This window comes from Sinomonas terricola (assembly GCF_034931225.1).
In the GTDB taxonomy this organism is placed as follows: domain Bacteria; phylum Actinomycetota; class Actinomycetes; order Actinomycetales; family Micrococcaceae; genus Sinomonas; species Sinomonas terricola.
This window is the reverse complement of record NZ_JAYGGQ010000001.1, coordinates 57672-114222: the sequence shown is the minus strand read 5'-3', so window position 1 is coordinate 114222 and position 56551 is coordinate 57672. Positions and strand designations below refer to the sequence as shown.

At 70.3% G+C, this 56551-nt stretch carries 50 protein-coding genes, 1 tRNA gene and 1 riboswitch (2 of these 52 only partly in view); of the genes, 30 read left to right on the top strand and 21 right to left on the bottom strand.

Annotated features, from left to right (window positions below; all coding sequences use genetic code 11):
- From SPF06_RS00460 to thiE, 4 genes are all read right to left on the bottom strand, one after another.
- Positions 1-1709, bottom strand: the 5' portion of a protein-coding gene (locus tag SPF06_RS00460; RefSeq protein ID WP_323276951.1) for a DEAD/DEAH box helicase. The gene continues 70 nt to the left of window position 1, outside the view; 1709 of the gene's 1779 nt are visible here — the first part of the coding sequence; the start codon lies at positions 1707-1709; the stop codon falls past the left edge of the window.
- A gap of 463 nt (positions 1710-2172) precedes the next feature.
- Positions 2173-3735 carry an RNB domain-containing ribonuclease gene (locus SPF06_RS00455; RefSeq protein ID WP_428985668.1) on the bottom strand — a complete coding sequence of 521 codons (1563 nt, stop codon included), beginning with the start codon at positions 3733-3735 and terminating at the stop codon, positions 2173-2175.
- Between the two features lie 87 nt (positions 3736-3822).
- Complete coding sequence (locus tag SPF06_RS00450) at positions 3823-4671, bottom strand: prephenate dehydratase (protein ID WP_323276950.1); 849 nt, start codon at positions 4669-4671, stop codon at positions 3823-3825.
- Positions 4668-5369 carry a thiamine phosphate synthase gene (gene thiE / locus SPF06_RS00445; protein ID WP_323276949.1) on the bottom strand — a complete coding sequence of 234 codons (702 nt, stop codon included), beginning with the start codon at positions 5367-5369 and terminating at the stop codon, positions 4668-4670. The genes SPF06_RS00450 and thiE overlap by 4 nt, the downstream gene beginning before the upstream one ends.
- A gap of 15 nt (positions 5370-5384) precedes the next feature.
- Positions 5385-5533, top strand: a riboswitch (TPP riboswitch).
- Here thiE and thiO point away from each other — a divergent pair.
- From thiO to SPF06_RS00430, 3 genes are all read left to right on the top strand, one after another.
- Positions 5531-6763, top strand: coding sequence for a glycine oxidase ThiO (gene thiO, locus SPF06_RS00440; RefSeq protein ID WP_323276948.1), 1233 nt, complete (start codon positions 5531-5533; stop codon positions 6761-6763). Its footprint overlaps the riboswitch before it by 3 nt.
- Positions 6760-7017, top strand: a complete 258-nt coding sequence (gene thiS / locus SPF06_RS00435) for a sulfur carrier protein ThiS (protein ID WP_323276947.1) — start codon at positions 6760-6762, stop codon at positions 7015-7017. The genes thiO and thiS overlap by 4 nt, the downstream gene beginning before the upstream one ends.
- A gap of 7 nt (positions 7018-7024) precedes the next feature.
- Entirely contained in the window at positions 7025-7846 is an 822-nt protein-coding gene (locus SPF06_RS00430; protein ID WP_428985699.1) for a thiazole synthase, read from the top strand.
- A 123-nt stretch (positions 7847-7969) separates the two neighbouring features.
- Here the strand turns inward: SPF06_RS00430 and SPF06_RS00425 are convergent, their stop codons facing one another.
- Positions 7970-8140, bottom strand: coding sequence for a hypothetical protein (locus SPF06_RS00425; RefSeq protein ID WP_323276946.1), 171 nt, complete (start codon positions 8138-8140; stop codon positions 7970-7972).
- Between the two features lie 631 nt (positions 8141-8771).
- On the opposite strand from SPF06_RS00425, the gene SPF06_RS00420 reads away from it, so the two are divergent.
- Positions 8772-9134 carry a PadR family transcriptional regulator gene (locus SPF06_RS00420; RefSeq protein WP_323276945.1) on the top strand — a complete coding sequence of 121 codons (363 nt, stop codon included), beginning with the start codon at positions 8772-8774 and terminating at the stop codon, positions 9132-9134.
- A gap of 32 nt (positions 9135-9166) precedes the next feature.
- Positions 9167-9511 (top strand): 4a-hydroxytetrahydrobiopterin dehydratase, encoded by a 345-nt coding sequence (locus SPF06_RS00415; RefSeq protein ID WP_323276944.1) that lies wholly within the window; start codon positions 9167-9169, stop codon positions 9509-9511.
- Here SPF06_RS00415 and SPF06_RS00410 read toward each other — a convergent pair.
- The 3 genes from SPF06_RS00410 to SPF06_RS00400 form a co-directional block, all read right to left on the bottom strand.
- Positions 9501-9812, bottom strand: a complete 312-nt coding sequence (locus tag SPF06_RS00410) for a hypothetical protein (RefSeq protein WP_323276943.1) — start codon at positions 9810-9812, stop codon at positions 9501-9503. The two genes, SPF06_RS00415 and SPF06_RS00410, sit on opposite strands and share 11 nt — an antisense overlap.
- 12 nt (positions 9813-9824) lie before the next feature.
- Positions 9825-10049, bottom strand: a complete 225-nt coding sequence (locus tag SPF06_RS00405) for a DUF3107 domain-containing protein (RefSeq protein WP_323276942.1) — start codon at positions 10047-10049, stop codon at positions 9825-9827.
- Between the two features lie 77 nt (positions 10050-10126).
- Positions 10127-10750, bottom strand: coding sequence for a TetR/AcrR family transcriptional regulator (locus tag SPF06_RS00400; RefSeq protein ID WP_323276941.1), 624 nt, complete (start codon positions 10748-10750; stop codon positions 10127-10129).
- A gap of 113 nt (positions 10751-10863) precedes the next feature.
- On the opposite strand from SPF06_RS00400, the gene moeB reads away from it, so the two are divergent.
- Positions 10864-12051: a molybdopterin-synthase adenylyltransferase MoeB gene (gene moeB / locus SPF06_RS00395; protein ID WP_323276940.1), complete on the top strand. Its 1188-nt coding sequence runs from the start codon at positions 10864-10866 to the stop codon at positions 12049-12051.
- Here moeB and SPF06_RS00390 read toward each other — a convergent pair.
- Together SPF06_RS00390 and SPF06_RS00385 are read right to left on the bottom strand one after the other, a co-directional pair.
- Entirely contained in the window at positions 12045-12560 is a 516-nt protein-coding gene (locus SPF06_RS00390; protein WP_323276939.1) for a hypothetical protein, read from the bottom strand. The genes moeB and SPF06_RS00390 overlap by 7 nt on opposite strands.
- A gap of 266 nt (positions 12561-12826) precedes the next feature.
- On the bottom strand, positions 12827-14170 hold the full coding sequence (locus tag SPF06_RS00385) for a glutamyl-tRNA reductase (protein WP_323276938.1): 1344 nt from the start codon (positions 14168-14170) through the stop codon (positions 12827-12829).
- A gap of 119 nt (positions 14171-14289) precedes the next feature.
- On the opposite strand from SPF06_RS00385, the gene hemE reads away from it, so the two are divergent.
- From hemE to hemL, 9 genes are all read left to right on the top strand, one after another.
- Positions 14290-15345 carry a uroporphyrinogen decarboxylase gene (hemE, locus tag SPF06_RS00380; protein WP_323276937.1) on the top strand — a complete coding sequence of 352 codons (1056 nt, stop codon included), beginning with the start codon at positions 14290-14292 and terminating at the stop codon, positions 15343-15345.
- Positions 15346-15354: 9 nt separating this feature from the next.
- Positions 15355-16839 (top strand): protoporphyrinogen oxidase, encoded by a 1485-nt coding sequence (gene hemG / locus SPF06_RS00375; RefSeq protein ID WP_323276936.1) that lies wholly within the window; start codon positions 15355-15357, stop codon positions 16837-16839.
- An 83-nt stretch (positions 16840-16922) separates the two neighbouring features.
- The gene (gene hemQ / locus SPF06_RS00370; RefSeq protein ID WP_323276935.1) at positions 16923-17651 is read left to right on the top strand and encodes a hydrogen peroxide-dependent heme synthase; all 729 of its coding nucleotides are present in this window, start codon (positions 16923-16925) and stop codon (positions 17649-17651) included.
- Entirely contained in the window at positions 17648-18883 is a 1236-nt protein-coding gene (locus SPF06_RS00365) for a ferrochelatase (RefSeq protein ID WP_323276934.1), read from the top strand. The genes hemQ and SPF06_RS00365 overlap by 4 nt, the downstream gene beginning before the upstream one ends.
- 2 nt (positions 18884-18885) lie before the next feature.
- Positions 18886-19875, top strand: a complete 990-nt coding sequence (gene hemC, locus SPF06_RS00360) for a hydroxymethylbilane synthase (protein WP_323276933.1) — start codon at positions 18886-18888, stop codon at positions 19873-19875.
- A gap of 2 nt (positions 19876-19877) precedes the next feature.
- Entirely contained in the window at positions 19878-20852 is a 975-nt protein-coding gene (locus SPF06_RS00355; RefSeq protein ID WP_323277759.1) for a uroporphyrinogen-III synthase, read from the top strand.
- Positions 20849-21829 carry a porphobilinogen synthase gene (gene hemB, locus SPF06_RS00350; RefSeq protein ID WP_323276932.1) on the top strand — a complete coding sequence of 327 codons (981 nt, stop codon included), beginning with the start codon at positions 20849-20851 and terminating at the stop codon, positions 21827-21829. The genes SPF06_RS00355 and hemB overlap by 4 nt, the downstream gene beginning before the upstream one ends.
- 38 nt (positions 21830-21867) lie before the next feature.
- Entirely contained in the window at positions 21868-22926 is a 1059-nt protein-coding gene (locus tag SPF06_RS00345) for an LLM class flavin-dependent oxidoreductase (RefSeq protein WP_323276931.1), read from the top strand.
- Between the two features lie 138 nt (positions 22927-23064).
- Positions 23065-24387, top strand: coding sequence for a glutamate-1-semialdehyde 2,1-aminomutase (gene hemL / locus SPF06_RS00340; RefSeq protein ID WP_428985667.1), 1323 nt, complete (start codon positions 23065-23067; stop codon positions 24385-24387).
- A gap of 100 nt (positions 24388-24487) precedes the next feature.
- Here the strand turns inward: hemL and SPF06_RS00335 are convergent, their stop codons facing one another.
- The gene (locus tag SPF06_RS00335; protein ID WP_323276929.1) at positions 24488-25129 is read right to left on the bottom strand and encodes a LysE family translocator; all 642 of its coding nucleotides are present in this window, start codon (positions 25127-25129) and stop codon (positions 24488-24490) included.
- Between the two features lie 80 nt (positions 25130-25209).
- Here SPF06_RS00335 and SPF06_RS00330 point away from each other — a divergent pair, with 80 nt between their 5' ends.
- Positions 25210-25665 (top strand): Lrp/AsnC family transcriptional regulator, encoded by a 456-nt coding sequence (locus SPF06_RS00330; protein WP_323276928.1) that lies wholly within the window; start codon positions 25210-25212, stop codon positions 25663-25665.
- A gap of 81 nt (positions 25666-25746) precedes the next feature.
- On the opposite strand, the gene SPF06_RS00325 is transcribed toward SPF06_RS00330, so the two are convergent.
- From SPF06_RS00325 to SPF06_RS00310, 4 genes are all read right to left on the bottom strand, one after another.
- Positions 25747-26484 carry an amino acid ABC transporter ATP-binding protein gene (locus SPF06_RS00325; protein WP_323277758.1) on the bottom strand — a complete coding sequence of 246 codons (738 nt, stop codon included), beginning with the start codon at positions 26482-26484 and terminating at the stop codon, positions 25747-25749.
- 14 nt (positions 26485-26498) lie between these two features.
- Positions 26499-27275: an amino acid ABC transporter permease gene (locus SPF06_RS00320; RefSeq protein WP_323276927.1), complete on the bottom strand. Its 777-nt coding sequence runs from the start codon at positions 27273-27275 to the stop codon at positions 26499-26501.
- Positions 27276-27293: 18 nt separating this feature from the next.
- Positions 27294-28247 (bottom strand): ABC transporter substrate-binding protein, encoded by a 954-nt coding sequence (locus SPF06_RS00315; protein WP_323276926.1) that lies wholly within the window; start codon positions 28245-28247, stop codon positions 27294-27296.
- A gap of 310 nt (positions 28248-28557) precedes the next feature.
- A complete protein-coding gene (locus tag SPF06_RS00310) occupies positions 28558-29265 on the bottom strand; it encodes a 3'-5' exonuclease (protein ID WP_323276925.1) in 708 nt (235 codons plus the stop codon).
- Between the two features lie 68 nt (positions 29266-29333).
- Here SPF06_RS00310 and SPF06_RS00305 point away from each other — a divergent pair, with 68 nt between their 5' ends.
- The 3 genes from SPF06_RS00305 to SPF06_RS00295 are packed head-to-tail and all read left to right on the top strand — an operon-like array spanning position 29334 to position 36453.
- A complete protein-coding gene (locus SPF06_RS00305; RefSeq protein ID WP_323276923.1) occupies positions 29334-29744 on the top strand; it encodes an MGMT family protein in 411 nt (136 codons plus the stop codon).
- Positions 29741-33016 (top strand): ATP-dependent helicase, encoded by a 3276-nt coding sequence (locus tag SPF06_RS00300; RefSeq protein ID WP_323276922.1) that lies wholly within the window; start codon positions 29741-29743, stop codon positions 33014-33016. Before SPF06_RS00305 ends, SPF06_RS00300 begins: the two co-directional genes overlap by 4 nt.
- A complete protein-coding gene (locus SPF06_RS00295; protein WP_323276921.1) occupies positions 33013-36453 on the top strand; it encodes an ATP-dependent helicase in 3441 nt (1146 codons plus the stop codon). Before SPF06_RS00300 ends, SPF06_RS00295 begins: the two co-directional genes overlap by 4 nt.
- Here the strand turns inward: SPF06_RS00295 and SPF06_RS00290 are convergent.
- Positions 36431-37663 carry a macrolide 2'-phosphotransferase gene (locus SPF06_RS00290; RefSeq protein WP_323276920.1) on the bottom strand — a complete coding sequence of 411 codons (1233 nt, stop codon included), beginning with the start codon at positions 37661-37663 and terminating at the stop codon, positions 36431-36433. The genes SPF06_RS00295 and SPF06_RS00290 overlap by 23 nt on opposite strands.
- 125 nt (positions 37664-37788) lie before the next feature.
- Here SPF06_RS00290 and nudC point away from each other — a divergent pair, with 125 nt between their 5' ends.
- The 4 genes from nudC to SPF06_RS00270 are packed head-to-tail and all read left to right on the top strand — an operon-like array spanning position 37789 to position 41743.
- Entirely contained in the window at positions 37789-38889 is a 1101-nt protein-coding gene (gene nudC / locus SPF06_RS00285; protein ID WP_323276919.1) for an NAD(+) diphosphatase, read from the top strand.
- Positions 38889-41000, top strand: coding sequence for an ATP-dependent DNA helicase UvrD2 (locus tag SPF06_RS00280; RefSeq protein ID WP_323276918.1), 2112 nt, complete (start codon positions 38889-38891; stop codon positions 40998-41000). The genes nudC and SPF06_RS00280 overlap by 1 nt, the downstream gene beginning before the upstream one ends.
- Positions 40990-41535: a M48 metallopeptidase family protein gene (locus SPF06_RS00275; RefSeq protein ID WP_323276917.1), complete on the top strand. Its 546-nt coding sequence runs from the start codon at positions 40990-40992 to the stop codon at positions 41533-41535. Before SPF06_RS00280 ends, SPF06_RS00275 begins: the two co-directional genes overlap by 11 nt.
- Positions 41536-41545: 10 nt before the next feature.
- The gene (locus SPF06_RS00270) at positions 41546-41743 is read left to right on the top strand and encodes a hypothetical protein (RefSeq protein WP_323276916.1); all 198 of its coding nucleotides are present in this window, start codon (positions 41546-41548) and stop codon (positions 41741-41743) included.
- A gap of 93 nt (positions 41744-41836) precedes the next feature.
- Here the strand turns inward: SPF06_RS00270 and SPF06_RS00265 are convergent, their stop codons facing one another.
- Positions 41837-43297, bottom strand: coding sequence for a zinc-dependent metalloprotease (locus SPF06_RS00265; RefSeq protein WP_323276915.1), 1461 nt, complete (start codon positions 43295-43297; stop codon positions 41837-41839).
- 204 nt (positions 43298-43501) lie between these two features.
- Between SPF06_RS00265 and SPF06_RS00260 the strand changes: the two genes are divergently transcribed.
- From SPF06_RS00260 to SPF06_RS00250, 3 genes are all read left to right on the top strand, one after another.
- The gene (locus SPF06_RS00260) at positions 43502-44674 is read left to right on the top strand and encodes a YlbL family protein (RefSeq protein ID WP_323276914.1); all 1173 of its coding nucleotides are present in this window, start codon (positions 43502-43504) and stop codon (positions 44672-44674) included.
- A gap of 189 nt (positions 44675-44863) precedes the next feature.
- The gene (locus SPF06_RS00255; RefSeq protein WP_323276913.1) at positions 44864-47833 is read left to right on the top strand and encodes a UPF0182 family membrane protein; all 2970 of its coding nucleotides are present in this window, start codon (positions 44864-44866) and stop codon (positions 47831-47833) included.
- 96 nt (positions 47834-47929) lie between these two features.
- A tRNA-Met gene (locus SPF06_RS00250) sits at positions 47930-48003 on the top strand.
- Positions 48004-48063: 60 nt separating this feature from the next.
- Here the strand turns inward: SPF06_RS00250 and SPF06_RS00245 are convergent.
- Both SPF06_RS00245 and SPF06_RS00240 read right to left on the bottom strand, forming a co-directional pair.
- Positions 48064-48873: a PspA/IM30 family protein gene (locus SPF06_RS00245; protein WP_323276912.1), complete on the bottom strand. Its 810-nt coding sequence runs from the start codon at positions 48871-48873 to the stop codon at positions 48064-48066.
- Between the two features lie 63 nt (positions 48874-48936).
- Entirely contained in the window at positions 48937-50985 is a 2049-nt protein-coding gene (locus SPF06_RS00240; RefSeq protein ID WP_323276911.1) for a TPM domain-containing protein, read from the bottom strand.
- 312 nt (positions 50986-51297) lie between these two features.
- Between SPF06_RS00240 and SPF06_RS00235 the strand changes: the two genes are divergently transcribed.
- The 4 genes from SPF06_RS00235 to SPF06_RS00220 all read left to right on the top strand — a co-directional run bounded on the left by SPF06_RS00235 (position 51298) and on the right by SPF06_RS00220 (position 55919).
- Positions 51298-53007 carry a S1C family serine protease gene (locus SPF06_RS00235; RefSeq protein ID WP_323276909.1) on the top strand — a complete coding sequence of 570 codons (1710 nt, stop codon included), beginning with the start codon at positions 51298-51300 and terminating at the stop codon, positions 53005-53007.
- Between the two features lie 346 nt (positions 53008-53353).
- Positions 53354-54154, top strand: a complete 801-nt coding sequence (locus SPF06_RS00230; RefSeq protein WP_323276908.1) for an electron transfer flavoprotein subunit beta/FixA family protein — start codon at positions 53354-53356, stop codon at positions 54152-54154.
- A 14-nt stretch (positions 54155-54168) separates the two neighbouring features.
- Positions 54169-55140, top strand: coding sequence for an electron transfer flavoprotein subunit alpha/FixB family protein (locus SPF06_RS00225; RefSeq protein ID WP_323276907.1), 972 nt, complete (start codon positions 54169-54171; stop codon positions 55138-55140).
- Positions 55140-55919 carry a PIG-L deacetylase family protein gene (locus tag SPF06_RS00220; RefSeq protein ID WP_323276905.1) on the top strand — a complete coding sequence of 260 codons (780 nt, stop codon included), beginning with the start codon at positions 55140-55142 and terminating at the stop codon, positions 55917-55919. The genes SPF06_RS00225 and SPF06_RS00220 overlap by 1 nt, the downstream gene beginning before the upstream one ends.
- Positions 55920-55943: 24 nt before the next feature.
- Here SPF06_RS00220 and SPF06_RS00215 read toward each other — a convergent pair whose 3' ends face one another.
- The gene (locus tag SPF06_RS00215; protein WP_323276904.1) at positions 55944-56411 is read right to left on the bottom strand and encodes a tRNA (cytidine(34)-2'-O)-methyltransferase; all 468 of its coding nucleotides are present in this window, start codon (positions 56409-56411) and stop codon (positions 55944-55946) included.
- A gap of 59 nt (positions 56412-56470) precedes the next feature.
- On the bottom strand, positions 56471-56551 hold the end of the coding sequence (locus SPF06_RS00210; protein WP_323276903.1) for a J domain-containing protein. 903 nt of this gene lie beyond the right edge of the window; the window shows 81 of its 984 coding nt (coding positions 904-984); the start codon falls outside the window, past its right edge; it ends in the stop codon at positions 56471-56473.

Sequence of the window (56551 nt, the reverse complement as noted above, 5' to 3'; positions counted from 1 at the left end):
GCAAGCACGCCTCGGTCCACGCCTTCCTCGGCGTCGCCCTGGAGGAAGACGGCCGCAGCCTGGGCTGCCGCGCCCTGCTCCGCTGGGCTCTGTTCGGCCTCGGCCGGAGCCTTCTTGGACGTGCCCCGGCGACGGCGGCCCTCGCCGCTCGTCTGGGAACGTGCCTGGCGGTCGGAGCGCCCGTGGCCGTGGCCGTGCTTGCCCTCGCCCTCGGCGCGCTCTCCCTTGGCCTCGCCCTCAACGGGCTCGCCGGACTTCGCCTCCTCGCGGGGCTTCGCACCTCGCCGGGGCTCGCCGCGCCCCTTGCCGCCGCCGCGGCGCGACTTCTTGGATGGCCCGCCGAGATCCTCGAGGGCCTCTGCTTCGACGCCCTCGAGCACGCGCTTATGCCGCGGGAGACGGCCCTTCGTGCCCTCCTGGATGCCGAGGTCAGAGTACAGGTGCGCCGAGGACGAATACGTCTCGACCGGCTCCGGGACGTCGAGGCCGAGCGCCTTGTTGATGAGGGTCCATCGCGGCACGTCCTCCCAATCGACGAACGTGACCGCGGTGCCCTTCTGGCCCGCGCGGCCCGTGCGGCCCACGCGGTGGAGGTAGGCCTTCTCGTCTTCGGGGCACTGGAAGTTGATGACGTGGGTGACGTCCTCGACGTCGATGCCGCGGGCCGCGACATCCGTTGCCACGAGGACGTCCACCTTGTTGTTTCGGAACGCACGCAGCGCCTGCTCGCGCGCCCCCTGCCCGAGGTCACCGTGCAGGGCCGCGGCCGCGAAGCCGCGGTCCACGAGCTCCTCGGCGAGCTTCGCCGCCGTGCGCTTGGTCTTCGTGAAGATGATCGTCCTGCCGCGGCCCTCGGCCTGGAGGATGCGCGCCACGACCTCGTCCTTGTCGAGGTGGTGGGCCCGGTAGATGACCTGGCGGATGTCCTTCTTCGTGATCGAGTCGTCGTCCGGCTCCGACGCACGGATGTGCGTGGGGCGGCTCATGTAGCGGCGTGCCATGGCGACGACGGGCCCCGGCATGGTCGCCGAGAAGAGGAGCGTCTGGCGAACGGCCGGAACCGCGCCGAGCAGCGTCTCGACGTCGGGGAGGAAGCCGAGGTCGAGCATCTCGTCCGCCTCGTCGAGCACCACGATCCGCACGTTCTTGAGGTTGAGGTGGCGCTGGCGGTGCAGGTCGATGAGGCGGCCGGGCGTTCCGACGATGACGTCGACGCCGCGCTGGAGTGCCTCGATCTGCGGCTCGTATGCGCGGCCGCCGTAGATCACCTCGGTGCGGAGGCTCGTACGCTTGCTCGCGGTCTGAAGGTCCTGGGAGACCTGAAGCGCGAGTTCCCGCGTGGGGACGATGATAAGGGCCTGCGGTGCACCGGGGGCCGGGAGCTTCGCGTAGTCGGGGTGGTCGGGGGCGACGGCGCGCTGGAGCGTCGGGATGCCGAAGCCGAGCGTCTTGCCCGTGCCCGTCTTGGCCTGGCCGATGATGTCGTGCCCGCCCAGCGCGACGCCGAGCGTCATCGACTGGATCGGGAACGGGTGGAGGATCCCCGCGTCCGCGAGGGACTGCGCGATCTCCGGGACAACCCCGTAGTCGCTGAAGGTCTGCTGTGCCTCCTGGCGCACCGGGGCGTCGTTGGTAATGGTCTCCTGCGTCTCGAGCGTCTCCTCGCCCGAATCGTCCAGAAGCAGTTCCTGGGTGTGAAGCTCGTTCAAAGGGGCTGCGTCCCTTTCCATCTGGGCCGGGACTGGCCGCTCAACGGACTGTCCTCAGGGCGGGCGGCAGGGGACTCGCATTCGCCTAGATTGTCCGGAGCGGCCGATCGTGACGGCCGTCCAGTGGAAGCCGATCGCGGGCTATCAGGGTGTCAGCGCGGGGCTGGCAGGTGAAAAAGCAGATCGCGTCAAATACGACCGGGCATCCAATAACGTGACAAGGATATCGTGGGGGCCCGGAAAGCCGGGAATTGTGTGGCGCGACACACGGAGTCGGCTGCCTCGTCGCCGGGCCGTGGTCGTCGGACGCTCCTGCCGATTATCCACATGGATCGGAAGGGGCAGGCGCGAACTCTGCCTGGCGGCAAGAGTGGCCTCATGAAAACTCTCGACCTCTCACGTCTCGGCCCTCGGCTCGCCTTCGCCAGGAACGCGCGGGGACGGGCCTGAAGTCCCATTGCGCCTAGACGCGTTCGAAGAGCACGAGGCGCTTCCGGATGTCGGCCGTCACGAGCCTCACACGCACCGTGGTTCCCGATTCCATCTCGCCCTCGCAGCGGGCCGTGACCGGCGGGTCGGAAAGCTGGACCGTGCCGAACGGCTTCCCCGCAGCTTGGGGCCGGCCGCCGTTCTGCGAGCTTGCGATGCGATCGAGCGGCTGGGACGGCCGGCCGTTGCCGTTGCCGGGCCCCTGGCCGTCGTCGCTCGCGGCCGGCTTCGAGCCCGAGACCACGACGGCGTCGTACTCCTGGCCCACGCAGTTCACGAGGAGCGCCGCCTCGACGAGATCGAGCGACGCACGCTCGACCTGGGCCGCGAGATGGTCCGAAGCTGCCATGAGGCCCGGTAGGGCGGGAAGGGCCTCGCGCACCCAGCCGGGAACATCGCCGTCGTTCGCGAGAGCCTCGCAGAGCACGAGGACGAAGCGGTCCACGAGCCGCCGCAGGGGCGCCGTCGTATGCGCGTAGGGCGCGGCGATGGCCGCCTGCACGGGGTTGTCCGGCAGTGCGCCGTCGAACGGCGTGTACGTCGCGCCGCGGAAGAGCGCGGCCGCCGCATGCAGGATCGCAAGGTGTCGCGGATCGGAGGCCTCGAGCGTCCGCAGGTACTCGCCGTAGGCCATGGCGCCGTCCCATGGGCGGCCGAGGGCCTGCGTCTGGCGGCGGAAATGGCGCAGGGACTTCTCGTCGGGCGGCGGCATGGTGCGGAGGATCCCGATTCCGCCGTCCATCATGAGCTTCGCGGCGGCCATGCCGGTCATGAGCGAGATCTGCGCGTTCCAGTCCTCGACCGGGCGCTGCGCGGCCGCCTCGATCCGATAGCCGCCCTCGTCAGTCGGGACGATCTCCTGCTCGGGGAGGTTGAGGCTTGCCCCGCCGCGGGCCCGCTCGAGCGCCACGCGCTTGAGCCCCACCTCCTTGAGCAGCATGAGAGGCTCGACGGCGGTGCCCGCGTCGATCTGGGCCTGCACCTCGGCGTAGTTGAGCTTCGCACGACTGCGGATCCGGGCACGGGCGAGGCCGACATCGGTGACGTCGCCGTCCGCGTCGAGCCGGAAGTCCCACACGAACGCGCCTCGCACGGTGTCGGCGAGGAGGCTTCCGGCGTCGTCGGTGATGTCCTGCGGGTGCAGCGGGACTTTCGCGTCGGCCGCGTAGATCGTCTGGCCGCGGCGCCGCGTCTCGGCGTCCAGCTCGCCTGCGGGCCGGACGAAGGCCGGGACATCCGCGATCGCGTAGCGGACGCGGTAGCCCGCGCCGTCCCGCTCGATGTGGAGGGCCTGGTCGAGATCGGTCGATTCGGGCGGATCGATCGTGACGAAGTCGACCCGGGTGGCGTCGGCGTCCGGGAGCCGAAGCGAGGCAATGGCCGCCTCGGCGTCCGCGACCGCCGCCGCCGGATACTCGGAGGCGAGCTGGAACTCTTCGCGCAGAGCGGCGAACGCGGCCACGATCGCCTCGGCTCCCGCGTCGGTGCGGGGCGCCGCGGCTCTGGCCGGCTTCGGCGCGAAGTGTGATGGGCCCACGAGCGTCAGCCTAGACCCGAGCGCCGACATTGCGCAGCGGCCCGTGGTTGGAGGGGGCAGCACCCCTGGGAGGTGACCAATGGAGGGCTAGGAGAGCCCGTCCTGTCCGAGGCGCCACGGATGGGCCGGGAACACCCCGAGGATGCGGAGCTCCGTCGAGAAGAACGTGAGCTCCTCGAGGGCCCTCGCGAGCGGCGGCTCGTCGGGATGCCCCTCGACATCGACCATGAACATGGTCGCGGAGAACTGTCCGTCCACCATGTAGCTCTCGAGGCGCGTCATGTTGACGCCGTTGGTCGCGAAGCCGCCGAGCGCCTTGTAGAGCGCGGCCGGGATGTTCTTGACCCGGAACACGAAGCTCGTCACGTAGGGCCCGCTGCCCGCCTCGGGGAGGGGCTGCGGCGGGGCGAGGATCACGAAACGCGTCGTGTTGTGCTTGTGGTCCTCGATGTCCGAGGCGAGGATTTCGAGGCCATAGCGCTGCGCCGCGAGCGGCGGGGCGATCGAGAGCTTCGTCGGATCCCCCCACTCCGCGACCTCGCGCGCGGAGCCAGCCGTATCCCCTGCGACAACCGGCGTGAGGCCGTGGGCTCGGATGAACCCGCGGCACTGCGCGAGCGCGTGCACGTGGCTGTGCACCTCGCGCGCCCCCTCGATGCTCGCACCCGGGATGCCCATGAGGCTGAAGCGGATGCGCAGGAAGTGCTCGCCGATGATCTGGAGGCTCGTCGTGGGCAAGAGCAGGTGGATGTCCGCGACGCGGCCGGCGACCGTGTTGTCGATGGGGATCATGGCGTACTGGGCCTCGCCGCTGTCCACGGCCGCGAATGCGTCCTCGAACGTCGCGCACGGGAGCGCGTCGGCACCCGGGAAGGCCTCGAGGGCGGCCATATGCGAGTTCGCGCCAGGCTCGCCCTGATAGGCGACGACGGTCATGCGCGAGCCGCCCCCGGGGCGAGGGCCGGCAGCTGGGCGCGGAGCCGGGCTGCGGCGTCCGCGGGATCGTCGGCGTCCGTGACGGCGCGGACGACGACGACGCGGCTCGCCCCCGACTCGACGACCGCCCCGACGTTCGAGTGGTCGATTCCGCCGATCGCGAACCAGGGGAGCGTGGGCGCACCCGCGTCGGATGCCTCGGCCGTGCGGCGGGCCGCGTACTCGACGAGTCCGAGGCCGACCGCCGTTCGCCCCGGCTTCGTCGGGGTGGCCCACAGCGGCCCCGTGCAGAAGTACGAAAGCCGCGGTGCGCCGTCGTCCGCCGTGCTCGCGCCGGCTGCGAGGGCCGCGTCGACCTGCTCGGGCGCGTGGGTCGAGAGCCCGACGGCGACAGAGCCGCCGAGGACGCGGCGCACGGCCTCAAGCGGCAGGTCCTTCTGGCCCACGTGGAACACGGGCGCCCCCGAGAGCAGCGCGATGTCGGCCCGGTCGTTGACGGCCCACAGCTTCCCGTGGCGCTCGGCGGCCTCGCGGAGCACGTCGAGGAGCTCGAGCTCTTCGGCGGCCTCGATCTGCTTGTCGCGGAGCTGGATGATGTCGACGCCGCCCGAGAACGCCGCGTCCACGAAGGCCGCGAAGTCGCCGCGGCCCTTCCGGGCGTCGGTGCACACGTAAAGCTGGGCGTCGGGCAAGTGCATGGCAACTAGACTAGTCCTCAGTACTGCGGGAGCCCGCGAGTGTGACACCCCGTCCGAACCCTGACGGCCGGCGGCGCATCGTGAGCCGGGCTGAGAGGGCTGTGTGCCGACCGTGAGAACCTGATCCGGGTTGTGCCGGCGTAGGGAAGGACAGCGTATTCATGGACGGACGCGACGCGGTGACGCATCCCGCGGAGGTCGACGTCGCCGTCGTCGGCGCGGGCGTCGTGGGCCTCGGGATCGCGTGGGAGGCCGCGTGCTCGGGCCGCCGCGTCGTCGTCGTCGATCCGGCGCCTGGCACGGGCGCGAGCTTCGCGGCGGCCGGCATGCTCGCCGCCGTGAGCGAGTACCACTACCAAGAGGAAGACCTCCTCGGCCTTACCCTCGAATCCGCACGGCTGTGGCCCGGGTTCGCCCGGCCGCTCGGCACCGAAGCCGGCAATCTCAGCACGCCGACGCTGTGCGTCGCGGGGGACGCGGCGGACCGCCAGGCACTCGCCGACCTCCGCGCAGTCCAAGAGGCCCACGGGCTCGGCGTCCGGCCGCTCACGGTGCGCGAAGCCCGGTCGCTCGAGCCCATGCTCGCCCCCGCGATCGCAGGCGCGTTCGAGATCACCGCGGACCATCAGGTCGACCCGCGCCGCCTCGTCGCCGCGATCCTGGCCCGGCTCGGGACCGGAGCCGTCATCCGGCAGCGGGCCGAATCCCTCGTCTGGGCGGGCGACGGGGCGCGCGTTGTCGGCGTGCGGCTCGCGGATGGGAGCGAGCTGCGCGCGGGGGAGACGATCGTCGCGAACGGCCTCGGCGCGCGTGAGCTCGCGGGCCTTCCCGTCCCGCTGCCGCTCCGGCCCGTGTACGGCGACATCCTCCGGCTGCGCGTGCCCGAGAGCCTGCGGCCGCTCGTGACCGCGACAGTGAGGGGCCTCGTGCGCGGCAAGCCCGTCTATCTCGTGCCCCGAGCGGACGGGACCCTCGTCATCGGCGCCACGCAGCGCGAGGACGGCTCCGACGCGGTCTCCGCGGGCGGCGTCTACGAGCTCCTCCGCGACGCCCAGGCACTCGTCCCGGCCGTCGCCGAGCTCGAGCTGTACGAGACGACCGCGCGTGCCCGTCCCGGGACGCCGGACAACGCGCCGCTGCTCGGACGCGTCGCCGCGCGCTGGGCCCCCGGCGCAGCGGACGACGGCGGGGCGCCGCCTCACGCGCAGGACGTCGCCGGGCTCATCGTCGCGACGGGATTCTTCCGCCACGGCGTCCTGCTCACACCGGCCGCCGCTCGGATCTGCGTCGACCTGCTCGACGGACGCGCCGACGAGCGCTGGCACGCCTTCCGGCCCGACCGCTTTGCCCGGGTTCCGCACGAGACCCACGCTTCCTACGGGAGGACAGCATGAATCCCTCGACCACCACCCTCGCCGTGACCGTCAACGGCGAACCCCGCGATGTCGCGGCCGGATCGACGGTGCTCGATCTCGTCGCAGCGGCGACCGGGCGCGAGGTCGGCGCTGACGGGCGGCCGGCCGACGGCGGGCGGCTCGGAGTCGCCGTCGCCCTCAATTCAGAAGTGGTGCCCCGCGCTCGCTGGGCCACCACCCCGCTCGCGGCGGGCGACGCCGTCGAGCTCGTCACAGCCATGCAAGGAGGCTGATGTGGAGATCCGCACCGACACCGCAGCAGGTGCCCTAGGGCGCGAGCCGCTTCTCGCCGCCGACCCCTTCGTCGTCGACGGTATCGAGCTGGGCTCGCGGCTCATCATCGGCACCGGCGGGGCCCCGAGCCTCGACGGCCTCGGCGACGCCCTCGAGGCCTCGGGCACCGAGCTCACGACCGTCGCGATGCGCCGGTTCTCGCCCGCCGAGCAGGGCTCCCTGTTCCAGCTCCTCGTGGACAAGGGGATCCGCATCCTGCCGAACACCGCGGGCTGCTTCACCGCGCGCGACGCCGTGCTGACGGCGGAGCTCGCACGCGAGGCCCTCGAGACCGACTGGGTCAAGCTCGAGGTCATCGCCGACGAGACGACCCTCCTGCCGGACCCGATCGAGCTCGCGGACGCGACGGAGCAGCTTGTGAATCGGGGCTTCAAGGTGTTCGCGTACACGAACGACGATCCCGTGCTCGCCCGGCGCCTCGAACAGCTCGGGGCCGTCGCGGTCATGCCGCTCGGCGCGCCGATCGGCACGGGGCTCGGGATCCTCAATCCGCACAACATCGAGCTCATCGTCGCCCGCGCCGAGGTTCCCGTGGTCCTCGACGCCGGGATCGGCACGGCGTCCGACGCGGCCCTCGCGATGGAGCTCGGCTGCGACGCCGTACTGCTCGCGACCGCCGTGACCCGGGCTCAGGACCCGGTCCGGATGGCCGCCGCGTTCCGCCACGCCGTCGTCGCAGGCCGCCTCGCCTCGCAGGCGGGGCGCATCCCGAAGCGCGAGCACGCGCTCGCGTCGAGCCCGATGGAGGGCCGCGCGCAGTTCCTTTAGGTGGATCCGCGCAGTCGGGAGGCGCCTCGGTCTCCGTTCATTCTTAGGCAGCCGCCCAAGCCGGCGGGATCGATACGGTCTCAGTCGGCCCAAGCACTCTTGCGCAGCCCTAGCCGGAAACGCCTACTTTCGCTTTTGCGTGATCAGACCGCGAATGGCGATCACGAGAAAAGCCAGACTCAAGCCGATGCAAATCGACCAAAGTAGACCTAGCAGAGGCCGGAAGATAATGAACGACCCGAATCCAGCAATGAATACGGGCCAGTTGAATCGTCGCCGCTCCGTGGTGGTCATGCATCCCATGGTACTCGCTTCCTTTCAACTATCCCGTGATGAGACTGACGAGATACCAGAATCCGCCGACGACCACGGCGCAGAAGAACGGCTGGCTCCCGCACCACGCGTTCAGGTCCAGCGTCCGCGGCGGATTGTCGGCTATCAGTCGAACAATGTTCTCGGATCCCTGGAAATTTCCATCAATGTATGTCGACAGTGTCCCGTTGCAAGAGTATGGGTTGCGTCCCGTCCCACACGGTCGTGCCGTAGCTGCTCGAACAGAAAGTGTCGAGTTGCCCGGTAGCGTGGGCCGGGACTGTTGATTGCGGCGCAAGAAGGAGGGCCAAGACCATCGCCGCTGTGACCCAGAGGATTGTCGCACTTTGGCGAGCCCCCTTGCGGCGTCGTTGGTGAACGGTCACAGCGGACGGCGCGATTTGCATTGTCATCACAATTCCCCCGAACTGATTTCTCTGACAAGGGATGTCCTTGTGCGGAAATCATAGCCATTTGCTCGATGCCCGTTAGAGTGTCTGAAATAGTACCGGACCGCCAATTGCTGAGGGGCGTCGCGTGCTACCTTGCGAGGAGCGTTAGACGGCCAGCCGGTTCGTTTGATTCTTCAGGCTGAAGCCGGTAGCTCCTGAGTATGCAGAGCCAATTGGGGGGTGGCGACGCGGCCAACATCCGGAGGAGTGTTCTTCCGCTCTCGGTATTGTTGGCGCTCGAGTCGGGCCCGTCTTACGCGTACGAGCTGGCCAGGCGGCTGCGGGGCGTCCATGACCTGGTGAGTGCTGAGAACGACCTCTATGGGTGCCTCAAACGGCTCCGAAGTCGCGGCTTCCTTGCCTTCGAGTGGAAGGAATCGGCTAAGGGACCTCCTCAGAAGCTCTACCGGCTCACCGAAAAGGGACTTGACCATCTTGCAGTCCTGATCGAGGTATGGGGCGAGCTGCGGGCGGCGCTCTTGCAGATGCGTCACGTCGGAACGAACGACGCAGCTCGCCCGTGACGGCACGGCTCGGTCCGGCCTACCCTCGGACCATGGGCGAGCTCGAAGTACTCGATGATGCGCGGCTTGCGGAAGAGCTCGAGATGCTCCCCGAATGGAAGCACCGACTCGGCGGGCTCGTGACGGTCTACAAGCTGCCGAGCGCGGCGAGCGCGCTCGCCTTCATCGCGGCGGTCGGGGAGGTATCCGAGGAACTCGTCCACCATCCGGACCTCGATTGGCGGTATCGACGCGTGTTCGTGCGCTTCAGCACGCACGACGCCGGCGGGGCCGTCACAGCGAAGGACGTCGAGGCCGCGCACCGCGTGAGCGATCACGCCGCGGCGCTCGACGCCGTCCCCGAACCGGAGAGGTATCCGGATTCGCTCAGCCCTTGAGCACCCGATTGAGGTCGGCGACGTCGCGCTTCTCGCGCGATCGTTCGATGACCTTCGTGACCACGAACGACGCGGTGACGCCGAGTGCCATGGGAAGCACCCACGGCATCCACGTGAGCCCGGACATGTAGCCGGTCCCCGCCGAGACGAGCACGATCCAGGTGCCGCATGCGACGACGACGCCGAGCGCGACCGGGAGCATGATGCCGTACTTGCCGTGGCGGCGATCGGCGGCCCAGAGCGCGAAGCCCAGACCGCCGGTGACGATGATGTCGATGACGAGCGACCAGACGGTCTCCACGCCTGCCCCCAGTCAGAGAGCGCCGAAGCCCACGCGGCGCTGCTCCTGCGCGCCGAGCTCGACGTAGCCGATCACGCCGGACGGGACGATGACCTGACGCCCCTTCTCGTCCTCGAGCCGAAGCTCCTTCCCGCCGGAGATCGCCTCTCCGACGAGCTTCGCAACGGCTTCGGCGTCCTGCGAGGACTCGAGCACGATCTCGCGGCCGACGTTCTGGATACCGATCTTGATTTCCACGTGGGTCTCCCTTTGCTGCATGAGAAGAAGTGCGCGGGCCGCAGCGCATGCTCGCGGCCCGACTCTCTATACGTACCTTAGGCCTCTTTGGGGAATCGAGAGATTCCGCGCCAAGCCAAACGGGAGACGAGGTCGCTCGCGACGTTGATCGGCAGATCCCCTGACGTCTCGAGCCAATACCGCGCGCTCACCTGGGCCATGCCGGCGAGGCCGCGTCCGAGCAGCTGCGCCTCGATCATCGGCAGCTTAGTGTCCGTCGCGATGACGCGCGCGATGGCCTCGGCGAAGCCCTTGTTGAACTTCTCGAGCCTCGACGCGACGTCGGGGTCGTTGACGAGGTCGGACTCGAAGACGAGGCGATGCGCCTTGTCGTCCTTCGCGATGAACTCGTAGTAGGCGCGCATGACGGCGCGGACGCGCTCGCGGTTGTCCGTCGTCGAGCCGAGCGCCCCGTCCATGAGCTCGGCGAGGGCCGCGAGGTGGCTGTCGAGCAGGGCGAGGTAGAGGTCCCGCTTCGAGGGGAAATGCTGATACAGCACCGGTTTCGAGACTTGGGCCGTTTCCGCGATATCGTCCATCGCCGCGCCGTGATACCCATTGGCCGCGAAGACTTCGAGCGCGGCGTTGAGGAGCTGGGCCCTCCGCTCGTCTCGGGGAAGGCGCGGGGACCGCGTGGCCGACGCGCGAGGTTCGGTGCTCACAGCTCCACCTTTCTCCCACCGGCCGGCCCCACCCGGACCCGCCAGTAGTCATACTCTACCCGCGGGTCATATAGACGGCGGTATTGACCGCGCAGGGGGAATACGCTGGAGGCATGTCCCCCCTTTCCGACCCGATCCAGCTCCCGCCGCTCGTGGAACCCGGCGCGCCGCTCACCCCGGACGAGGTGCAGCGATACTCCCGGCACGTCATCATCCCGGAGATCGGCGACCTCGGTCAGCGGCGCCTCAAGAACGCCAAGGTCCTCGTGATCGGCGCCGGCGGCCTCGGCGCGCCCGCGCTCCTGTATCTCGCGGCCGCGGGAGTCGGAACGCTCGGGATCGTCGACGACGACGTCGTCGAGCTCAGCAACCTCCAGCGGCAGGTCATCCACGGCGTGTCCGACGTCGGGCGCCCCAAGGCCCATTCGGCCCGGGATGCGGTGCACGAGCTCAATCCGCTCGTCGACGTCCGGCTCCATGAGGTCTACCTCGACGCGTCCAACGCCCTCGAGGTCTTCGCGGACTACGACCTCATCCTCGACGGGACGGACAACTTCGCGACGCGCTACCTCGTCAACGACGCCGCCGCGATCCTCGGCAAGCCGTACGTATGGGGGTCGATCTTCCGTTTCGACGGGCAGGTGAGCGTGTTCTGGGAGAAATACGGCCCGACGTATCGGGACCTCTACCCCGAGGCGCCGCCGGCGGGCTCCGTGCCGTCGTGCGGCGAGGGCGGCGTCTACGGCATGCTGTGCGCGTCGATCGGCGCGTCCATGGTGACCGAGGCCGTCAAGCTCATCACCGGCGTCGGCCGGACGCTCCTCGGACGGGTCCAGCTGTACGACGCCCTGAGCGCGACGTGGCGCGAGCTCAAGGTCTCGAAGGCGCCCGACGCGGAGCCGATCACCGAGCTCGTGGACTATGAGGCCTTCTGCGGCATCGCGCCTGAGACCCCCGCGGCCACGGGGCGCACCGTCACGGCCCGCGAGCTCGCCGACATGCTTCGCGCCCGCGACGCCGGGCAGGCCGACTTCGAGCTCATCGACGTGCGCGAGCCCGGCGAGCACGCCATGGTGAGCATCCCCGGCTCCCGGCTCATCCCGCAGGGGCGGCTGCTCTCGGGCGAGGCGTGGGGTGAGCTTCCGCGCGACCGGAGCGTCGTGTTCCACTGCAAGTCGGGCGTCCGCTCGGGCAACGTGCTGGCCGCGGCGGAGGCCGCGGGTTTCACGGCGGTGAGCCATCTTGAGGGCGGCGTGCTCGCATGGGTGCGGGAGATCGAGCCGAACAAGCCGACCTACTGATCCATGAGCCACGCCGCCTTTGCGCCTAACGTGGGCTGAGGCTGGGGAGACACGGGCGTGGGGGCCGGCTCCGGGCCCGCCTCGAGGAGGGCGGCGTCGACGAGGCCGCCGAGGAACTCCTCAGTGCGAGCATCCTGGCTCGGCGCCGCCTCGCCGAGCTCGCGCGTGACGCTGACCATGAGGCCCTGGCCGTACGCCATGAGCTTCATGATCCGGAATGGCCGGGCACTCTGCGGCGTGATCGTCCCGACGAAGCCGACGGCGCGGCCCGCAAGGGTCTTCGCGGGCGGCACCGCCGCGAACTCGAGCGTGGCCCGCGCGCCGTCGACGACGACATCGTGACGTGGGCACGTCCGCACGAACTCGGTGAGCTCGGAGAGCGCCCGGGAGTACGAACGCTCTGGGTCCGTCACAACCGAGACGAACGTCCAATTCCCCGGGTCGCCCGAGACACCTGACCTCGAGATGTCCGAGGCCGGGACGAGCGTGTGCTTGTGAGGCGTATCCATGACGGCCGGGGCTCGGGGAAGCGCTCGCACCCGGTGCCGCTCTGTCTGTGGCGGACGGCGCGCTCGGATTCGAGGGCAGCACGAGCGGAAGCAGCGGAATGCACCCTGTGAGGACGACGGCGGAGCTCGCGAGAGCGGCAAGCTTCCAAATGCGAAGCGCACCCCGTGAGCGCGATCCAGGCAACGTCGAGGCGCGTGAGCCCATGGTCCCCCCATCATGCGGATGTGAGGACACCGTATCCGGCGTGCGGTGGGAGGGCGAGGCCTCAGCCCGCGCGCGTGTGGTCGACCGGGCAGTCCTCGGGGGAGGCGCCGTCGTCGGGCGTTTCCTCGCCGAAGGCGTCCGCGACAACGGACGGCAGGTCGATGCTGATGCCATAGAGCGCGTCGAGCGCCGCGAGGTATTCGGCCTCGCGGCCTTGGGCCGCGAGTTCGCGGGCCCGGACCGTCGGTGTGTGGAGGAGCTGCTTGACCATGCGACGCATCGCGAACTCGACCTCTTCCGCGGCCGCCGTGCAGCCGTGCCGGGCCCGGACCTTCTCGATCTCGGAGTCGAGGACGGCCATCGTGTGCCGGCGGAGCGCGACGATCGCGGCATCGGCCTGGCGTGCCTGATGCTGCGTCTCGAAGTCAGCCGCCGCGGCGCCGACGATCCGGCTCGCCTCGGCGAGGGCTTCGGCCTGCTCCTGGGGCGCGGCCAGGCGCACCGACTCGAGCGTGACGAGCTCGACGCCGTCGAGCGAGCCGACGCCGGGATCGAAATCGTGCGTGAGGGCGAGGTCGATCACGATGAGCTGCTGCGTCGACTCGGACCGGATGGCCTCGAGCTCGACGGCCTCCATCGGCGTCGTCGAACCGCTGCATCCGATGAGGACGTCGGCCCCCGCGATCGCCCCGGGGAGCTGCTCGGCCGTGAGGGCGACACCGCCGCGGGCAGCCGCGAACTCCTCGGCGCGGCCCGACGACGAGTACACCTCGACGCGAGTGCATCCGCGGTCGCGCAGGAGGGCCATGGTCGCGCCCGCGTACGCGCCCGTGCCGAACAGCACGGCGCGCTTCGACGACCAGTCGGGATGATCCGCGAGGTCGGCCGCGAGATCGAGGGCAACGGAGACGATCGAGAGGCCGCGGCTGCCGAGCGCCGTCTGGGTCGCGACGTCCTTCGCGGTGCGCGACGCCGCCTGGAAGAGACGCACGAGCGGCGGGGTCGCGGTGCCGTCCTCCTGCGCCGAGATGAGGGCGCGGCGCACTTGGCCCGCAATCTCGCGCTCGCCGACGACGGCGGAGTCGAGTCCCGAGCTCACCGCGAAGAGGTGCCGCGCGACGTCGGCTCCCTCGTGCGTGCGGAACGCGTCCGACACCGTCCGCTCGGGAAGGCCGCTCCGGTGGCTGATCTCGGCCACGACGGCCGAGCGCGCCGCCTCGAGGTCCTCGGGCGCGGGCGCCTCGGCGTAGATCTCGAAGCGGTTGCAGGTCGCGAGGACGACCGTGCCGGAAACGGTGGGGGAGTGGGACGCGGAGTTGGCCACAGTGGCAGCACCGTTGCTCAGGAGAGCAACGGTTTCCAAGTTCAGATCGGCGTGAGTCGCCACCATCGAGAAAACAACCACAGCCCGTCCATCATAGCTTTTCGATCCGGTGTAGAACACGGACGTCGCACACTCGCGAACGGCACCGCATGTGACAGCCTGTCAGCATCGGGGCTTGCCCGCTCTGAGAGAATCGCGGTATGACCCTCAGCCCTGACCACCCCCTCAAGGACGGCCGGACGGCGCAGTCTCCACTCATCACCGCCTATCGCGGGGGGCGTCCGAACCAGCATCCGATCTGGTTCATGCGGCAGGCCGGCCGGTCGCTTCCCGAATACCGCGCGGCCCGCGAGGGCTACGGCATGCTCGAATCCTGCCTCAAGCCCGAACTCGCGGCCGAGATCACGCTCCAGCCCGTGCGCCGGCACGGCGTCGATGCCGGCATCTTCTTCTCGGACATCGTCATTCCGCTCAAGCTCGCGGGCGTCGGAGTCGACATCGTCCCGGGCGTCGGGCCGGTACTCGAGAAGCCCATCCGAACGCCCGATGACGTCGCCGCCCTTCCGCGGATCGACGACGCCATCTTCGCGCCCATCCGCGAGGCCGTGCGGATCGCCGTCGAAGAACTCGGCACGACGCCGCTCATCGGCTTCGCGGGTGCACCGTTCACGGTAGCGGCCTACATGGTCGAGGGCCGGCCGTCGCGCGACCACCTCGGCCCCCGCACGATGATGCACGGCGACCCCGCGACGTGGCAGGCCCTCATGGAATGGACCGCCGACGCATCCGGTCGCTTCCTGCGCGCGCAGATCGAGGCCGGCGCGTCGGCCGGGCAGCTCTTCGACTCGTGGGCCGGCTCGCTGGGCCTCGAGGATTACCGGCGCTCGGCGGCTCCGTACTCGTCCCGCGCACTCGACCACGTCCGCGACCTCGGCGCGCCGCTTGTCCACTTCGGCACCGGGACGTCGGAGCTCCTCGGCGCGATGTACGAGGTCGGTGTCGACGCGGTCGGCGTGGACTACCGGCTGCCGATCCAGGAGGCGAACCGGCGGCTCGGCGGGCGCGTCGTCCTCCAGGGGAATATCGACCCCGCGCTCCTCGCGGCCCCGTGGAACGTGCTCGAGGCCCACGTGCGCGAGATCGTCCGGCAGGGCGCCTCGGCACCGGGGCATGTCATCAACCTCGGCCATGGCGTCCCGCCCGAGACCGATCCGGGCGTTCTCACGCGGCTCGTCGAGCTGGTCCACTCGATCTAGGCGCTGTCGATGACTTCGGGACCACACGACGTCGGGGACGCGCCCGCCGCTCGGCGCGCCGTCGTCGTCGGCGGCGGCATCGCGGGCCTGTGTGCCGCGCTCGAGCTGCGCCGCTCGGGCCTCGCGGTCACGGTCCTCGAGTCGAGCGAGAGGTGGGGCGGCTGCCTCGGCATGCACGAGGTCGCGGGGCTCGCCCTCGATAGCGGGGCCGAATCGTTTGCGACGCGCACGGACGGCGTCCGGAATCTCCTCGACGAGCTCGGGCTCACGGATGACATCGTCGCGCCGCACCCGTCTGGCGCCTGGGTCCAGCTTCCCACGGGCGCCGAGGAGCTCCCGAAGGCGGGCGTGCTCGGGATTCCGTCGAACCCCTGGGCCCCGGAGGTCCGATCTGTGCTGGGGCTGTGGGGGTCGCTTCGCGCCTCGCTCGACCGCGTCCTGCCTGTGCCCGCGCCCCACGCCGACGCGAGCGTTGCCGACGTCGTGCGCGCCCGCATGGGGCGGCGGGTCCTCGGCCGGCTCGTGACCCCGGTTGTCGGGGGCGTGCACTCGGCGGACCCCGCGCTCCTCGACATCGACATGGTGGCGCCCGGCCTGCGGTCGCTCATGTCCGAACGCGGTTCGCTCGCCGCGGCCGTGGCGGCCCAGCGGAGCCGCTCGACGGGCGGCGCGAAGGCGGGATCGGCCGTGGCCGGGCTCCGCGGGGGCATGCATCGGCTCGTCACGGCGCTCGTCGAGCGCCTCGCCTACGACGGCGTCGAGCTCGTGAACGGCGCGCGCGTCGAGCGCCTCGACCGGGTGGGCGCCGGCTGGCGGGTCGGCACGGTTCAGGGCGCGGCCCCCGACTCCGCTGGCGTGCCAGAGCGCGCGTCCCGCGATGCCGAGCTCGTCGTCGTCGCGCTCGGCGGCCCGGCTGCCGTCGAATTGCTCTCCGACGCCGTCCCCGAGCTCGGCGGCCACGAACCGGTTCCGGGGCCCGAGGTCAAGCTCGTCACGCTCGTGCTCGACAAGCCGGAGCTCGACACGAGGCCGCGAGGGACGGGCGTGCTCGTGGCCCCTCAGGTCGCGGGAATCCAGGCCAAGGCCCTCACCCACGCGACGTCGAAATGGGGCTGGCTCGCGGATGAGGCGGGGCCCGGCACGCACGTCCTGCGCCTCTCCTACGGCCGCGTGGCCGATCCTCTCTCCGCGCTTCCCGGGGACGGGCCAGAGACGGACGACGAGCTCTTCCGTGCCGCGCTCGCGGACGCGTCCGCGCTCCTGACGGTCGAGATCACGTTCGAGGACGTGCTCGGCTGGGACGTGGTGCGCTGGGAGGGGAGCCTCCCGTTCGCGAGTGTCGGCCACCGGGAGCGGGTCGCGGAGATCCGTCGCCGCGTCGCGGAACAGCCCGGCCTCGCCGTGGTCGGCGGGTGGGCCGCGGGCAACGGCCTTGCGTCGGTCGTGCCCGACGCACGGGGGCAGGCGAGCAGCCTTGCCGTGAGCCGTGTGTGACTTTCATCACTTCTACGCCGTTTTCTACGTTTCGTAGACAATCCAATTCGATTTGCCGCGACCGAAGGAGCACACTGGAGACCATGAGCCACACTTTTGACGAATCTGTCACCAAAACGGTGGCGGAGGGCAGCCACGCCTCCGACGCTGCCGAGCAGCAGTTCTTCACCCTCTGGAGCGTCTTCGGCCGCGTCCCGGGCAGCGCCGCCCCGGCCGCAAGCGCCGTTTCGGACTTCGAGTCGCTCGTGGCACGCCTCGGCGAAAAGGGCGTCACGGTGCGCGGCCTATACGACGTCTCGGGCCTCCGGGCGGGAGCCGACGTCATGGTCTGGGTCCACGGCCCCAAGCCCGAGGAACTCCAGCAGGCCGTGCGCGACATCCGCCGCAGCGAACTGTTCGCCGGCACTGAGCAGACGTGGAACGCGATGGGCGTGCACCGCGAAGCCGAGTTCACGAAGAGCCACACGCCCGCGTTCTCGCGTGGCGTCGAGCCGAGCACGTGGCTCACGGTCTACCCCTTCGTCCGCTCCTACGAGTGGTACATCCTCCCCGCGGAGGAGCGTTCGCGCATGCTCCGCGAGCACGGCATGCTCGGCCGCGACTTCCCGCAGGTCATCTCGAACACCGTCTCGGCGTTCGCCCTCGGCGACTGGGAATGGATCCTCGCCCTCGAGGCGCCCGAGCTTGTGGACCTCGTCGACATGATGCGCCACCTCCGCTACACGGACGCGCGCAATCACGTGCGCGAGGAGGTCCCCTTCCACACGGGCCGCCGCATCTCGGCGTCCGAGGTTGCCGAGGTCCTGGCGTGACTGCGTCTCCCGTCGCGCTCGCGGTGAGTACCGCGGTCAATCCGGTCACCGAGGCCGGCCGGGCCGCCCCCGCGGTGTACGACGCCGTCCTCCTCGCCTCGTTCGGGGGGCCGGAGGGCCAGGACGACGTCATCCCGTTCCTGCGCAACGTGACCCGCGGCCGCGGCATCCCGGACGAGCGCCTCGAAGAGGTGAGCCACCACTACCGCGCGTTCGGCGGCGTGAGCCCCATCAACGCCCAGAACCGCGAGCTCAAGGCCGCGCTCGAGGCCGAGCTCGCCGCGCGCGGCATCGACCTTCCCGTGTACTGGGGAAACCGCAACTGGGACCCCTACATCCCCGAGACGCTTGAGCGCATGTACGGCGACGGCCGTCGCCGGGTCCTCATGATCACGACGAGCGTCTACTCGTGCTACTCGAGCTGCCGCCAGTACCGCGAAGACATCGGCGTGGCGCTCGCCGAGACGGGCCTCGCGGGTCGCCTCGAGGTCGACAAGGTCCGGCAGTACTTCGACCATCCCGGCTTCGTCGCGCCGTTCGTCGAAGGAACGACGGCGGGACTCGCGCGCGTGCGCGAGGCGCTCGGAGCCGCGGACGGTTCGCGCGACGCGGAGATCCGCGTCCTGTTCGCGACTCACTCCATCCCGACCCGCGACGCCGACGCTGCCGGTCGCTCCGCGGGCGAGCCCCGCGAGTTCGAGGGCGGCTCCGCATACGTTGCGCAGCACCTCGCGAACGCACGGGCGATCATGGCCGCTGTTGCACCCTCGCTCGAATGGGACCTCGTCTACCAGTCCCGCTCGGGCGCGCCGCACATTCCGTGGCTCGAGCCGGACATCAACGACCACCTTGAGGCGATCGCCGGCGGCGACGGCGAGCGGCCCGCGGTCAAGGGCGTCGTCATCGTGCCGCTCGGCTTCGTGAGCGACCACATGGAGGTCGCGTGGGATCTCGACACCGAGGCCCTCGAGACGTGCCGGGAGCTCGGGATCGAAGCGGTCCGCGTTCCGACTCCGGGCGTCCACCGCGAATTCGTCGCGGGCCTCGTGGACCTCATCCGCGAGCGCACTTCGGAGAACTCGGAGAACACCGTGGCCGAGCGGCCGCACGTGACCGAGCTCGGCCCTTGGTATGACGTGTGCCGGCCGGGTTGCTGCGAGAATTTCCGCGGTGCCAAGCCCGCGATAGCGGAAGCGGGCACAGCGGCGGGCACTGCGGCGGGAGTGTCCTGACCATGTCCGTGCGCATCGGGACGCGGGGGAGCGCGCTCGCCCTGACCCAGACCCAGCAGACCGCGGAGATACTCGCGGCGGTCGGCGGCTTCGAGACGGAGCTCGTCAGGATCAAGACCGAGGGTGACGTCCGCACGGGCTCGCTCGCGCAGCTCGGGGGCACGGGCGTCTTCGTCGCGGCGCTGCGCGAGGCGCTCCTTGCGGACCGCTGCGACGTCGCGATCCACTCGCTCAAGGACCTCCCGACGGCGGGGACGCCCGGCCTCGCGCTGGGGGCGATCCCGGTGCGCGCCGACGCGCGCGACGTCCTGTGCGCTCGCGACGGCCTCACGCTCGCGCAGCTGCCCCCCGGGGCGAAGGTCGGAACGGGCTCGCCGCGCCGTGCGGCCCAGCTCCGCGCAGCGCGGCCCGACCTCGACGTCGTCGACATCCGAGGCAACGTCGACACGCGGCTCGGCCGCGTGCCCGGCCTCCCCGGCAACGCCCCTGACGCACCAGGCGACTTGGACGCGGTTGTCCTCGCCGCGGCGGGTCTCGCGCGCCTCGGGCGCACCGACGTCGTGAGCGAGTTCTTCGAGCCCGAGGTCATGCTCCCAGCGCCAGGCCAAGGTGCTCTCGCCGTCGAATGCCGCGTCGAGGACGCGCCGGTTCGCGATAACGGCATCCTCGCGGAAGGGGCGGTTCAGGGCGTGCTGGCCCAGGCGCTCGCCGCGATCGACGACGCCGATACGCGCCTCGCGGTGAGCGCCGAGCGTGCGCTGCTGGCCCGGCTCGAGGCGGGATGTGCCGCGCCCGTCGGTGCCCTCGCGCGCCGCAAGGGGAGCCTGCTGTATCTCGACGCGGTCGTGTGCTCCCTCGACGGCAAGCAGAGCCTCAGGCTCAGCAGGGCGACGGACGGCCTGACCGAGGTCGGGGCGCATCTGCTCGGGATCGAACTCGCCGAGGAGTTCCTCGCGCAGGGCGCCGCAGACTTCGCAGACCTGGGCGCGTGAGCATGGGCCAGGGTCTCCACCGCGGGCGGCCCCTGGCCGGTCGGCGCGTGCTCCTGACCCGCAGCCCTGACCGCGCTGGGGCCATGGCTGAGGCACTCGCCGCGGCAGGGGCCGAACCGCTCCTCCTGCCGCTCATCGACTTCGAGACCGCGCGCGATGCGGAAGGGCTCGACGCCGCGCTCTCCCGGCTTGCCGCGGGGGAGTACGCGTGGCTCGTGGTCAGCAGCATCACGACTGTGCGCGCGCTCAAGCAGTTCGCGGCCGAGCGCGGCAGTTCGCTGCGCGGGCTCGTGCCCGAGGGCGTGCGCATCGCGACGATCGGACCGAGCTCGCGGCGCGTGATCGAGGCCGAGGGGCTGCGCGTCGACCTCGCCCCCGGGGGGAAGCAGTCGGCCGAAGGGCTCGTCGAGCTATGGGCCTACGCGGACGACGGCGGCGCGTCCGGGGCGGACGGAGCCGGCACGGTGCGGATCCTCATACCGCAGAGCGGCCTTGCGGGCCCCACCCTGTCGGCCGGGCTCGTCGAGCGGGGCTGGGACGTCGACGTCGTGACGGCGTATGAGACGGTCGACTATCCTGCTGAGCCCACGAGGAGGCTCACCGCGGAGCTCGCGGTCGGCACCGAGCCGAGCCCCGCCGTCGTGCTCTCTCCAGAAGACGCCCGCCGCGAGCTCGGCGCGGGGCGCCTCGACGCGATCGTCGCTGCGTCGCCGAGCGCCGCGCGGCGCATCTGCGAGGCCCTCCGGCCCCTCGTGGGAGCACGGCTCGTCGCGATCGGCCAGCCGACGGCGGCCGAGTTCCACTCCCTCGGCGTGAATGTCGCGGCGACCGCTGCCACGCCGACCCCCGAGGGCATCGTCGACGCCGTCGTGGAGGCAGTCCTGCTGCCGCGCGACCCGCCGCCCCACACATCCCCACCTTCTGTCCCACCCACCCACCCTTCTGTCACACCCACCCACCCACAGGACACCGCATGAGCTTCCCCCACCACCGCCCGCGCCGGCTGCGCCAGACCCCGGCCCTGCGCCGCCTCGTCGCGGAGCACCGCCTCCACCCGGCGGAACTCATCCTGCCCGCGTTCATCCGCGAGGGCCTCAGCGAGCCGTCCCCGATCCAGTCGATGCCCGGCGTCGTCCAGCACACCTCCGAGACGCTCAAGCGCGCGGCGGCCGAGGCCGCCGAACTCGGGCTCGGCGGCATCATGCTCTTCGGCGTCCCCGAGGAGCGCGACGCGAATGGCACGGCGTCGCTCGATCCCGACGGCGTCCTCAACTCCGCGATCCGGGACGTCCGCGCCGAAGTCGGGGACTCGCTCGTCGTCATGAGCGACGTGTGCCTCGACGAATTCACGGACCATGGCCACTGCGGTGTGCTCGACGCGCAGGGGCGGGTCGACAACGATGCGACGCTCGAGATCTACGCCCAGATGGCCGTCGCGCAGGCTGAGGCCGGGGCGCATGTGCTCGGGCCGAGCGGGATGATGGACGGCCAGGTCGCCGTCATCCGCCAGGCCCTCGACACGGCGGGGCGACAGGACGTCGCTGTGCTCGCCTACGCCGCGAAGTACGCCTCGGCGTTCTACGGCCCGTTCCGCGAGGCCGTCGACTCCCAGCTCAAGGGGGACCGGCGCACCTATCAGATGGATGCGGCCAACCGCCGCGAGGCACTCCTCGAAGTCGAACTCGACCTCGAGGAGGGTGCGGACATGGTCATGGTCAAGCCGGCCATGAGCTATCTCGACATCCTCGCCGACGTCGCGGCGATGAGCCCTGTGCCCGTTGCCGCCTACCAGATTTCGGGGGAGTACGCGATGATCGAGGCGGCGGCCGCGAACGGGTGGATCGACCGGAAATCGGCGATCGTCGAGTCGGTGCTCGGCATCCGTCGGGCCGGCGCGAACATGGTCCTCACGTACTGGGCGCCCGAGATGGCGCGGTGGCTGCGGGAGGCGTAGCCGAGCCCGGGAATGATCGGGCCGAGGAGGCGGTTTCAATGCGTATGCATGAAAAGAACGAAGCTGAGCTCCCGGTCCTCATCGGCGTCAACACCTTCGGCGACGTGGGCCTCGGCCCCGATGGCGAGCCCAAGCCGCACGCCCAGGTGATCCGCGAGGTGGTCGACGAGGGGAAGCTCGCGGACGCCGTCGGGCTCCACGCCTTCGGGGTCGGCGAGCACCACCGCAAGGACTTCGCCGTCTCGGCGCCCGAAGTCCTCTTGGCCGCCGTCGCCGCCGAGACGCGGAACATCCGCCTTGCGTCCGCCGTCACCGTGCTGTCCTCGGACGATCCCGTGCGCGTCTTCCAGCGCTTCTCGACGCTCGACGCCGTCTCGAACGGCCGCGCGGAGGTGATCCTCGGGCGGGGCTCGTTCATCGAGTCGTTCCCGCTCTTCGGCTTCGACCTCGAGGACTACGAGATCCTCTTCGAGGAGAAGCTCGAGCTCTTCGACCGCGTGCGCTCGCAGAACCCAGTCCATTGGGAAGGCCGCACGCGCGGGCCGATCCGCGGGCTCACGGCGTATCCGCACGTCGAGGATGGGCTGCTCGACACGTGGATTGGCGTCGGCGGCACCCCGCAGTCGGTCGTGAGGGCCGCTCACTACGGATACCCGGTGAGTTTCGCGATCATCGGCGGCGAGCCCGCGCGGTTCGCGCCGTTCATCGAGCTCTACAAGCGTTCGCTCGAGAAGTTCGACAAGCCCTACACCCAGCTCGCGACCCACTCGCCCGGACACATCGCGGACACCGACGAGCAGGCCCGGGAAGAGCTCTTCCCGCACTGGCTCGCGATGCGCAACCGCATCGGCGCCGAGCGCGGCTGGGGGCCCGGGAGCCGGACCGAGTTCAACGCCCAGGCGTCGCGGAACGGCGCGCTCTACGTCGGCTCGCCCGAGACCGTCGCGCGGAAGATCGCGGAGACGCATCGCGTCCTCGGCACCGAGCGCTTCGATCTCAAGTACTCGAGCGGGACGCTCCCGCACGGCGCCATGATGCGCAGCATCGAACTCCTCGGCACGAAGGTCGCCCCGCTCGTCGCGGACATGGTCGCCTAGCCGCCGGCTGCGCTCCGGACCCCGTCGGCCTCCCGCGCCGTGTCGGGACGCGACACGCGAACTTCAGACCGATTGGGAAAGTGCAACCGGTCAGGAGCGGGGCCTGGCGGCGCCGCGGGGCCAGCTTCATGGGGAAGAATGGAGGCCATGACCACCTCCGAGGACCTCTATGCCCGTGCCCGCTCGCTCATGCCCGGAGGGGTGAACTCGCCCGTGCGGGCCTTCGGGTCCGTGGGTGGCACGCCGCGCTTCATCGTCTCGGCGAAGGGGCCGCGCGTGACCGACGCGGACGGGCGCGAGTACGTGGACCTCGTGTGCTCGTGGGGTCCCGCTCTCCTGGGCCACGCCGTCCCGGAGGTCCTCGCCGCCGTCCACGCCGCCGTCGACCGCGGCCTCTCCTTCGGCGCGTCGACGCCGGATGAGGCGGCGCTCGCGGAGCTCGTCGTCGGGCGCGTGCCCGCCGTCGAGCGCCTGCGCATGGTCTCCACGGGCACCGAGGCGACCATGACCGCCATCCGGCTCGCGCGCGGGTTCACTGGCCGCGACCTCGTGGTCAAGTTCGCAGGCTGCTACCACGGGCACGTCGACGGACTGCTCGCGGCGGCCGGCTCGGGCGTTGCGACGCTCGCGTTGCCCGGATCCGCAGGCGTCACGGCCGCGACCGCGGCCGAGACCCTCGTGCTGCCATACAACGACCTCGACGCCGTCGAAGCCGCATTCGCCGAGCTCGGCTCGCGCATTGCGGCCGTCATTACCGAGGCCGCGCCCGCGAACATGGGCGTCGTGACCCCCGCCGAGGGGTTCAACGCGGGGCTGCGGCGGATCACCGCCGAGAACGGCGCGCTCCTGATCATCGACGAGGTGCTGACCGGATTCCGCGTCGGATCGGCGGGCTACTGGGGCCTCACGGGCCAGGCCGAAGGCTGGGCGCCGGACCTCTTCACGTTCGGCAAGGTGATCGGCGGCGGCATGCCGGTCGCCGCACTCGGGGGACGTGCCGAGGTCATGGACTTCCTTGCGCCGCTCGGCCCCGTGTACCAGGCTGGGACGCTCTCCGGAAATCCCGTCGCGATGGCGGCGGGGGTCGCGACCCTCACGCTCGCGACCCCCGACGTGTACGCGCACATCGACGCGCGCTCTGCCGAGCTCTCCGCAGCCGTTTCCGAGGCCCTCGCGGCCGAGGGAGTCGACCACTCGATCCAGCGCGCGGGGAACCTGTTCTCGGTCGCGTTCGGGACGTCCGAGCGGGGCGTGCACAACTACGCCGACGCGCAGGCGCAGGAGGCCTTCCGGTACGGGCCGTTCTTCCACTCGATGCTCGACTCGGGTGTGTACCTCCCGCCGAGCGTCTTCGAGGCGTGGTTCCTGTCTGCGGCGCACGACGACGCCGCGATGGCCCGCATCATCGACGCCCTGCCGGCCGCGGCGAAGGCCGCCGCGTCGGCGACGCCAGCCGGGTAGCCGCGATTGGGCGTGGCCACGCCTTTGGCGGGACGTGGCCACGCGTCGTGACTGGGGCGACGAGTGGCCACCTCTCGCAAACGCGCGGCCACCTCTCGCCCTACGCGTGGCCCATGAGGGCCGTCGCCTGTTCGGCCAGCAGCACCGCGCCGAAGCCGAGCATGATGATGCCGCTCGCGAGGGTCACGAACTGCGCGCGGCGCGGCGTCGCGCTCAGCAGGCGGCGCGCGGCGACGGCGACGAGCCCATAGACGACGACGGAGATCGCCACGTGCGTGAGCCCCATCGCCGCCGTCTGCAGCGGGACGGGCACGGCTGAACCCGCCCGGACGAACTGCGGCATGACCGCCAGGTAGAGCAGGAGCCCTTTCGGGTTGATGCCGCTCGTGCCGAGGCCGCGGAAGAAGTCAGTCGCGGCGCGGTGGCGGACCCGGCATTCGGGGTCCGCGTGGTACGCCGCGGACTGCCAGCCGCGCGTCGTCGTCACGCCGAGCCACACGAGATACACCGCGCCTGCCACGGAGAGCCACGCCACGAGCTCCGGGCGCCCCGCGAGGAGCACTCCGAGCCCTGCCGCGACCACTAGCGTGTGGCCGAGATAGCCGGTGCACAGCCCCGCGACCGAGGGCACGGGGGAGCCGCGGCGGATGCCGGCCGCGATCGTGTAGGCCCAATCCGCGCCGGGCGTGAGCGAGAGCGTGAGGGCGATCGCGGCGAAGCCCGCGAGGGGAGCGAGATCCATGCCGCAAGATTACGGAATTCCGGGAGAGAGGTGCTCACCAATTCTCGCCTGCTGCGGTGGTTTTGGGATAGATTCTTTCTATGATCGACAACCTCGACCGAAGTATCTTGCGCGCCCTCCAGGCCGACGGTCGGATGACCGCCACCGCGCTGGCCTCGAAGGTCGGTCTCACGCTCGCTCCGTGCCATCGTCGGCTCAAGGACCTCGAGTCCGAGGGAGTCATCCGCGGATACCGCGCCGAAGTCGACCCCGCGAAGGTGGGCTTCGGGTTCGGGACGATGGTCTTCGCGACTCTCCGTGAGACGTCCCGCGAGGCGATCCGGGCGTTCGAGGAGGCCGTCGTCGCCGAGCCTCAGGTCGTCGAGGCGTATCGGCTCTTCGGCGATCCCGACTATCTCCTCAGGTGCGTCTCGGAGGATCTCCCGGGCTACCAGCGCCTCTACGATGAGCGCCTCGCCGCGCTCCCGGGCCTCGCGAAGCTCACGTCGACCATCGTCATGAGGGACCTCAAAGGCTCCGGCGGGCTTCCGCTCTAGCCCGCGGCGCGCAAAGCCAACGGGCGACGGCGGCACTCGCGCGAGTGCCGCCGTCGCCCGTTGTAGGGGCCCTCCGAAGACCTAGAGGACGTCGCTCAGGAAGCGCTGAAGGCGATCGGTGCGGGGATCGCCGAAGACCTGCTCGGGGGCGCCGCTTTCCACGACGACGCCGCCGTCCATGAACGTCACGGTGTCGGAGACGCTGCGCGAGAAGCCCATCTCGTGCGTCACGACGACCATGGTCATGCCGCTCGCCGCGAGATCCGCCATGAGCGCAAGGATGCCCTTGACGAGCTCGGGGTCCAACGCGGACGTGGCCTCGTCGAAGAACATGACCTCGGGCTTCATGGCGAGCGCGCGCGCGATGGCGACGCGCTGCTGCTGGCCGCCCGAGAGCGTCGCGGGGCGCACGTCCGCCTTGTGCTTGAGTCCGACGAGGTCGAGTTGCTCGAGCGCTTCGGCCCGCGCCTGCTCCTTGGAGAGCTTGCGCAGCTTCCGAAGCGCGAACGCCACGTTCTCGCCGACGCTCTTGTGCGGGAAGAGGTTGAACTGCTGGAACACCATGCCGATGCGGCGGCGCAGCTCGTCGGGGTTGTCGTTGAGGACGGACCTGCCGTCAAGGAGGATGTCTCCCTGATCCGGCTCGATGAGCCGGTTCATGACGCGGAGGAGCGTGGACTTGCCCGAGCCCGAAGGGCCGATCACCGAGGTGGTCGTGCCGGCCCGGACGCTCAGGTCGATGCCGCGAAGCACCTTGTTGCTCCCGAAGGCGAGGTGTATGCCCTTCGCCTCGAGGGAGCCGGAGGTGAATTGGCCCAGCGAAGTCGCCTGGCTCATGCGTGGGCTCCCTTCCCGACGACGGCGGCGGCCTCGTCCGGCTCGTCCTTCTCCGCGCGGCTCTTGGCCCGGCCCGTGCGGAGGCGGGCGTCGATGTAGTTGACGACGTGCGTGAGGGGGATCGTCATCGCGAGGTAGAAGAGCGCCGCGGCGACCAGGCCAGAAAGGTTGCCGGATTGTGCTGCCTTGTCCTGGCCGATCTGGAACAGCTCGCGTTCACTCGCCATGAGGCCAATCGTGAAGACGAGCGACGAGTCCTTGATGAGCGCGATGAACTGGTTCACGAGCGCTGGCAGCACTCGCCGGACTCCCTGAGGGACGACGATGAGGCGCATCGCGGGGCCGTATCCGAAGCCGAGCGCGCGGGACGCCTCAAGCTGGCCCTTGTCGACGCTCTGGATGCCGGACCGGAAGATCTCGCCGATGTAGGCCGCCGAGATGAGCGAGAGCGCTGCGATTCCCATGGGGTACGGACTCGTGACGCCGGTCAGCTCGCGGAAGGCCGGCCCGAAGCCGAGGCTGATCGCAAGGATGGTGAGGATCGCCGGGAGTCCACGGAACACGTCCGTGTACCCCCGGGCGATCCACCGCGCCACCGGATTACGGGAGATGCCCATGAGGGCCAAGACCATGCCGAGCGCGGTGCCGATCACCCCGGACGAAATCGCAAGCACGAGTGTGTTTGGCAGGCCGACCGCGAACATGGCCGGGAGCACCTCGCCGATGACCTTCCAGTCGAAGAAGGTCTCGCCGAGTTTGGTCAGGTAATCCATGTGGCGCCTATCCGTTGACTACTTGGCGGCAGCGACCTGGACGGCCTTGCTGCCCGGCTTCCAACCCTCGGGAGCCTGCTCCTTGAGCGTCGGACGGTCCGTGTACCACTGGGCGGAGAGCTTGGACCACGTACCGTCGGCGATCACGGCGTCGAGGGCCGAGTTGAGGGCCTCGAGCAGCGCGGGGTTGTCCTTCGCGACGGCATACGCCGTGAAGTTCTGAGTATTGACCTTCTTCTGGGCGATCGTCGTGCCGTCACCGGCCTTGACCTGGCCCTCGGCCTGCTGCGACGGGGCAACCCACGCGTCGACCTGGCCGCTCTTCACGTTCGCGTAGACGGTGTTGTAGTCCGGGAAGCGGACAGGTTCGAGCTTGAGCGTGTTGGTCACGAAATCGTCCTGGACCGTGCCCTGGACGACGCCGATACGCACGCCCTGCTTGAGGTCGTCGAAGGACTTCACCTTTGCGCCCTCCTTGGTCACGATGGCCATGTAGCCGTAGTCGTAGCCGTTCGTGAACGCGACGGTCTCGCGGCGGGCATCCGTCGTCGAGATCGAGGACGAGCCCATGTCGAACTGCTTCGTCTTGACCTGGGCGAGGAGGCTCTGGAACTTCGTCGAGACGAACTCGACCTTGAGGCCAAGCTTGGCCCCCATGGCCTTGAGGAGCTCGTTGTCGTAGCCCGTGAATTGGCCCGTCGCGTTGTCGAGGTAGATGTTCGGCGGTGCGTCAGAGAGCGTGCCGACCTTGATCGTGCCGGGCGTGATGAGGCCGAGCTTCGACTTGTCGATCTTGTCCAGAGGGGTCACCGAAGCCGTCGTGTACTTGTCGGTCGACTGCTGATCCGAGCCCTTGAGCGCATCGGTGGGCGTGCCGGACGGCGAGGATGCGCCACCGCATGCGGCGAGTGCGAGGGAGAGCACGGCTGCGACGGGGGCGGCCGCGAGCCACTTGGGTGCCTTGAGCTTCATGAAGCCTCTTTCGTGGTGAGAACGCTGGACGCACGCACGCATCCTCACGAGGTGGGGCGCAAGTGTGTCAGGGCTGCATACCATTATGGGCGGGTGGCCTGAAACAATTTTTTGGCGAACACATTCTGAAACATGCCGCATCTAGCCGAATAATCTTCGATTTGGGCTACATACGGCTGCGGGTCGAGAGTGGCCACGGCGCGTGCTGTGAATCCGTGACTGGCCGGATCTCGACGCTGGGAACGAAATCAGGGTGTGAGATGTGTCTCAGTCGTGCGCAAAGGCCGAGGTCGGCAGAGAAAATCCCCGACTAGAATCCGCCGCGGCTCGCGTCGGCGGGGGCGAGGACCGGCCAATCGCCCTCAACCACTGCGGCGGGCTTCGTGCGCCGCAGGTAGGACTGGAAGTCAGCGGCCTGCTCGAGGGACCAGTCGACCTGGCTTCGATGCAGGGCGGTCGCGGGCTTGTTGAGCTCCGGGAACCGGCTTGCCATCGCGTCCAAGAGCTGGGCTGCCGCAAGCGCGTCGGCCGCCGAGGTATGGGCGTCACGGAGCACGACGCCGTACTGCTCGCACAGAGCGCCCAGCGTCCGCTTCCCCTTGCGGTAGCGCTCAACCTGCTTGTTGATGACATACGGGTCCAGCACGGGGAACCGCGTGAGCTGGGGGAGCCCGTGGCGCGCACACTCGGCGGCCATAACGGTGAAGTCGTAGGCCGCGTTGAAGGCGACGACCGGGACGCCGTCGTTGAACAGCCCCTGCAGGACGGCGGCGACCTCCGCGACGACATCCGCCGCGGGCCGTCCCTCGGCCCGCGCCTTTTCGGTCGTGACGCCGTGGACCTGCGACGCCTCCTCGGGGATCTCGACACCCGGGTCAGCTAGCCATTCGTGCTCGGACGCGACCGAGCCGTCCGCCGCGAGCACGACGATGCTCGCGGTGACGATGCGTGCCGCGCGCGAATTGCGGCCCGTCGTCTCGAGATCGAACGCTGCCCTGGCACTGCTGCTCCACGTCATGCCCCACACGCTAACCGGAGGGTCCGACATTCCAGGCCGAGGCTCGCCGAGCCCCTAGGCTTGTGGGCATGCGGGACGAGTACGTTGAGGCGGTGCTGGCCGTCGTCGATCTTGTCCCGCCGGGAACGGTCCTCGCCTACGGCGACGTCGCCGAACTGCTTGGCGCAGGCGGGCCGCGCCAAGTTGGATCGGTCATGGCCCACCACGGTGGACAGGTCGCGTGGTGGCGCGTCATCAAGGCAAGCGGAGGCGCTCCCGAGGGGCACGAGCGCGAGGCGTTAGCCAGGTACATCGATGAGGGCACGCCCCTTCGCGGAAAGCCCGGCGCAGGCGCGTGGCGCGTCGACATGGGGCGGGCCAGATGGGCGCCCGACGACGGCGAACTCGACGCGGTCGACGCGGTCGCGGACGCCCTCTGGGACAGGACCCACGGCCCGCATCGGAAAATGTCGGACCCGGATGATGGGATCGAGCCATGACGGTTTCCGCGCCGACCCTCCGCCACCGAGAGCCCGAGCGCCCCGAGCGCAGCCGGGACGGCTCGCGCCCGGATGCGCGCTCACACGAGCCCGGACTGCGGCTACTGCCGCCCGCGCCGCGTGCCGCACGCTCGGGCGTCAGCCTTTCACCTGACCAGCGCGCCGTCGTCGATCTTCGCCAGGGTGTGGGGCCTGTGCTCGTCTGGGGCGCTCCGGGAACGGGGAAGAGCACGGTCCTCGTGGAGGCCGCAGCAATGCGCGTCGAGCGCGACGACGTCGATCCCTCGCAAGTCCTCCTCGTCGCGCCGTCGAGGGCGGCGTCTGCCCGCCTGCGCGACGGCTTCACGGCGCGCCTTGACCGCAGCCTCAGCTCACCGCCCGCGCGCACGTGGCAGTCGTACGCCTTCGACCTGATCCGGCGCGCGCGGGCGGAGGGCCGGCTCGAGTGGCTTCCCCGTGCGCCGCGCCTTCTGTCCGGTGCCGAGCAGGACCTCATCATCAGGGAACTCCTCGCAGGGCATGCCCTGACGGGGAGGGGGCCGGCGTGGCCGCGCGGGCTCGAATCTGCCCTCGGAACCCGTGGATTCCGTCACGAGGTGCGCGAGCTCTTCGACCGCGTGACCGAGTACGGGACGACGGCGCGCGAGCTCGCCGAGCTGGGGCGCCGCACCCAGCGGCCCGAGTGGGAGGCAGCGGCCGAGCTCTTCCGTGAGTACCGCGACGTCCTCGAGCTCCGCATGCCCGAGGCGTTCGATCCCGCGGGCATCATCACGACGGCACGCCAGATCCTGCTCGACGACGCGGACCTCCTCGCCGCCGAGCGGCGCAGGCTCGGGCTCTTGGTCGTCGACGATGTCCAAGAGGCCAACCCGGCCGTCCTCGAACTCCTGTCCGTCCTCGGCGAGGGGCAGGACGTCATCGTGTCCGCGGCACCCGACGTCGTCGTTCAGGGTTTCCGCGGCGCGCGGCCGGAGCTCGTGTCTCGCGTCGGCGAACTGCTCGGAGGGCTCACCGAACTCCCGCTCTCCACGTCTCACCGGATGCCCCCTGCGGTCGCGGCCGCCTGGCAGGCCGTTGCATCGCGCATCTCGGCCGTCCCAGGAGGCCAGGCCGCCCGGCAGCTCGAGCACGCCGAACTCGTCGATCCGCTGAGCGAAGTCGAGTCGCACGTGCTGCATTCGCCGATGCACGAGCTGCGCTACCTTGCGCACCGGATCCAGGACGCACATCTCCTGGGAGGCCTCGGATACGGCGAGATCGCGATCATGGTGCGCTCGGGCGTCAAGCTCGCGCAGGCACAGCGCTTCCTTGCCTCGCAGGGCATTCCCGTCAAGGTCCCCGTGGCGGAGACAGCCGTCCGCGACGAGGCAGCCGTGCGTCCTCTGCTCGCGGCCTATCGGGCCGTCGTGGATCCGAGTTCGCTGACGGCCGAAGCCGTCGTCGAACTCCTGACGTCGAGGATCGGCGGGGCGTCGGCGCTCGAGCTCCGGCGGCTTCGACAGTCCCTGCGCCAGCTCGAGCTGTCCTCGGGCGGCGGGCGGGCGAGCGATGCGCTCCTCCTCGAAGCCGTCGGTGCCCCAGCGATGCTGGATGAGCTTGGCGTAGAGGCCCAGGCGGCGCGGCGGGTCGCGCGCATGCTCGATCGCGGCAGGGAGGCAGTGGCACAGGCAGGGGCGACGGCCGAGACCGTCCTGTGGGCCTTGTGGGACGCGGCCGGTCTGTCGCAGCGGTGGTATTCGCTCGCCATGGGCGGCGGGCCCGTCGGTCTGAGGGCCGACCGCGACCTTGATGCGCTCATGGCGCTCTTCCACACCGCCGAGCGCTACGTGGACCGCCTCCCCGGAGCGTCGCCGGCCCAGTTTCTCGACTATCTCCTCGACCAGGAGATCCCGATGGACACCCTCGCGCCGCGAGCCCAGGCAGACGACGCCGTCGAGCTTCTCACTCCCGCGAGCGCGGCCGGCCGTGAATGGCGCCTTGTTTTCGTCATGGGCCTTCAAGACGGCACGTGGCCCAACAATCGCCTGCGGGGAGAGCTGCTGGGCAGCACGATGTTCACGGACTGCCTTGAACTGGGTCCGGTCGATGCGATGCTCGTGACTCCTCGGTCACGGCTTCGGGACATCCGGTATGACGAGTTGCGGATGTTCTCGGCGGTCGTCTCGCGGGCCACGGAACGCCTAGTCTGCACGGGCGTGCGTTCCGAGGACGAAGTGCCCTCTCCGTTCCTCGATCTCGTCGATGCCCTGCCCGAGGGGAAGGCCGTTCGGCCGTACACGGAGGTTCCCCGCATGCTCGGGCTGCGCTCCCTCGTCGCCGAACTGCGGCAGGCCGTCGAGGAAGGCGGTCAGGACGCGGTCGATGCGGCGTCGCTTCTCGCGCGCCTTGCCGAGGCCAAGGCCCCCGGTGCGCATCCTGCCGACTGGTATGGCCTCGCCCCGCTCACGAGCACCGGTCCCGTGGTGCCCGAAGGCCGGGCCGTGTTCGTCTCTCCCTCGAAGGTCGAGACGGCCGCGAAGAGCCCCCTCGACTGGTTCGTTTCGGCTGCGGGGGGCGAGCCCGCGACCGATTTCGCGCGCAGCCTCGGAACCCTTGTCCATGCGATCGCCCAGGATCTGCCGCGCGGAACGGCGGCCGAGTTCCATGCCGAGCTCGAGCGCAGGTGGCCCAGCCTCGGGCATCCAGATTCGTGGGAAGGACGCCGCGAGTACGAGCGGGCCGGTGCCATGCTGGTCAAGCTGGCGGAGTATGTTCGGGGCGCGGCGCGCGAGCTCGTCGGGGTCGAGCTGGATTTCGAGGCCGCGCTCGACGGCGTCGGGTCGGCCGACATCTCGCAGCGGACGGTCATCCGCGGTCAGGTAGACCGGCTCGAACGGGACGACGAGGGGCGACTCGTCGTCGTCGACCTCAAGACCGGCAAGAGCAAGCCACGTGCCGCCGACGTTCCGCGGCACGCCCAGCTCGCCGCGTATCAGGTGGCTGTCGCGGCGGGAGCCTTCGAGGACGACGGTGTGGAGCAGCGCACCGGCGGGTCCCGCCCGGGCGGTGCCGAGCTCGTGCAGCTCGGCGACACGGCGAAGTCCGTCGCGATCCAGCAGCAGCCGCCACTCGACGGAGCAGAATGGGCGATCGAGCTTGTCGAGCGAGCCGCGGAGGCGATGTCCGCCGCGGAGTTCGTCGCGCGGCACGAGCCAGGTTCCGGCTTCGCGGGCGGATGTCGGCTTCCGGATATCTGCCCGCTGTGCTCGCGCGGCCGGCAGGTGACCGAATGAGCCCTGGCAGAGACGGATCGGAGCGGCCGGCCACGGATCCCTTGGGCCGGGCGGAGCTTCCCGAACCGCGATTCGCACCCGAGGAGCTCGCAGAGCTGCTCGGACAGCACCGGCCGACGGCCCAGCAATCGGAGATCATCGCCTCTCCGCTCTCGCCGAGGCTCGTGGTTGCGGGCGCGGGTTCCGGGAAGACGGCCACGATGGCCGACCGCGTCGTGTGGCTCGTCGCGAACGGCTGGGTCCGCCCCGACGAAATCCTCGGCGTGACGTTCACGCGCAAGGCCGCGGGGGAGCTTTCCGCCCGCATCCGATCACAGCTCGCCAAGCTCGCCCGCGTGGCGAGGAGGCGAGGAGTCGACGTCGCTGCCGAGGCGATCGACCCTGAATCGTTGGATCCGAGCGTGTCCACGTACCACTCGTTTGCGAACACGGTCGTCCAGGATCACGGACTGCGGATCGGTGTCGAGCGCGACGCCGTGCTGCTCGGCGCGGCCCAGTCGTGGCAGCTCGCCTCGACGGTCGTCGAAGCGTACGACGGCGACATCTGGGATGGCTTCCCGGCCAAGAGCACGCTCGTGGGTGCCGTCATGACGCTCGCCGCCGAATGTGCGGAGCATCTTCAGGACCCGGCCGACGTCGAGGAGTGGCTTCTGGGCGAGGCCGCACGGTTTGCGTCCCTTCCTCTGGCGGAAAAGGGGCGGGGCCCTTCGGCGGCCGTCGCGAAGCTTTCGGCGACCCTCCGGTCCCGTGCCGCGGTAGCGGGCCTCGTGGCCCGTTTTGCGGAGGCCAAGGCGCGTCGCGGAGCACTCGACTACGGCGACCTTGTCGCGCTCGCCGCACGGATCGCGCGCAGCGTCGCCGAAGCCGGCAGCCTTCTGCGCTCCCAGTACCGGACGGTCCTGCTCGACGAGTTCCAGGACACCTCCTTCGCGCAGACCGTGCTGTTCTCGAAGCTCTTCGGCCAGGGACATCCGGTCATGGCGGTCGGCGACCCGAACCAATCGATCTACGGGTTCCGCGGGGCATCGGCCGGCCAGCTCTCGGCGTTCCCCGAGACCTTCGCGGAGATCCTTTCAGACGGGACGAGGTCGCGTGCTGCCGTGAGCCATCTCACGACGGCGTGGCGCAACAGCGTGACCGTCCTCGCGACCGCCAATACGATCTCGGTTCCCCTGGGCCGGGCGGCCGCCTACTCGCGGGACTCCCGGGCCGTCGAGGTGCGCACGCTCGAGGCCAGCCCTTTCGCGACGGCCGGCAAGGTGCTCCTCGGGCGCTTCACGGACGAATCGAGCGAAGCCGCCGCGATCGCCGACGAACTCGCAGCTTTCGTCCGCGGCCGCAGGCCCGAAACGCCGACGCTCGCGGTCCTGTGCCGCAAGCGCGCCCAGTTCGGGCCGATTCAGCGGGAGTTCGAACGCCGGGGGATTCCCTACGAGGTCGTGGGCCTCGGCGGGCTCCTCGACACTCCGGAGATCATCGACGTCGTGAGCACGCTGCGCGTGATCGCGGACCCTGGCCGCTCTGACGCCCTCATGCGGCTCATGGCGGGGGCACGATGGCGCATCGGCACCGCGGACCTCATGGCGCTCGCCGATTGGTCCAGGCATCTCGCGGCCCGCAGGGCGCAGGCCGCCCGTCCGGCCGAGCTGGACCTCGACGCACCGGGATCGGCGAACGAGACGCTCATCGAGGGGGATCTCGCCGACGTCGCGAGCCTCGTCGAGGCGCTCGACCGTCTTCCCCGGCCCGGATGGGTGTCCGGCGCGGGCCGCACGTTGACGGACGAGGCGCTCGTGCGCCTGACTCGCCTCCGCGACGAACTCCGGACGCTCCGGACGCTCAGCTCGGACGAGCTTGGAACGCTTATCGCGCACGTCGAGCGTTCCCTGCTCCTCGACATCGAGCTCGCGGCCCGCCCCGGCGCATCGGTGCACCGCGCACGGCGCAACCTCGACGCGTTCCAGGAGGCGGCGGCGTCGTTCCTCGCCCAGTCGACCTCGTCCGAGCTCCTCGCGTTCCTCGCGTGGCTCGAAGCGGCCGCGGAGGAGGAGTCTGGCCACGACCTGGCCCCGCACGAGCCGACCCCAGGCTCGGTGCAGCTGCTGACGGTACACGCGTCGAAAGGCCTCGAATGGGACGCCGTCGCCGTCGCAGGGCTCAACGTCGGCGCATTCCCGAGCGGGGGAAACGACAGGTGGACGAGCGGATCGGCCGCGCTCCCGTGGCCATTGCGGGGCGACGCGCCCGAGCTGCCGGTGTGGGACACCGACCAGCCGGACCAGAAAGGCTGGGTCGAAGCCGAGAAGGCCTTCGCGGAGGACGCGACGGAGCACGCAGAGCGGGAGGAGCGACGGCTCGCTTACGTGGCACTGACGCGGGCCAAGGAGCTCCTGCTCGCGACCGGCAGTGCGTGGTCCGCGACGCGGGCCAAGCCCATGCAGCCCTCGCCGTTCCTCGTCGAACTCCGCGATGCAGCGGGAGAGCACGGATTCGCCATACGTGAGTGGGTCGACGACGCCGACCTCGCCGAGGACAACCCGCTCCACGCGGAACCGGACGCAGCGGCCTGGCCGTATGACCCGCTCGAGGGCCCGCTCGACGCGGTGTCGGGCCGCCGCCTCAGCCTCGCGCCCGGGCGGCGGCTTCCACTCGAGCGGGCGGCTGCGGCCGTCTTGGCCCGCCTTGCGGACGCGAGCGTCGGCGATCTTGCGGACGAGGTCGCCGACCAGCGGGAGGCCGCGCGTCGGACGACGGCGCGCCACTCGCCCCGGGCGCTGGGGTGGGTGCGTGAGGCTGAGCTGCTCCTCACGGAGCGAAGTCGGTCAGACGACGGCACGGCGGTCCGCCTGCCCGAGCACATTTCGGCCTCGGCCGTCGTGGCCCTCGGCCAGGATGCCCAGGCAGTCGTCCGTCAGCTGCGACGCCCGGTCCCGAGGCGTCCGGGCATGTCGGCACGCCGCGGGACCGCGTTCCATGCGTGGATCGAGGAGTACTTCGCGCAGAGCGCCATGCTCGACCTCGAAGGCCTCGACCACGCGGACGACTTCGTCGACGAGGCCTACGAGCTCCAGTCGTTCGTGGAGGTGTTCAAGGCCTCAGAATGGGCGCACCGCAGCCCGGCCTTCGTCGAGGTGCCGATCGAGACCCGGGTGGGCCCCGTCGTCGTCCGCGGCCGCATCGACGCCGTGTTCCGTGACTCCGACGGAACCTGGGATCTTGTGGACTGGAAGACCGGCCGCGCCCCGAGCGGTCGCGAGGCCGACGCGCGGGCGGTCCAGCTTGCGGTGTACCGCCTCGCGTGGTCCCGCCTCCAGAGCGTCCCGCTCGACCGCGTGACCGCTGCGTTCTTCTACCTCGCGGAGGGGCGGATCGTGCGGCCTGATCGCCTGGCCGGGGAAGCCGAGCTCGAGGAGCTTATCGCGTCGGCCCTGAGCTGATATGGCCGTCGACGATCGGAATGGCGTCCGTCGCGGGCTCGGCCACCACGATGGGTGTCGGGGTCTCGTCAGGCGAGCCGTCGGCGTCGTCCTCTTCGCCGTCCGTGGCCGTCTCGGCGCTGGGAGCGCCGCCCGGTTCGCCGTCTGGCCGCGAATCGGGCACGTCTTGGGCCGGACCCGGGTCCTCCGCCGTGGAGCCCTCCTGCGCTGCCGTGAACTCCTCCTGCGAAGCGCTCTCGGCCTGCCCAGCCGCTCTCGACTCCTCCTGGGCCGCCCTCTCGGCCTCCTGCGCCGCGTCCTCGGCCTCGATGTCCGCGGCAAGCTGAGCGAGCATGTCCTCGCCGTCCGCGGCAGCATCGGCGTCGCCGAGGGACAGCGCCTTCACGAGGTACTGGGCGAGGGCGAATTCGGCCGCGAGGGACGCGCGGCGGAGCAGATGGGGGTCCACCGGCTCGTGCCTGGCCTCGTGGTAGGCGGAGACGACGGCATCGATGAACTCGGGCTCGTTCGACGCGACGAGCCATGCGAGGTCGTCCGCCGGGTCGCCGACCCGCAGGTCGGTCCAGCCGGTCACGGCCGTGACCCGGCCGTCGTCGACGAGCAGGTTGTCCTCGTGCAGATCGCCATGGACGACAGTCGGGTTGAACCGCCACATGCTGACGTCCTCAAGCGCGTTTTCCCAGCGGCGCAGGAGGATGGGCGGGATCTTCCCCGTCGTCGCGGCCTGATCGAGCTCGTTGAGCCGGCGCTGGCGGAACTCGTTCGCGGAATAGGCCGGGAGGTCTGCCCTGTCGACGAGCGACGGGGAGAGGGAATGGATGGCCGCGAGGGCGCCGCCGATGTCCCGCACGAGCCGCGTGCCTCCCCGCGCGAGTTCGTCGAGCTCTCGCACGGTGCCGGCGAGGTGGGTGTAGACGCACGTCGTGAGGTTCCCGAGCCGCACGGTTCCCGCGACGGCCGGAAGCTGGAACGGAAGCTCGGCCCGCACGCCTGGGCCGAACGCGCGGAGCACGAGCATCTCGGTTTCGAGCCGTGCGCTCGCCTCGGTGCCCCGCGGAGACCGCACGCGCCACTTCCGGCCGTCGGCGCCTTCGAGGAGGGCCGAGTCGAAGTCCGTCGCGTCGTCCGGGGATGGCCCGAATGCCACCGGATAGAGCCCGGGCACGGCGGCGGTCGCGAGGGCGGCAAGCTCCATGGGGGTACGTCTCACCCTGTCCACGGTAGCCCGCCGGGGCGGGCGGATCACGGGCCCTGCGCGGCGTGTCCCGCGGACGATGTCCACAGGATCCCCCACTCGCGCATGCGACTGTCGGTGTGGCTCAGTACGGTAGGACTATGACGTCAGGCCCCGATTCCCTCCCCGCTGCCTTCCACGACGCCGTCGCCCAGCGCGCTGCGGCCGCGGGCTACGCGGCCGGCAACGGCACCCATCCGGTGGCCGGTGCCCTCGCACCCACTCTTCTGCCGGTGCTGCCGGCGGCCCTGGATCGCCGCAGCGAGGCGCGCGCCGACGAGTCTTTCCTTCCGGGGGTCCTCCGCAGCGGACGCACGCTCGCGGTGCTCATGGCGCAGCGGCGCGCTGCGATGCACGGCGATCGGCTCGTTCTGCTGCCGGCCGTGAGCCTCCCCGACGAATGGCTCACCGATCTCGTCGTCTACCTCGGCCGCATCCCCCACGAGGCCGGGTTCGAGCACTTCGCGGGCGCCGACGTCGTGCTCGTGGTCCTGCCCGAACCGGTGGAGCCGATCGCGGGCGTGATGTCCGAGCCCGCGGATCCGGGTGCCGGGCTTCTGCCCGAGGGAACGTACTGGGCAGGATTCCGGGAGGTCGGCGGGGCGATGCACCCCTTCGAGGCCGGCATCGTCCTCGAAGCGAATGCGATTGCGAATTGGCACGAGTCGCATCCCCTGTGCCCGCGCTGCGGGGCGCCGACCGACGTCGTGCTGAGCGGATGGGTCCGCCGGTGCCCTCGGGACGGCTCGGAGCACTTCCCGCGCACGGATCCGGCGATCATCGTCACAGTGGTGGGCCCCGACGGCCGCGTGCTGCTCGGTCACGGCGCGCGGATGCGCCCCTCGATGTACTCGACCCTCGCGGGGTTCGTCGAGCCCGGCGAATCGCTGGAGCAGGCTGTCGTCCGCGAGATCGCCGAGGAGGTCGGCGTGCGCGTGACGGAGTGCCAGTACCTCGGCTCGCAGCCGTGGCCGTTCCCCGCGTCGCTCATGCTTGGGTTCACGGCGCGCACTGAGGATACCGACGCGCGGGCCGACGGCGAGGAGGTCCTGCACGCGCGCTGGTTCGACCGGGACGAGCTCGGAGCCGCCGTCGCCTCGGGCGAGGTGAGCCTCCCGAGCCCAGCCTCGATTTCCCGGGCGCTCATCGAGCATTGGAACGGCGGCCTCATTGCCGAGCCGGCTGCGGACTCGGTGCGCTGATGGCCGGCGAGACACTGTCGCTCGAGGACCGGCTCCTCGGCGGGCTCGACGACGAGCAACGCGCCGTCGCGACGACACTTCACGGCCCCCTGTGCGTCCTCGCCGGCGCCGGAACGGGCAAGACCCGCGCCATCACGCACCGCATCGCCTACGGCGTGCACACGGGCGTGTACCAGCCCCAGCGGCTCCTCGCCGTGACGTTCACGTCCCGCGCCGCGGCAGAGATGCGCAGCAGGCTCCGCGACCTCGGCGCGGGCGGCGTCCAGGCCCGCACCTTCCACGCCGCGGCCCTCCGCCAGCTCCAGTACTTCTGGCCTCAAGCCGTCGGCGGGCAGCTTCCGGGCCTGCTCGAGCACAAGGCCCAGGTCATCGCCGAGGCAGCTCGGCGGCTGCGCCTCACGGTGGACCGCGCCGCGATCCGGGACCTCGCGTCGGAGCTCGAGTGGGCCAAGGTCTCGATGCTCACGCCCTCCACCTACCTCGAGGGCGCGACCGGCCGCGGCGAGCCGGGCGGGCTCCAGCCCGCAACGGTTGTGCGCCTGTTCCAGGCGTACGAGGACGTCAAGGTCGACAGGAACCTGATCGACTTCGAAGACGTCCTGCTCATCACGGTCGGCATCCTCCAAGAGGACCCGAAGGTCGCTGCCGAAGTGCGCGAACAGTATCGGCACTTCGTCGTCGACGAGTACCAAGACGTCTCGCCGCTCCAAGAGCGGCTTCTCGAGCTCTGGCTCGGCGGCCGCGAGGAACTGTGCGTCGTGGGCGATGCGAGCCAGACCATCTACTCGTTCACCGGCGCGACGTCGGCGCATCTCCTGGACTTCGCCAAGCGGCACCCGGACGCGACGGTCGTGAAGCTCGTGCGCGACTACCGCTCGACGCCCCAGGTCGTGACCCTCGCCAATCGGCTGCTCGCGGCTCGGCGCAGCGCCGGGCCGGCGGCGGACCGGCTGTGGGCCGAACCGCTCAGCCTCGTCGCGCAGCGCCCAGCCGGCCCCGAGCCGGAGTTCGCCGAGTGCAGCGATGACGAAGCGGAGGCGACCACGGTCGCACGTCGGATCGCGGAGCTCATCGCCACGGGCACCGAGCCGAAGGGCATCGCGGTCCTCTACCGCACGAACGGCCAGTCCGAGGCGTTCGAGCAGGCGCTCTCCGCGGCGGGCATCGGCTACCAGCTCCGCGGCGGCGAGCGGTTCTTCAACCGCCGCGAGGTGCGAGACGCACTCCTCCAGCTGCGGTCTGCGGCGCGCGCCCAGCCGGCGGGCGTGCCGCTCGGCCAATCGGTGCGGGACGTTCTCTCCTCTCTCGGGTACACAGATACGGCCCCGACGGGGAGCGGGGCCACGCGCGAGCGCTGGGAATCGCTCTCCGCCCTCGTCTCCCTAGCGGACGAGCTCTCGGCGAGCCGCGGCGACGGATTCGGGATGCCCGAGTTCGTGCTTGAGCTCCACGAGCGGTCGACGGCGCAGCACGCCCCCGCCGTCCAAGGCGTGACTTTGGCTTCGCTCCACGCGGCCAAGGGCCTCGAGTGGGATGCCGTGTTCCTCGTCGGCCTGAGCGAGGGTCTCGTGCCGATCTCGTTCGCGGACACCGCGACGACCGTCGACGAAGAGCGCCGCCTGCTCTACGTCGGGATCACGCGGGCGCGGCATTTCCTCCACCTCTCGTGGTCGCTCTCGCGGACGCCGGGAGGGCGCGCGCACCGGCGGCCGTCGCGATTCCTCGACGGCCTGCGGCCCGGAACCCTGCGCACGACGGCGTCGCCCGGGGGCGGCGGGTCGACTCGCCGTCGTCGCGAATACAAGGGCCCCGCGACGTGCCGCGTCTGCGGGACCGTTCTCGATACGGGGGCGGAGCGGAAGCTCGGCCGATGCGCCAACTGCCCGCCTGCCTACGACGAGTCGACGTTCGAATCCCTCCGCGCGTGGCGGCTCGAACGGGCGAGGGAGGCGGACGTCCCCGCGTTCGTCGTGTTCACGGATGCGACTCTCACCGCGATCGCGGAGGCGAAGCCAGAGAGTCTCGCGGATCTCGCCCAGGTCGCGGGCGTGGGCAAAGCCAAGCTCGAGCGCTACGGCGACGCCGTCCTGGAGCTGCTCCGTGGCGCCTGAGGGGGGCCGCCCGCCCGTCGAGGTGCGCCGGTCGGCGAGACGGCGGAAGACGGTGAGCGCGTTCTGGGAGGGAGGCACCGCCGTCGTCGCGATCCCGGCCCGATTCAGCAAGAGCGAAGAGGAGCACTGGGTGCGGCGCATGGTCGAGCGCCTCGAGAAGGATGCCGCGCGCCGCTCACGGCAGCGGAGCGACACCGAGCTCATGGCGCGAGCCGCCGAGCTGTCCGCACGCTATCTCGCGGGGCGCGCCCGGCCCGAGACGGTGCGGTGGGTGACGAACCAGAGTTCGCGCTGGGGCTCGTGCACGCCGGCCGAACGCAGCATCAGGCTCTCCCATGAGCTCCAGGACATGCCGCAATGGGTGACCGACTACGTGCTCGTCCACGAGCTCGCGCATCTCCTCGTCCACGGCCACACCCCGGACTTCTGGGCACTCGTCGATGAGTACCCCCGCACGGCGGAAGCGAAGGCGTTCCTCGCCGGGGTGTCGTTCGCGGCCTCGCGGGGCCTTACCGGTGCGAAGGACCCGGCTTAGAATCTGGGCCATGAGCGAGCTTCCTGCCAGCTACAAGAGATACCTCGAAGGGCGTGACGAGGCTTTCGTCGAGACGATCCGGCCCATCCTGCTCCAGTCGGCCGCCGAGGCCGAAATGGGGGTGCGCGTGGTCATCGACCCGCACGTCCTGCAGGCGCACCTCGACGAGCACATCCCGTTCGGCCAGATCGTCGAAGACGTCGACTGACGGAACCGCCCCGGTCCCCGCGTTCAGCGGGCACCGGGGCGGTGTGTCCCGGGTTGGCCTGGCCCGGAGCGGGGCGCGGATGCCGCCCGGCGGCTAGTGTCCCGCCGTCGGCCCGTCGCCGCCCTTCTCGGGCTCGTCGCCGCTCGCGGGGCCGTCGCCGGATTCCCCGGCCTCGGCGTCGTCGCTGTCGCCCGCCTCGCCGGCTGGTGTGTCGAAGCCACCCGAGAGGAGCTTCTCGAGCGCGGCGTCAACCTCGGTCTCCTGCGCCTCGGCAGCCGTGCGCCGCTCGCTGAAGCCTGTTGGATCGTCGAGGTCCTCGGCGGTCGGGAGGAGGTCCGGGTGCCGCCAGATGGCGTCGCGCCCGCCGATCCCGCGCTCGGCCGTGAGGGAGGCCCACAGCTGGGCTGCATCGCGGAGCCTGCGGGGGCGCAGCTCGAGCCCGACGAGCGAGGCGAAGGCGTGCTCGGCGGGGCCGCCCGTGGCGCGGCGGCGCCTCACAGCTTCGCGGAGGGCTGGTGCCGAGGGGAGCACGCCGCTCGTTGCGGCCGCCGTCAGCTCGTCGACCCAACCCTCGACGAGCGCGAGCGCCGTCTCGAGCTTCGCGAGGGCAGCGTCCTGCTGCGGGGTCCGCTCTGGCATGAAGACGCCGCCCTGGAGGGCTTCCTGGATCGACTCGGGGTTCCGCGGGTCGACTTCGCGCGCGACCTCTTCGATGCGCGAGACGTCGATGTGGATGCCGCGGGCGTAATCCTCGACGGCGCCGAGGAGGTGGCCGCGAAGCCACGGCACGTGCATGAAGAGGCGCGCATGCGCAGCTTCGCGCACGGCGAGGTACAGGCGCACGTCTCCCTCAGGGAGGCCTAGCCCCTCGCCGAACTTCGCGACGTTGGCGGGCAGGAGCGCCATCTCGAGGTCGACGAGCGGCACGCCGACATCGGACGCGCTCACGACTTCGCCGGAGAGGGCACCGATCGCGGCGCCGAGCTGCATGCCGAAGATCGCCCCGCCCATGTTCTCGAGCATCGACGTCGCGCTGCCCAGCATGCCCTTCATCTCCTCGGGCAGCTGCTCGGTGATCGCGGTCGAGAGGGCCGAGGCCACGCTGTTGGCGACCGGCTCCGTGAGCCGCCGCCACGTGCCCATGGTCGCCTCGATCCATTCCGCGCGCGACCAGCCGCGGCCGATGAGGCCCGTGGACGGGAAATCGGTCACGTTGTCGAGCCACAGCTCGGCGAGGCGCAGCGCCTCGTCGACGCCGCGGTTCTGCACCGCCGTGACCGAGGGATCGGAGGTCGAGGCCGCGGTGCGGCGCGCATGCTCGTGGGCGAGCTGCCAATTGACGGGGCCGTCTCCGGCCGATGACATCATCATCGACTGGACCTGCTGGAACATCTGCTGCAGGAGCGCAGGATCTTCCGGGAGGCCGGCCGCCTTCGCGATCTCGGCCGGGTCTACCCCTTCGAGGCCTTCTCCGCCCATGAGCTTGGCGAACAGCTCGGCGAGGGGATCCTGGGGGTCTTCGCCGTGGCCCTCGGGCTTGTCCGGAGTGGTCATGATGCCGCCGATCACTGGATGGAACAGTCACCCTCACGGTACCTCGGCGCCGCGTGGCTGTCTTGGCGGCGCCTGCCCCTTTCGCTGTCGGCACAGCGCCCGCGGCACGCGCCAGCGCACGGGCGCCGCGGGTCACGTGGAGACTACGCTGGGGGAAGCCATCCATGTCGAGCACGAGCGGCCTGCGCCGCGGAAAGGCGCCGCGTGAACAGCAGCGTCACCCCTCCCGACGGTGCGCCCGAGCGCCTGCCCCGTGAGGGCGAGGGCGGGGGAGAGCCGGCGGACGACGGCGGGCTGCCGCGGCTGAGGCGTGCCCGGCGGGCTCCCAGGACCGGGCGCGGAACCGTGGCTGTCGTCTCCGGGGCGGCCGCGCTCGCGCTTGGCGCGGTCGTGTGGAGCGTGCCGGTTCCGTACATCGTGGAGCGGCCCGGACCTGTCTACAACACTCTCGGCTCCGCGAGCGGCAAGGACGTCATCTCGATCCAGGGCCGCGAGACCTACCCCGCTCAGGGCGCCCTCGACCTCACGACCGTCTACGTCGAGGGCGGCCCCAACTCCGACGTGAGCCTGCTGGGGCTCGTGCGTGCGGCACTCGATCCCACGGAGTCGATCACGCCGGTCGACACGCTCTACCCGAAGGGCGTCACACGGCAGCAGATCACGCAGGAGAACACCGTCGAGATGCAGAGCTCGCAGGACAACGCGGTCGCGGCGGCCCTCAAAGACCTTTCCATTCCCTTCACGCAGCGGATCAAGATCGCCGGGCTCGTCGACAACTCGGCGTCGGCAGGCAAGCTCGAGCCGCAGGACGTGATCGTCTCGGTGGCAGGGCAGCCCGTCGATTCCCTCAGCACGATCCAGAAGCTCGTCGCCTCGTCGCAAGGACGCCCGATCGACGTCGGCTTCGAGCGCGGCGGCACGCAGCACACGGTCTCGATCACGCCGCGGGACGCGGGCCAGGGCAGGTTCCTGCTCGGCTTCACGGTCACCTACGCGTTCACGTTCCCGTTCGCGGTCGAGTTCGCCCTCGACAAGGTGGGCGGGCCGAGTGCCGGGATGATGTTCTCGCTCGGGATCGTCGACAAGCTCACGCCGGGGGACCTCACGGGCGGCAAGCAGGTTGCCGGGACCGGGACGATCGATCCGACCGGTGCTGTCGGCGAGATCGGCGGGATCGTCCAGAAGATGAATGGCGCACGGCGTGAGGGCGCGACGCTCTTCCTCGCGCCCGCAGGCAACTGCGGCGAGGTGGTCGGGCACATTCCCGACGGGCTCGCCGTCGTTCGCGTCGACACGCTCGACGGCGCGCGCCGCGCCGTCGACTCCTATGCGCACGGCGCGGACCCCGCAAGCCTCCCGCAGTGCACGAAGGGCTGAGCGTCTCCGAATCGTTACCGGGGGCGGACTTCAGCTGGGAACTCCCAGTGAGGGCGGACCGTGCTTGACTTAGCTTGACTTTTCAGCGGAGCGCGGGGGCGCCCCGCTCCATCGCGCACCTGATGAATCCCAGACACGAGTGAAGAGGTAGCCGTGACATCCCGTCCCGAAGGCACCAGTCCGCGCCCCGTGAGGAAGAGGCGAGGGCCCCTTCTTCCGACGATCGTCATCGCGGTCGTCCTCGTGGTCGGCTTCGTCCTCTTCGCCCAAGTGTGGTCGGACGTGCTGTGGTACCAGCAGCTCGGCTTCATCCAGGTCTTCGTGACGCAGAATCTTGCCCGCGCCGCCGTGTTCCTCGTCGGGGCCCTCGGAATGGCCCTCGCGATCTACGCGTCGATCAAGCTCGCGTACCGCGCGCGTCCGGTCTACGCCCCCAACGGGGGCCCGCAGGACGCGCTGAGCCGGTATCAGGCGCAGCTCGAGCCCATTCGGCGCATCGTCATGGCCGGCGTCCCGATCGTCTTCGGGCTCTTCGCCGGGGCCGCCGCGGCGAGCCAGTGGCAGAAGGCCGCTCTCTTCTTCAACCAGGTGCCGTTCGGGCAGACCGACCCGCAATTCGGGCTAGACCTGAGCTTCTACCTCTTCACGCTGCCGTTCCTCGGAACGCTCGTCGGCTACCTCCTCGGCGTCGTCGTGATCGCGGGCATCGCGGGTCTCCTGACCCACTACCTCTACGGTTCGATCCGCGTGAGCGAGCGCGGCATCTACACCGCGCGCGTGGCGCAGCTCCACCTCGCCGTGAGCGGCGCCCTGCTCGTGCTCCTCATTGCCGTGAACTTCTGGCTCGACCGCTATGGGACGCTCCAGAACTCCTACACGCGGTGGGCTGGCGCGATGTATACGGACGTCAACGCCGTCATCCCGACGAAGGCCATCCTTGCCATCGCCGCGGCCATCGTCGCGATCCTGTTCATCGTCGCGGCGGTCGTCGGGCGGTGGCGTCTTCCCCTCATCGGCACGGCAATGCTCGTCATCACGGGGATCTTCGCGGGCGGGGTCTACCCGTGGGTCATCCAGCAGTTCCAGGTCACGCCGTCGGAGAAGACCCTCGAAGCCCCTTACATCGATCGCAGCATCAAGCTCACGCGGGAGGCCTATGGTCTCGACAGCGTCGAGGTCAGCGCCTACAACGCGACGACGACGGCGGCCCCCGGGGCGCTTCAGCCGGACGCCCAGACGACCCAGAACATTCGGCTCCTCGACCCCACGCTCGTCTCGTCGACGTTCCAGCAGCTCGAGCAGTACCGCCCGTACTACCAGTTCTCGCCCATGCTCAACGTGGACCGGTACACGGTGAACAACGGGACGCAGGACACCGTGATCGCGGTGCGCGAGCTCAACCTGAGCGGCCTGAGCCAGAACCAGCAGTCGTGGTACAACACGCACATCGTCTATACGCATGGCTACGGCGTGGTCGCGGCGTACGGCAACAAGGCGACCTCGGATGGGAAGCCGCAGTTCCTCCAGTCCGGCATCCCGACGACGGGCCTGCTCGGCTCCGAGGACTCCTACCAGCCGCGGATCTACTTCGGGCAGTATTCGCCCGACTATTCGGTCGTCGGGGCGCCGTCCGGATCGCAGCCCCGCGAGCAGGACAAGCCCCAGGGCAACTCCGGCGACACACTGTACACGTACACGGGCAACGGCGGCCCCAATGTGGGCAGCCTCTTCAACCGCCTCATCTACGCCCTCAAGTTCCAGAGCACGGATCTCCTGTTCTCCGACGGTGTGAACGACAAGTCGCAGATCCTGTACAACCGGGATCCGCGTGACCGCGTGCAGAAGGTCGCCCCGTACCTCACCCTCGACGGTACCGTGTACCCCGCGATCGTGGACGGCAAGGTCAAGTGGATCGTGGACGGCTACACGACGAGCCAGTACTTCCCCTACTCGCAGCAGCAGCAGCTCCAGCAAGTTACGACGGACTCGCAGACCGGTGCCGGCCGCAACACGGCGCTTCCCCCTTCGTCGGTCAACTACATCCGCAACTCGGTCAAGGCCACCGTGGACGCGTTCGACGGATCCGTCTCGTTGTACGCGTGGGACGATCAGGATCCCGTGCTCAAGACCTGGGAGAAGGTCTTCCCCTCCTCAGTCAAGCCGCTCTCTGAGATGTCCGGCTCGCTCATGAGCCACGTTCGCTACCCCGAGGATCTCTTCAAGGTCCAGCGCGAGCTTCTGGCCCGCTACCACGTGACGGATCCGGCGAGCTTCTATCAGAACGACGACGTGTGGAGCGTCCCTAATGACCCCGCGCCGGACAAGTCGAGCAGCAAGCAGCCGCCGTACTACATGTCCCTCCAGATGCCCGACCAGAAGGCGCCTGCATTCCAGCTCACGTCGAGCTACATCCCCCAGACGGTCGAGCCCGGCAAGTCCCGTGAGGTCATGTATGGCTTCCTCGCCGCTGATTCGGACGCCGGCAACAAGGCCGGGGTCAAGGGTTCCGAGTACGGCAAGCTGAGGCTGCTCCGACTTCCCACCGACACGACCGTCCCGGGGCCGGGTCAGGTGCAGTCTCGCTTCGACTCGGACCCGTCCGTCTCGACGTCGCTCAACCTGCTTCGCCAGGGAGCGTCGAAGGTTCAGAACGGCAATCTGCTGACGCTTCCGGTGGGCGGCGGGCTTCTCTACGTCGAGCCCGTGTACGTCCAGTCGACCGGGTCGACGTCGTACCCCACGCTGCAGCGCGTCCTCGTGGCCTTCGGCGACAAGGTCGGGTTCGCCCCGACTCTCGATGAGGCGCTCAAGAGCCTCTTCGGAGGGAACTCGGGCGCGTCCGCAGGCGATGCCGGCAACAACCAGCAGTCCCCGCCGTCGCAGCAGCCGGCTCCGCCCGCCGCAAGCGGGGCCAACGACCAGCTCAACCAGGCGCTCAAGGACGCCCAGCAAGCGCTCAAGGACAGCCAGACTGCGCTGACGAGCGGCGACTTCGCGGCTTACGGCGCGGCGCAGAAGCGGCTGTCTGACGCCGTCACACGCGCGCTCGACGCCGAGGCGAAGATCGCGGCCGCACAGGGCCAGGGCGGTGGCTCCTCGGGGTCGTCGACGCCGTCGTCGGGCTCGTCTGCCACGCCGTCGCCGTCCCCGAGCAAGTAGGGGAGGCCCGGATCGGAGGGGCCCGGCTCGCTCGGAGAGCGGGCCGGGCCCTCGATTTGGCACCGAGTTCACTCGTTGGTAACCTAGTCAACGCGCCGCGGGGTGGAGCAGTTCGGTAGCTCGCTGGGCTCATAACCCAGAGGTCGCAGGTTCAAATCCTGTCCCCGCAACGAAACGACGAGGCCCCGGATCCATCGGATCCGGGGCCTCTCGCATTCAGCGGGCGGCTGTCAGAGCTTGTCGAAGTCAGCCTCGTCGACGACCGGGAGCTCGGCGGCGGAGGACGCGCCTGACTCTTGCCCCTTGCCTGCCGAAAGGGCGGCCGGTGCCGAACCCTGCTTGAGCGCGGCGAGGCGCGCTTCGACCTCGGTCTGCTCGCCGAGGTCCTCGAGCTGGTTGAACTGCGCGTCGAGGCTGCTGGCGGCGAGCTCCTGCTGACCGCGGACCTTGGCCTCCTCGCGGCGGACCTTCTGCTCGAAGCGGCTCACCTCGCTCGTGGGGTCCATGATGTCGATGCTCTTGAGCGCATCATTGACCTGGCTCTGGGCGGCTGCGGTCCGGCTGCGGGCCACCAGCTCGTTCCGCTTGGACGTGAGCTCATTGAGCTTGCCCTTCATCTGGTCGAGGCCGACCTTGAGCCGGTCGACGACCTCGCCCTGCGACGCGATCGTGGGTTCGGCCGCCTTGGCCTCGTTCTCCGACGAGATCTGCCGCTGGAGCGCGACCTTCGCGAGGTTGTCGAACTTCTGCGCGTCGAGCGTGTTCCCGGACGCGCGGAACTCGTCAGCCTTGCGCGAGGCCGCGAGTGCCTTGTTGCCCCAGTCCTGGGCGGCCTTGACGTCCTCGGCGTGGTCGTCCTGGAGCATGCGCAGGTTGCCGATCGTCTGCGCGATGGCGGACTCGGCCTCGGCGATGTTGTTGCTGTAGTCCCGGACCATCTGGTCCAGCATCTTCTGGGGATCCTCCGCCTGGTCGAGCAGCGCGTTGATGTTGGCTTTCGCCAGCTGTCCGATACGCCCGAAGATCGACTGCTTTGACATGGTGTGGTGCTCCCTTCTGCGCCCCGGCCGCGTGCCGAGGGCTGTTGGTCTGTACTGTCGAGGTCAGAAGCTTCCGCCGTCGCCGCCGAACCCGCCGCCGTCGCCACCGCCGAATCCACCGCCGTCGCCGCCCCAGCCTCCGCCGCCGAATCCGCCCCCGCCGTCGCCGCCCCAGCCTCCGCCGCCCCACGTGTCGCCGTGGTGGTGCCCCGCGTTGAGGATGTTGTCGATCAGGATGCCGCCGAGGATCGCCCCGCCGATCCCGCCGCCGTAGTTGCGGCCGCCTCCCATGCCGAAGCCGCCGAAGCCCGCGAACTGGTCAACGTCCTGCTCGGCGAGCTGGGCCGCCTGCTGGGCGAGAGAGTTGGCCTGTTCGGCATAGGCGAGCGCCGAGGTGGGGTCGCTCTGGGCGATCGAGAGGGCGTAGTCGAGATTGCGCTGCGCCTCTGCGAGCCGCGTCCGGGCCTCAGTGCCGACGCCGCCGCGGCGCGCCGCGATGTAGTCGCTCGTCGCGCCGATTGCGTCCTGCGCCGAGCGGATCGCCTGCTGGAGCGACGCGGCGGCGCGCTGCGCCTGCTGCTCCTTGTCGCGAACGCCCGCGAGGACGTCGTCGAGCTGCTGGTGCGCCTTCTCGATGCGCGCGAGCAGGGCCACGGGGTCGATCTTGCCTCCCGCGAGCTCCTGTTTCGCCTGCGCGAGCACGGACTCGACGCCCGCGATCGGGCCTGCGAGTTCGGCGTGCTGACCGTCTTGGACCATGGCCTTGGCCTGGGCGAGATCGCTCTCGGTGTCGGCGAGTGCCGAGTCGAGGTTCGTGCGCGCGGCGCTGATGGAGGCCGACGCCTTGTCGATGGCGTCGAGGAGCACACCGCTCTGGTGGAGGGCCTCCTCGGCGGCGCGGACCGAGACCGCCGCGGCCCCGGTCTCTCCCGCCCTGAGCTGCCCTCGGGCTTGGGCCGACGCGGACTCGACGAACGCGAGCCGGTCCTTGGCCTGGGAGATGTTGTCCGAGACCTGCTTGACGGCCGAGGGGGCGTACTCGGCGGCGAGTGTCGCGAGGGTCTGCTCCGCGCCGGCGAGCCGTGCCGTCGCGCGTGCGACTCCGGCGGCGACGTTGTCGAGCGCAGCCGGGGCGTTGCGCTCGAGTTCGCGCAGCGCGTCGAAGTCGGTCTTCTGGTCCGCGAGCGAGCCGATGGCGCCCTCGGAGCGCTGGATGATCTCGGTGAGCCATGCGCGCTGCTGCTCGGGCGTGTCCGGGATGTGGTCGTCGAGCTGCTGCTGGAGCTTGAAGGATTCGCTCAACTGCGCCTTCGCATCGGCCAGGGCCTCGGAGAAGTTCCCCACCGCGTCGGTCCCGTAGGAGGCTTCCGCGAAGCCGAGCTCCTGCTCGCTCGACTTGATTGCGTCGTCGGCCTGGACGAGCAGTCCGCTCGCGCGCTTGCGGAGCTCGTCGAGGCTGAGCCCCGCGAGGGGATCCGGGGTGCCATCGGCGCCGATGGCCTGCGTGATGACACGGTTCTTGCGGCGTCGTGACAGAGCGTAGGCCCCGGCTGCTCCGGCCACGACCACGATGCCTCCGCCCACGAGCAGCGGAGCCGGGTTGAAGGTCGAGACGTCGCCGTTCCCGCCGCCCGCGGCGTCGCCGACGGCGTTGGCCGTGTCGATGGCCGCCTGGGCGTAATTGGGCTTGCTGCCCCCGAGGTTCGGCACGAGGGCGTTCTGGATGATATTGGCCGTCTTGGAGGAGATCTTTGTGTTCGACTTGCTCGCGCCGAGGAAGTACTGGCCGCTCGATTCGATGGTGAGCAGAACGTCCTGAACGCCCATGCCCTTCTTGTTGTAGACGGCGGTGGCCCAGGCTGTTCGGTCGGTCGGGTTCGTGAAGTCGTCCACGATCACGACGTAGAAGTTCACTTTGCGCTGCGAGCGCAGATCGTCGATCGCCTTCTGGACGTCGCCTTTGCGGCTTCCGAGCGCATTGGTGGGATCGACGATATTCGTTCCGGACGGGATGCTCACGGGGTCGGTGGCCCACGCGGGCGAGGCCGCCGGGAGCAGCGCCAGTCCGAGGGCGCCGACAGCCGTCAGGAGAGTCTTCAGCGTGGATCGCACTTCACAGCCCTTCGCTCGGCTCCGGGGCACTTCCCCGGAACGCCCCAACCCCCCAATTGGCAGCCACTGCCGCGGGACGCTGTGGCATGTCGCTTCGATTCTAGGGGCCGCTCCGAGCGGGGGTCCACCGGAGCCTGTGCGCCCCCAGCGAACACAGAGAACGGACGACGGCGCCCGTCCGTTGGGCGATATGGCGGACCATTGGCATTCGGCGGGCTTCCAGACACCTTTCAGGAAACAGATGAGCGGTGCACAGGATCGCGGTCCATAGTTGAGTGCAGAGAAGAGCAGAGAAGGACGGAAAGAGGAGCCATGAGCGAAACCCCAGAGAGCCCGGACCGCGGCCGAGCCGACGAGGGCGCGAACAGCCCGGAGCGGCCGACCGTCGCTCCGAGCGACGAGTCGACGCCGACGCAGCCCACTCAGGTCCGATCCGAAGCTGACGCGACGCCGACCGCGCCGATCAGCGGGCCCTCCCAGCCGCCGTCGTCCGAGCCTCAGGCCCAGCCTCAGGCCCACGCTGCGCCCGCGGCCCCGTCCCTCACGCCGACGCAGCAGCAGACCCAGCCGCAGCCCCGGTTCGGCCAGTACGCCCAGCCCAGCCAGCCACAGCGGCCGCCGCAGTCCGGGCCTCAGGCGCCTCAGTACGGCCAGTCGGCGCCTCAGTATGGCCAGCCCGGTCCCATGTACGGGCAGCACGCGCCCCAGTACGGCCAGCAGGGTCCCACGTACGGGCAGCCCGCGCCCGGGCAGCCGAACAGTCCCTATGGCCAGCCTCCTCAGGGCGGCACGTCGTTCGCCCCGCCGACCTCGGCCCGGCCGCGCGATCCGAGGCGCTGGGGCACGGGGGTGCTCGTGGGCGGCATGCTCATCGCCGGCCTCATCGGCGGCGGCGTGGCCGTGGGCGGCTATTCGCTCCTGAGTCCGCGCACGGCGGCCGTCGGCACAGCGCAGAACAGCCCCGTGATCGTCAACAACCAGGAGAGCGTCAACGCGGTCACCGCCGCCGCGGCCAAGGCGTCGCCGAGCGTCGTGACCATCGGCGTCACGTCGGGAAGCTCTTCGGGGACCGGCTCCGGCGTCGTCCTCGATGACAACGGCCATATCCTGACCAACACGCATGTCGTCACGCTCGACGGCTCCGTCGCGAGCCCCACGATCCAGGTCCGCACGAGCGACGGCAGCGTGTATCCCGCCGCCGTCGTCGGCACCGACCCGCTTTCGGACCTCGCCGTCATCCAGGTCAAGGGCGCGAAGCTCACGCCGATCACGTTCGGGGACTCGAGCAAGCTGAACGTCGGGGACACGGCCATCGCAATCGGCGCGCCGCTCGGCCTCGACAGCACCGTGACCGACGGCATCGTCTCGACGCTCAACCGCACCATCTCGGTCGCGTCCTCGGCCCCGCCGCAGGGCGGCGACTCGCAGCAGGGCGACGGGGGCCAGGGCTTCCAGTTCGCCCCGCCGAACGGCCAGTCGCAGCGCTCGCAGGCGCAGAGCACGGTGAGCCTCAACGTCATCCAGACGGACGCGGCGATCAACCCCGGCAACTCGGGCGGCGCGCTCGTGAACACCAAGGGCGAGCTCGTGGGCATCAACGTCGCGATCGCGTCGACAGGAAGCAGCTCGAGCTCGTCGGGCCAGAGCGGCAACATCGGCGTGGGCTTCAGCATCCCCGCGAACTACGCGCATCGCATCGCGCAGGAGATCATCGCGAGCGGCAAGGCGACGCACGGCCAGCTCGGGGTGTCCGTCCAGCCGGCCGCCCCGGGCGGAAGCTCGAACTCGGCGTTCTCGGTCGGAGCCCAGGTTGCCGACGTCACGAGCGGTTCTCCCGCGGACAAGGCGGGCATCAAGAAGGGGGACGTCATCACCCACTTCGGCGACTACGCGATCGGCGACGCGAGCGAGCTCACGGCGGCGGTACGCCAGCAGGCCCCGGGGTCGACGGTCAAGGTGACGCTGACCCGCAACGGCCAGAGCGTGAGCGTTGACGTGACGGTCGGATCGGCCTCTTCCTGACGGACTCCCGACAGATGACGGGCGCGGCCGCGCCGGATGCGCGAGCGTCCGGGAAGCCGCTCCGCGACGATTCCGCCCGCGGCCCCGAGGAGCCGCGGGCGGAGCCGTGTCCGGGCCGTCGGCTTCCCACATCGCGGCGAATCGCGAAGATTCATGACTTTTCATGGCGTTCCGTGACGCGGTACGCAGCTCGGGGCCCCGTGGCCGAGCCCTGTTCGCGCGGCGGTCCGCGTATGGTTAGCTAAGGTTCCCGGCAGCATGCGCCTGCGGTTCAGGCGCGCCACGAGCGTCGGATGCAGGACACGGACGCAAGACACGTACGCAAGACTACGGAAGGCCCTCAACCGTGGGAGACACCCTCAAGATCGTCGTGCTGGTCAAGCACGTCCCGGACGCGCAGTTCGACCGGCACATCGGCCCCGACCGGACGCTCGAGCGTTCGGAGAGCATTCTGTCCGAGCTCGACGAATATGCCCTTGAGTCGGCACTGCAGCTCAGCGAGGCGCGCGGCGGCGAGAAGGCGGGCAACCAGGTCATCGCGCTCACGATGGGCGCCCCGGACGCCGCGAATGCCCTCAAGAAGGCCCTCCAGATCGGCGCATCGAGCGGCATCCACGTCTCCGATGACGCGCTCGCGGGCTCTGACGCGTCCGTGACTTCCCTCGTCCTCGCGGCGGCGGTCCGCAGTGTCGGCGACGTGGACCTCGTCCTCGCGGGCATGTCCTCGACGGACGGCGAGACGTCGATCGTCCCCGCCCAGCTCTCCGAGCGCCTCGGCGTCCCGCAGCTCACGTTCGCGTCGAGCCTCGAGGTCACGGGACGCACCGCGGTGATCCGTCGCGACGGCGATGCGACGTTGGACACTGTCGAGGCGGACCTTCCCGCCGTCGTCTCCGTCACGGACCAGATCAACGAGCCGCGCTACCCGAATTTCAAGGGCATCCTCGCCGCGAAGAAGAAGAAGATCGTGGCCCTCGGCCTCTCCGACCTCGGGCTCGAGGCGGGCCAAGTCGGGGCCGCGGGCTCGCTCACGCGCGTCGAGCAGGCCGATCCACGGCCCGCCCGTTCTGCCGGGACGATCATCACGGACGAGGGCGACGCCGGCGTCAAGCTCGTCGATTTCCTGGCCGCCCAGAAGCTCATCTAGCGGAAGCGAAGACCATGACTGCATCTGTCCTCGTCTACCTCGACGCCGTCCCCGCCGACGGCCTGCGCAAGGCCCACCGCGAGCTCCTCGCCGCGGGGCGCATTCTGGGCCCGGTGGCCGCCGCCGTGACGGGCACTCCGAGCGATTCGGCCCTCGCCGAGCTCGCCGAGAGCGGCGTGGAGACCGTGTTCACGGGACCGGCGGACCTTGCGGGATACCTCGTCGCCCCGACGGCCGCGTGGCTCGCCGCCGTCGCCCGCGCGGCTGCAGAAGGCGGGTCGGCGCCGTCGGCTGTCGTCGTCGACAACTCCGCCGAAGGCAAGGAGATCGCGGCGCGCGTCGGCGTGCGCCTCGGCGCGGGGGTCATCACGGACGTCGTGGCGCTCGAGGCCGACGGAACGGCCCACAAGTCCGTCCTCGCCGGCTCGTATGAGGTGCGCGCGAAGGCAACGAGCACGACGGCGGTTCTCGCCGTCAAGGGCAACGCCGCCGAAGGTGCTCCGGAGCCCGTGCGCGGCGCCGCCGCGGTCCAGGCCGTCGACCCGCCCGCCGACGCTCTCGCGAACGCGGCCCGCATCACATCGCGTTCGGAGCGGCCTTCGACGGGCCGCCCCGAGCTCACGGAGGCGAGCATCGTCGTCGCGGGCGGGCGCGGGACGGACGGCGACTTCGGCCCCATCGAGGAGCTTGCGGACGTCTTGGGCGCGGCGGTCGGCGCCTCGCGCGCCGCGACCGACGCGGGCTGGATCGGCCACGACTTCCAGGTGGGCCAGACGGGCAAGACCGTCTCGCCGCAGCTGTACATCTCGGCCGGCATCTCGGGTGCGATCCAGCAGAAGGCCGGGATGCAGACGTCCAAGGTCATCGTCGCGGTGAACTCCGACCCCGAATCGCCGGTCTTCGAAATCGCCGACTTCGGCGTCGTCGGCGATCTCTTCAAGGTGCTCCCGCAGGCGACCCAGGAGATCAAGAGGCGTCGGGGCTAGTGGCCACCCTCGCAGGGATTCCGGACCCGGCGCGCACCCCCGACGAGGGCGGTGCGCGCCGGGTCCTCGCCTTTGGCGCCCATCCCGACGACCTAGACTTCGGCGCGGCCGGAACCATCGCGGCATGGGCCGCGGCCGGCGCCGAGATCCACTATGGCATCGCGACCGACGGCGACGCGGGCGGATTCGACCCGGCGCACCGCGGCGAGATCGTGGCCATGCGACGCGACGAGCAGCGCGCGGCCGCCGCGCGGGTCGGTGTGCGCGAAGTGCACTTCCTCGGGTACCGCGACGGCTATCTCGAGCCCTCGCACGAGGTGTGCCGCGACGTCGTCCGGCTCATCCGCACCGTGCGGCCCGACGTCGTCCTCTCGATGCATCCCGAGCGGAACTGGTCGAGCCTGCAGATGTCCCACCCCGACCATCTCGCATGCGGCGAGGCCGTGGTGCGTGCTGTGTACCCCGCCGCGGAGAACCCGTACGCGTACCCCGAGCTCGTGGAGGCGGGGCTCGACGCCTTCCGGGTTCCGTGGCTGTGGCTGTATGGCGCCCCCGAGGAGCGGATCAACTACACGGTCGAGGTCACGGCGCACGTCGAGGCGAAGCTCGAGGCCATCCGCGTGCACCTGAGCCAGCACCCCGACATCGAGGCGACCGAGCGCTACGTCCGTGCTCGGCTTCGCTCCACCGCGGCGGCCGCAGGTCTGCCGGACGGCGCATCGGGAGAGGCGTTCCACGTCGTGGCGGTCAACGCGAAGGAGACGATCGCGGGGTTCTGAGGCGCCCGGGAAGAATCTGCGCCGTCAGACCTGCGCGCCCGCGTAGCCGTTCTGCCGCCACGCCTCGTAGACGGCGATCGACGCCGAATTCGCGAGGTTGAGCGAGCGGCGCGCGGGAAGCATGGGGAGCCGCACGCGGGCGGTCACGCGGGGATCCGCGAGGACCTCCTCTGGGAGGCCGACTGACTCTGGCCCGAAGAACAGCACGTCGCCGGGCGCGTAGGCGATGTCCGCGAAGCTCGTCTCGCCGTGCGACGTGAAGGCGAAGACTCGGGCGGGCAGGAGTGCTGCGAAGGCGTCGTCGAGCGTCTTGTGTACCGTCATGACAGCGAGGTCGTGGTAGTCGAGTCCCGCACGGCGCAGCTTCGCGTCCTCGAAGTCGAATCCGAGCGGTTCGACGAGGTGCAGCTCCGATCCGGTGACCGCGGCGAGCCGGATGGCGTTGCCCGTGTTGCCAGGGATTTCGGGCGTGTAGAAGAGGATGCGGAACACGCCCTCCATCCTACGGTGGGCGATACCGTCGCCGGCTCGCGCGATGGGCGCGCGGAAGGTTAGTGCAGGCCCGTGAGCAGCCGCGCGAGGGCCGGGACGTACACGGTGTTCGGCTGAGGTCCCGAGGCGAGGAAGAACTT

What these genes read in the sequence shown, in the direction of transcription:
- thiS (WP_323276947.1), top strand. Translation starts at nt 6,760, where the DNA reads ATGAATCCCTCGACCACCACCCTCGCCGTGACCGTCAACGGCGAACCC.
- nudC (WP_323276919.1), top strand. Translation starts at nt 37,789, where the DNA reads ATGACGTCAGGCCCCGATTCCCTCCCCGCTGCCTTCCACGACGCCGTC.
- SPF06_RS00320 (WP_323276927.1), bottom strand. Translation starts at nt 27,275, where the DNA reads ATGGATTACCTGACCAAACTCGGCGAGACCTTCTTCGACTGGAAGGTC.
- SPF06_RS00225 (WP_323276907.1), top strand. Translation starts at nt 54,169, where the DNA reads ATGACTGCATCTGTCCTCGTCTACCTCGACGCCGTCCCCGCCGACGGC.
- SPF06_RS00345 (WP_323276931.1), top strand. Translation starts at nt 21,868, where the DNA reads ATGCGTATGCATGAAAAGAACGAAGCTGAGCTCCCGGTCCTCATCGGC.
- SPF06_RS00355 (WP_323277759.1), top strand. Translation starts at nt 19,878, where the DNA reads ATGGGCCAGGGTCTCCACCGCGGGCGGCCCCTGGCCGGTCGGCGCGTG.
- SPF06_RS00420 (WP_323276945.1), top strand. Translation starts at nt 8,772, where the DNA reads ATGCAGAGCCAATTGGGGGGTGGCGACGCGGCCAACATCCGGAGGAGT.
- hemC (WP_323276933.1), top strand. Translation starts at nt 18,886, where the DNA reads ATGTCCGTGCGCATCGGGACGCGGGGGAGCGCGCTCGCCCTGACCCAG.
- SPF06_RS00295 (WP_323276921.1), top strand. Translation starts at nt 33,013, where the DNA reads ATGAGCCCTGGCAGAGACGGATCGGAGCGGCCGGCCACGGATCCCTTG.
- SPF06_RS00310 (WP_323276925.1), bottom strand. Translation starts at nt 29,265, where the DNA reads ATGACGTGGAGCAGCAGTGCCAGGGCAGCGTTCGATCTCGAGACGACG.
- SPF06_RS00415 (WP_323276944.1), top strand. Translation starts at nt 9,167, where the DNA reads ATGGGCGAGCTCGAAGTACTCGATGATGCGCGGCTTGCGGAAGAGCTC.
- SPF06_RS00335 (WP_323276929.1), bottom strand. Translation starts at nt 25,129, where the DNA reads ATGGATCTCGCTCCCCTCGCGGGCTTCGCCGCGATCGCCCTCACGCTC.
- SPF06_RS00450 (WP_323276950.1), bottom strand. Translation starts at nt 4,671, where the DNA reads ATGACCGTCGTCGCCTATCAGGGCGAGCCTGGCGCGAACTCGCATATG.
- hemB (WP_323276932.1), top strand. Translation starts at nt 20,849, where the DNA reads ATGAGCTTCCCCCACCACCGCCCGCGCCGGCTGCGCCAGACCCCGGCC.
- SPF06_RS00390 (WP_323276939.1), bottom strand. Translation starts at nt 12,560, where the DNA reads ATGGATACGCCTCACAAGCACACGCTCGTCCCGGCCTCGGACATCTCG.
- thiO (WP_323276948.1), top strand. Translation starts at nt 5,531, where the DNA reads ATGGACGGACGCGACGCGGTGACGCATCCCGCGGAGGTCGACGTCGCC.
- SPF06_RS00270 (WP_323276916.1), top strand. Translation starts at nt 41,546, where the DNA reads ATGAGCGAGCTTCCTGCCAGCTACAAGAGATACCTCGAAGGGCGTGAC.
- SPF06_RS00235 (WP_323276909.1), top strand. Translation starts at nt 51,298, where the DNA reads ATGAGCGAAACCCCAGAGAGCCCGGACCGCGGCCGAGCCGACGAGGGC.
- SPF06_RS00300 (WP_323276922.1), top strand. Translation starts at nt 29,741, where the DNA reads ATGACGGTTTCCGCGCCGACCCTCCGCCACCGAGAGCCCGAGCGCCCC.
- moeB (WP_323276940.1), top strand. Translation starts at nt 10,864, where the DNA reads ATGTCCCCCCTTTCCGACCCGATCCAGCTCCCGCCGCTCGTGGAACCC.
- thiE (WP_323276949.1), bottom strand. Translation starts at nt 5,369, where the DNA reads ATGCACTTGCCCGACGCCCAGCTTTACGTGTGCACCGACGCCCGGAAG.
- SPF06_RS00305 (WP_323276923.1), top strand. Translation starts at nt 29,334, where the DNA reads ATGCGGGACGAGTACGTTGAGGCGGTGCTGGCCGTCGTCGATCTTGTC.
- hemL (WP_428985667.1), top strand. Translation starts at nt 23,065, where the DNA reads ATGGAGGCCATGACCACCTCCGAGGACCTCTATGCCCGTGCCCGCTCG.
- SPF06_RS00265 (WP_323276915.1), bottom strand. Translation starts at nt 43,297, where the DNA reads ATGACCACTCCGGACAAGCCCGAGGGCCACGGCGAAGACCCCCAGGAT.
- SPF06_RS00330 (WP_323276928.1), top strand. Translation starts at nt 25,210, where the DNA reads ATGATCGACAACCTCGACCGAAGTATCTTGCGCGCCCTCCAGGCCGAC.
- hemQ (WP_323276935.1), top strand. Translation starts at nt 16,923, where the DNA reads ATGAGCCACACTTTTGACGAATCTGTCACCAAAACGGTGGCGGAGGGC.
- SPF06_RS00315 (WP_323276926.1), bottom strand. Translation starts at nt 28,247, where the DNA reads ATGAAGCTCAAGGCACCCAAGTGGCTCGCGGCCGCCCCCGTCGCAGCC.
- hemG (WP_323276936.1), top strand. Translation starts at nt 15,355, where the DNA reads ATGACTTCGGGACCACACGACGTCGGGGACGCGCCCGCCGCTCGGCGC.
- SPF06_RS00245 (WP_323276912.1), bottom strand. Translation starts at nt 48,873, where the DNA reads ATGTCAAAGCAGTCGATCTTCGGGCGTATCGGACAGCTGGCGAAAGCC.
- SPF06_RS00425 (WP_323276946.1), bottom strand. Translation starts at nt 8,140, where the DNA reads ATGACCACCACGGAGCGGCGACGATTCAACTGGCCCGTATTCATTGCT.
- hemE (WP_323276937.1), top strand. Translation starts at nt 14,290, where the DNA reads ATGACCCTCAGCCCTGACCACCCCCTCAAGGACGGCCGGACGGCGCAG.
- SPF06_RS00280 (WP_323276918.1), top strand. Translation starts at nt 38,889, where the DNA reads ATGGCCGGCGAGACACTGTCGCTCGAGGACCGGCTCCTCGGCGGGCTC.